The organism is Bradyrhizobium sp. 4 (genome assembly GCF_023100905.1).
Classification (GTDB): Bacteria; Pseudomonadota; Alphaproteobacteria; order Rhizobiales; family Xanthobacteraceae; genus Bradyrhizobium.
Genome location: NZ_CP064686.1, coordinates 2,104,901 through 2,162,571 on the forward strand (window position 1 = coordinate 2,104,901; position 57,671 = coordinate 2,162,571).

General features: G+C 59.4%; 48 protein-coding genes, 1 tRNA gene and 2 pseudogenes (2 of these 51 running past the window's edge). 28 read left to right on the top strand and 23 right to left on the bottom strand.

Annotated features, from left to right (window positions below):
* The 8 genes from IVB45_RS09680 to IVB45_RS09715 all read right to left on the bottom strand — a co-directional run.
* Window positions 1-847: the 5' portion of a methyltransferase gene (locus IVB45_RS09680; RefSeq protein WP_247356880.1), read on the bottom strand. Its footprint begins 401 nt before the window's first position; the window shows 847 of its 1,248 coding nt (coding positions 1-847); the start codon lies at window positions 845-847; its stop codon lies off the left edge, out of view.
* A complete protein-coding gene (locus IVB45_RS09685) occupies window positions 840-1,574 on the bottom strand; it encodes a TlyA family RNA methyltransferase (protein ID WP_247357251.1) in 735 nt (244 codons plus the stop codon). Before IVB45_RS09685 ends, IVB45_RS09680 begins: the two co-directional genes overlap by 8 nt.
* 26 nt (window positions 1,575-1,600) lie before the next feature.
* On the bottom strand, window positions 1,601-2,155 hold the full coding sequence (locus tag IVB45_RS09690; RefSeq protein ID WP_247356878.1) for a nucleoside 2-deoxyribosyltransferase: 555 nt from the start codon (window positions 2,153-2,155) through the stop codon (window positions 1,601-1,603).
* 32 nt (window positions 2,156-2,187) lie between these two features.
* Window positions 2,188-4,116 carry a 1-deoxy-D-xylulose-5-phosphate synthase gene (gene dxs, locus IVB45_RS09695; protein ID WP_027568725.1) on the bottom strand — a complete coding sequence of 643 codons (1,929 nt, stop codon included), beginning with the start codon at window positions 4,114-4,116 and terminating at the stop codon, window positions 2,188-2,190.
* A 599-nt stretch (window positions 4,117-4,715) separates the two neighbouring features.
* On the bottom strand, window positions 4,716-4,967 hold the full coding sequence (locus tag IVB45_RS09700; RefSeq protein ID WP_027516568.1) for an exodeoxyribonuclease VII small subunit: 252 nt from the start codon (window positions 4,965-4,967) through the stop codon (window positions 4,716-4,718).
* Between the two features lie 73 nt (window positions 4,968-5,040).
* Entirely contained in the window at window positions 5,041-5,970 is a 930-nt protein-coding gene (locus IVB45_RS09705) for a histone deacetylase family protein (protein WP_018456262.1), read from the bottom strand.
* A gap of 134 nt (window positions 5,971-6,104) precedes the next feature.
* Window positions 6,105-7,763 (bottom strand): bifunctional metallophosphatase/5'-nucleotidase, encoded by a 1,659-nt coding sequence (locus tag IVB45_RS09710; RefSeq protein WP_247356875.1) that lies wholly within the window; start codon window positions 7,761-7,763, stop codon window positions 6,105-6,107.
* Window positions 7,764-7,842: 79 nt separating this feature from the next.
* Window positions 7,843-8,604 (bottom strand): enoyl-CoA hydratase-related protein, encoded by a 762-nt coding sequence (locus IVB45_RS09715; RefSeq protein ID WP_027516571.1) that lies wholly within the window; start codon window positions 8,602-8,604, stop codon window positions 7,843-7,845.
* A 248-nt stretch (window positions 8,605-8,852) separates the two neighbouring features.
* On the opposite strand from IVB45_RS09715, the gene IVB45_RS09720 reads away from it, so the two are divergent.
* A complete protein-coding gene (locus IVB45_RS09720) occupies window positions 8,853-10,094 on the top strand; it encodes an MFS transporter (RefSeq protein ID WP_247356872.1) in 1,242 nt (413 codons plus the stop codon).
* A gap of 91 nt (window positions 10,095-10,185) precedes the next feature.
* Here the strand turns inward: IVB45_RS09720 and IVB45_RS09725 are convergent, their stop codons facing one another.
* Window positions 10,186-11,964: an acyl-CoA dehydrogenase gene (locus IVB45_RS09725; RefSeq protein ID WP_247356869.1), complete on the bottom strand. Its 1,779-nt coding sequence runs from the start codon at window positions 11,962-11,964 to the stop codon at window positions 10,186-10,188.
* Between the two features lie 256 nt (window positions 11,965-12,220).
* Between IVB45_RS09725 and IVB45_RS09730 the strand changes: the two genes are divergently transcribed.
* From IVB45_RS09730 to IVB45_RS09755, 6 genes are all read left to right on the top strand, one after another.
* Window positions 12,221-12,295, top strand: a tRNA-Gln gene (locus tag IVB45_RS09730).
* Between the two features lie 811 nt (window positions 12,296-13,106).
* Window positions 13,107-15,389, top strand: a complete 2,283-nt coding sequence (locus IVB45_RS09735) for an AAA family ATPase (protein ID WP_247356865.1) — start codon at window positions 13,107-13,109, stop codon at window positions 15,387-15,389.
* Window positions 15,390-15,451: 62 nt separating this feature from the next.
* Window positions 15,452-16,315 carry a DUF2971 domain-containing protein gene (locus IVB45_RS09740; RefSeq protein ID WP_247356862.1) on the top strand — a complete coding sequence of 288 codons (864 nt, stop codon included), beginning with the start codon at window positions 15,452-15,454 and terminating at the stop codon, window positions 16,313-16,315.
* A 4-nt stretch (window positions 16,316-16,319) separates the two neighbouring features.
* The gene (locus IVB45_RS09745) at window positions 16,320-16,958 is read left to right on the top strand and encodes a hypothetical protein (RefSeq protein WP_247356860.1); all 639 of its coding nucleotides are present in this window, start codon (window positions 16,320-16,322) and stop codon (window positions 16,956-16,958) included.
* A gap of 9 nt (window positions 16,959-16,967) precedes the next feature.
* A complete protein-coding gene (locus IVB45_RS09750; protein WP_247356859.1) occupies window positions 16,968-18,218 on the top strand; it encodes a hypothetical protein in 1,251 nt (416 codons plus the stop codon).
* Window positions 18,219-18,573: 355 nt separating this feature from the next.
* Window positions 18,574-19,005 carry a hypothetical protein gene (locus IVB45_RS09755; RefSeq protein WP_247356858.1) on the top strand — a complete coding sequence of 144 codons (432 nt, stop codon included), beginning with the start codon at window positions 18,574-18,576 and terminating at the stop codon, window positions 19,003-19,005.
* A gap of 514 nt (window positions 19,006-19,519) precedes the next feature.
* Here the strand turns inward: IVB45_RS09755 and IVB45_RS09760 are convergent.
* From IVB45_RS09760 to IVB45_RS09780, 5 genes are all read right to left on the bottom strand, one after another.
* The gene (locus IVB45_RS09760) at window positions 19,520-21,031 is read right to left on the bottom strand and encodes a recombinase family protein (RefSeq protein WP_247356857.1); all 1,512 of its coding nucleotides are present in this window, start codon (window positions 21,029-21,031) and stop codon (window positions 19,520-19,522) included.
* The gene (locus IVB45_RS09765) at window positions 21,021-21,512 is read right to left on the bottom strand and encodes a DUF2924 domain-containing protein (RefSeq protein ID WP_247356856.1); all 492 of its coding nucleotides are present in this window, start codon (window positions 21,510-21,512) and stop codon (window positions 21,021-21,023) included. Before IVB45_RS09765 ends, IVB45_RS09760 begins: the two co-directional genes overlap by 11 nt.
* Window positions 21,509-21,775: a DUF3489 domain-containing protein gene (locus tag IVB45_RS09770; protein WP_247356855.1), complete on the bottom strand. Its 267-nt coding sequence runs from the start codon at window positions 21,773-21,775 to the stop codon at window positions 21,509-21,511. The genes IVB45_RS09765 and IVB45_RS09770 overlap by 4 nt, the downstream gene beginning before the upstream one ends.
* A gap of 88 nt (window positions 21,776-21,863) precedes the next feature.
* Window positions 21,864-22,088 carry a hypothetical protein gene (locus IVB45_RS09775; protein ID WP_247356853.1) on the bottom strand — a complete coding sequence of 75 codons (225 nt, stop codon included), beginning with the start codon at window positions 22,086-22,088 and terminating at the stop codon, window positions 21,864-21,866.
* 153 nt (window positions 22,089-22,241) lie between these two features.
* Entirely contained in the window at window positions 22,242-22,514 is a 273-nt protein-coding gene (locus IVB45_RS09780) for a helix-turn-helix transcriptional regulator (RefSeq protein ID WP_247356851.1), read from the bottom strand.
* Between the two features lie 166 nt (window positions 22,515-22,680).
* Here IVB45_RS09780 and IVB45_RS09785 point away from each other — a divergent pair, with 166 nt between their 5' ends.
* The gene (locus IVB45_RS09785) at window positions 22,681-23,211 is read left to right on the top strand and encodes a hypothetical protein (RefSeq protein WP_247356848.1); all 531 of its coding nucleotides are present in this window, start codon (window positions 22,681-22,683) and stop codon (window positions 23,209-23,211) included.
* Here the strand turns inward: IVB45_RS09785 and IVB45_RS09790 are convergent.
* The 4 genes from IVB45_RS09790 to IVB45_RS09805 form a co-directional block, all read right to left on the bottom strand.
* The gene (locus IVB45_RS09790; protein WP_247356846.1) at window positions 23,186-23,629 is read right to left on the bottom strand and encodes a DUF5681 domain-containing protein; all 444 of its coding nucleotides are present in this window, start codon (window positions 23,627-23,629) and stop codon (window positions 23,186-23,188) included. The genes IVB45_RS09785 and IVB45_RS09790 overlap by 26 nt on opposite strands.
* Window positions 23,589-24,038 carry a DUF5681 domain-containing protein gene (locus tag IVB45_RS09795; protein WP_247356843.1) on the bottom strand — a complete coding sequence of 150 codons (450 nt, stop codon included), beginning with the start codon at window positions 24,036-24,038 and terminating at the stop codon, window positions 23,589-23,591. The genes IVB45_RS09790 and IVB45_RS09795 overlap by 41 nt, the downstream gene beginning before the upstream one ends.
* Before the next feature lie 124 nt (window positions 24,039-24,162).
* Window positions 24,163-25,470: a DNA methyltransferase gene (locus tag IVB45_RS09800; protein WP_247356841.1), complete on the bottom strand. Its 1,308-nt coding sequence runs from the start codon at window positions 25,468-25,470 to the stop codon at window positions 24,163-24,165.
* 87 nt (window positions 25,471-25,557) lie between these two features.
* On the bottom strand, window positions 25,558-26,076 hold the full coding sequence (locus IVB45_RS09805) for a hypothetical protein (protein ID WP_247356837.1): 519 nt from the start codon (window positions 26,074-26,076) through the stop codon (window positions 25,558-25,560).
* Window positions 26,077-26,576: 500 nt separating this feature from the next.
* Between IVB45_RS09805 and IVB45_RS09810 the strand changes: the two genes are divergently transcribed.
* From IVB45_RS09810 to IVB45_RS09860, 11 genes and pseudogenes are all read left to right on the top strand, one after another.
* The gene (locus IVB45_RS09810) at window positions 26,577-29,192 is read left to right on the top strand and encodes a GAF domain-containing protein (RefSeq protein WP_247356835.1); all 2,616 of its coding nucleotides are present in this window, start codon (window positions 26,577-26,579) and stop codon (window positions 29,190-29,192) included.
* 350 nt (window positions 29,193-29,542) lie between these two features.
* Entirely contained in the window at window positions 29,543-30,238 is a 696-nt protein-coding gene (locus IVB45_RS09815) for a sensor histidine kinase (RefSeq protein WP_247356832.1), read from the top strand.
* Between the two features lie 369 nt (window positions 30,239-30,607).
* A complete protein-coding gene (locus IVB45_RS09820) occupies window positions 30,608-31,765 on the top strand; it encodes an FIST N-terminal domain-containing protein (RefSeq protein ID WP_247807613.1) in 1,158 nt (385 codons plus the stop codon).
* A gap of 5 nt (window positions 31,766-31,770) precedes the next feature.
* Window positions 31,771-33,513: an ATP-binding protein gene (locus IVB45_RS09825; RefSeq protein WP_247356827.1), complete on the top strand. Its 1,743-nt coding sequence runs from the start codon at window positions 31,771-31,773 to the stop codon at window positions 33,511-33,513.
* Window positions 33,514-33,814: 301 nt separating this feature from the next.
* Window positions 33,815-34,207 (top strand): annotated as a pseudogene (locus IVB45_RS09830) (IS21 family transposase); the annotation flags it as partial.
* Between the two features lie 8 nt (window positions 34,208-34,215).
* Window positions 34,216-34,937, top strand: a pseudogene (gene istB / locus IVB45_RS09835) (IS21-like element helper ATPase IstB); the annotation flags it as partial.
* Window positions 34,938-35,861: 924 nt separating this feature from the next.
* The gene (locus IVB45_RS09840; protein ID WP_247356824.1) at window positions 35,862-38,045 is read left to right on the top strand and encodes a PAS domain S-box protein; all 2,184 of its coding nucleotides are present in this window, start codon (window positions 35,862-35,864) and stop codon (window positions 38,043-38,045) included.
* The gene (locus tag IVB45_RS09845) at window positions 38,038-38,403 is read left to right on the top strand and encodes a response regulator (protein WP_247356822.1); all 366 of its coding nucleotides are present in this window, start codon (window positions 38,038-38,040) and stop codon (window positions 38,401-38,403) included. Before IVB45_RS09840 ends, IVB45_RS09845 begins: the two co-directional genes overlap by 8 nt.
* Window positions 38,404-38,872: 469 nt before the next feature.
* Window positions 38,873-39,526 (top strand): MEDS domain-containing protein, encoded by a 654-nt coding sequence (locus IVB45_RS09850; RefSeq protein WP_247356820.1) that lies wholly within the window; start codon window positions 38,873-38,875, stop codon window positions 39,524-39,526.
* A gap of 22 nt (window positions 39,527-39,548) precedes the next feature.
* Complete coding sequence (locus IVB45_RS09855; protein ID WP_247356818.1) at window positions 39,549-42,668, top strand: GAF domain-containing protein; 3,120 nt, start codon at window positions 39,549-39,551, stop codon at window positions 42,666-42,668.
* Between the two features lie 281 nt (window positions 42,669-42,949).
* On the top strand, window positions 42,950-43,258 hold the full coding sequence (locus IVB45_RS09860) for a hypothetical protein (RefSeq protein ID WP_247356816.1): 309 nt from the start codon (window positions 42,950-42,952) through the stop codon (window positions 43,256-43,258).
* Window positions 43,259-43,269: 11 nt separating this feature from the next.
* Here the strand turns inward: IVB45_RS09860 and IVB45_RS09865 are convergent, their stop codons facing one another.
* On the bottom strand, window positions 43,270-43,704 hold the full coding sequence (locus IVB45_RS09865) for a DUF2721 domain-containing protein (RefSeq protein WP_247288344.1): 435 nt from the start codon (window positions 43,702-43,704) through the stop codon (window positions 43,270-43,272).
* A 275-nt stretch (window positions 43,705-43,979) separates the two neighbouring features.
* On the opposite strand from IVB45_RS09865, the gene IVB45_RS09870 reads away from it, so the two are divergent.
* Window positions 43,980-44,471, top strand: coding sequence for a DUF992 domain-containing protein (locus tag IVB45_RS09870; protein WP_247356815.1), 492 nt, complete (start codon window positions 43,980-43,982; stop codon window positions 44,469-44,471).
* A gap of 5 nt (window positions 44,472-44,476) precedes the next feature.
* A complete protein-coding gene (locus IVB45_RS09875) occupies window positions 44,477-45,820 on the top strand; it encodes a TAXI family TRAP transporter solute-binding subunit (protein ID WP_247356813.1) in 1,344 nt (447 codons plus the stop codon).
* A gap of 15 nt (window positions 45,821-45,835) precedes the next feature.
* Here IVB45_RS09875 and IVB45_RS09880 read toward each other — a convergent pair whose 3' ends face one another.
* The 4 genes from IVB45_RS09880 to IVB45_RS09895 form a co-directional block, all read right to left on the bottom strand.
* The gene (locus IVB45_RS09880) at window positions 45,836-46,909 is read right to left on the bottom strand and encodes a transporter (protein ID WP_247356811.1); all 1,074 of its coding nucleotides are present in this window, start codon (window positions 46,907-46,909) and stop codon (window positions 45,836-45,838) included.
* Between the two features lie 123 nt (window positions 46,910-47,032).
* Window positions 47,033-47,518 (bottom strand): helix-turn-helix transcriptional regulator, encoded by a 486-nt coding sequence (locus IVB45_RS09885; RefSeq protein WP_247356810.1) that lies wholly within the window; start codon window positions 47,516-47,518, stop codon window positions 47,033-47,035.
* A 151-nt stretch (window positions 47,519-47,669) separates the two neighbouring features.
* A complete protein-coding gene (locus IVB45_RS09890; RefSeq protein ID WP_247356809.1) occupies window positions 47,670-48,317 on the bottom strand; it encodes a response regulator in 648 nt (215 codons plus the stop codon).
* 223 nt (window positions 48,318-48,540) lie between these two features.
* The gene (locus tag IVB45_RS09895; protein WP_247356808.1) at window positions 48,541-49,650 is read right to left on the bottom strand and encodes an HlyD family secretion protein; all 1,110 of its coding nucleotides are present in this window, start codon (window positions 49,648-49,650) and stop codon (window positions 48,541-48,543) included.
* 224 nt (window positions 49,651-49,874) lie between these two features.
* Between IVB45_RS09895 and IVB45_RS09900 the strand changes: the two genes are divergently transcribed.
* The 7 genes from IVB45_RS09900 to IVB45_RS09930 form a co-directional block, all read left to right on the top strand.
* Entirely contained in the window at window positions 49,875-50,543 is a 669-nt protein-coding gene (locus tag IVB45_RS09900) for a hypothetical protein (RefSeq protein ID WP_247288353.1), read from the top strand.
* 114 nt (window positions 50,544-50,657) lie between these two features.
* On the top strand, window positions 50,658-52,091 hold the full coding sequence (locus IVB45_RS09905) for a DUF1254 domain-containing protein (protein WP_247356807.1): 1,434 nt from the start codon (window positions 50,658-50,660) through the stop codon (window positions 52,089-52,091).
* Between the two features lie 77 nt (window positions 52,092-52,168).
* Complete coding sequence (locus tag IVB45_RS09910; protein ID WP_247356805.1) at window positions 52,169-53,611, top strand: DUF1254 domain-containing protein; 1,443 nt, start codon at window positions 52,169-52,171, stop codon at window positions 53,609-53,611.
* 175 nt (window positions 53,612-53,786) lie between these two features.
* Window positions 53,787-55,226, top strand: coding sequence for a DUF1254 domain-containing protein (locus tag IVB45_RS09915; protein WP_247356803.1), 1,440 nt, complete (start codon window positions 53,787-53,789; stop codon window positions 55,224-55,226).
* A 50-nt stretch (window positions 55,227-55,276) separates the two neighbouring features.
* The gene (locus tag IVB45_RS09920; RefSeq protein ID WP_247356801.1) at window positions 55,277-55,645 is read left to right on the top strand and encodes an HdeA/HdeB family chaperone; all 369 of its coding nucleotides are present in this window, start codon (window positions 55,277-55,279) and stop codon (window positions 55,643-55,645) included.
* 178 nt (window positions 55,646-55,823) lie between these two features.
* Window positions 55,824-56,177 (top strand): response regulator, encoded by a 354-nt coding sequence (locus IVB45_RS09925; RefSeq protein WP_247288360.1) that lies wholly within the window; start codon window positions 55,824-55,826, stop codon window positions 56,175-56,177.
* A 109-nt stretch (window positions 56,178-56,286) separates the two neighbouring features.
* Window positions 56,287-57,671 carry the 5' portion of a sensor histidine kinase gene (locus IVB45_RS09930; protein WP_247356799.1) on the top strand. Its footprint extends 439 nt past the window's final position, so 1,385 of the gene's 1,824 nt are visible here — the first part of the coding sequence; it begins with the start codon at window positions 56,287-56,289; its stop codon lies beyond the right edge, outside the window.

Here is a 57,671-nt window from a genome sequence, read left to right on the forward strand (position 1 = left end):
CGCCGCAGAAGAGGTCGAGAACGTTCTTCGCCTTGCCGATGCGCTCGGCGACCAGCGACGCAAGCGTCTCTTCGCCGGCGATGGTTGCCTGCAGGAACGAGCCCGGCGGCAGCGTCACTTCGGCGCGGCCCATCTGCACGGTCGGCGGCAGGCGTTGCAGCACCAGCTCGCCGTGCCGTGTCATCCGCGCCAGGCGATGCTGCTCGGCGACGCGCGAGAGCGCCGTCACGAGCGGCGTTGGCAGCGGGCCGGAGCCGCGCACGTCGATGTCGAGACCGTTGGCGGTCGCGGTGACCTGGATGTCCAGCGGTTTCGTCACCGGCATTCTGGACGTCAGCAGCTCGGCGAGCGCCCAGCCGGCATCGAGTGCACCCGCGAGCCCGGGATCGAGGATCGGGCAGCGATCGATCGGGATGACGTCGTGCGAGCTGGCAGCCGAGAAGCCGACCTTGAGTATGTCATGGGTGCCGAACCGCCCGTGCAGCGTGACGCGCCTGCGTCCCGCACCGTGGGCATCGACCAGCGACGCCACCTCGCAGTCGATGCCGGCCTGGGCCAGGGTCTCGACCACGATGCCGCGCTTCCAGGCGTGATACGGTTCACTCGCCCAGTGCTGGATCGCGCAGCCGCCACAGACGCCGAAATGCGGACAGAACGGCGTGACGCGTTCGGGGCTGGCGACGTCCACCGCGAGCAGCTTGCGGCGGTCGGGATGATTGCCGACGACATGATCGACTTCGACGGTCTCGCCGCCGAGCGTGTAGGGCACATAGATGGCTTCCCCAGCGTCGAGCGAGACGCCGTCGCCGCGATGGCCGACGTGATCGATCGTCACGCGCTCAACCACGGCGCGCGCCCAGGAAGAATTCGATGTTGCCGTCGCCGCCGGAGATCGCCGATGGGAACACCTCGATATCGGTGCAGCCGAGCGAGGCCGCAAAGGCGGCGATGTCGTCGCAGATCTCACGGTGCACGGCGGCGTCGCGGACGATGCCCTTCTTGTTGTGCTTCCGGTCCGCCTCGAACTGCGGCTTGATCAGTGCCAGCAGGCTCATCGGCGCGGCCGCCAGCGACAGCGCCACGGGCAGCACCGCCTTGAGCGAGATGAAGCTGACGTCGATCACGACGACATCGGGCCGCGCCGGCAAACGCTTGCCGTCATAGGCGCGGATGTCGGTCTCTTCCATCGACACGATCTTGGAGTGACCGCGCAGCGAGGGATGCAGCTGACTGGTGCCGACATCGACGGCAAAGACGAGACTTGCGCCATTCGCCAGCAGCACCTCGGTGAATCCGCCGGTGGACGCGCCGACGTCGAGGCAGACATGGTCCTCGATCTCGATCGGGTAGCGCTCCAGTGCGTCGGCGAGCTTGACCCCGCCGCGGGAGACGTAGGGGTGCGCGGGCTCGGCCTGGATCACGGCGTCCTCGGCGATCGTCTCCGACGGCTTTGCGACCTGCTTGTCGTCGGCCGTGACGAGCCCGGCCTCGATCGCTGCGCGCGCCCGCGCCCGGCTCTCGAACAGGCCGCGCTCAACCAGCAGAACATCCGCGCGCTTGCGGGCAGGGGACATCATCTCTCCGAAGACGCCTGAGGCGCTTATGTAGCGATCAATCGCGCGGCCGCCATCCGGACGCAAGCCTCGAACGCGGCCAAATCGTGCCAGACGTCGATCGGCATCTGCGCCGGCGTCACCAGCGGGCAGCCATGCAGCTCCAGCGCATGGATCATCATGAGATTGTCGGCGAGGCCAAAATCCTCGACCGTCAGCCCCTGCGCATCGACCAACCGCCCGTTCTCGGACGTCACGTTCATGAAGCGACCGACACGGTCGGCATAGGCGACGCCGTCATTGGAATAGGCGAGGCAAAACTTGCGGCGGCCGGCCATGTAGCCGAGCTCGTAGACGGTCCCGGGATCGGCGCCCGCGCCGCGGAACGGCGTGAGGTTGGCGATGATGGCATCGGCCGCATCCATCATCGCCTCGTTGCCGCAAAAGATCTGCCGCGAGGCATCGGGAGCGGCGAGGTCGATCTCGTTGTCGAGGGGATAGAGGCCGGTGAGGCCGTGCGCAGCACAGATCGCGGCCTTCTGCCGGCCGATCGCGACCGCATCTGGCAGGAACACGTCGGGGCCTGCCAGATAGATTTTCATCGAGCTGCTTCGCGGAAGGTCGAAGCTCGCTGTCAGGCGAGCTTGACCGTCTCGGCCTTGACGTCCTTGCCGAGCGCCTCGAACACCTTGGCGACGATGCCCTTGGCGTCGAGACCGGCACGACCGTACATCGCCGCCGGGGTGTCGTGGTCCTGGAACACGTCGGGCAGCACCATGGTGCGGAACCGCACCAGGCCGCTGTCGAGCGCGCCCTGATCGCTCAGGTACTGCGCGACATGCGAGCCGAAACCGCCGACCGAGCCTTCCTCGATGGTGATGAGGATCTCGTGGTCGCGCGCCAGCTTGAGCACCAGCTCGGTGTCCAGCGGCTTCATGAAGCGCGCATCCGCGATCGTGGTCGAAAGGCCGTGGGCTGCGAGCTCGTCGGCGGCCTTCTCGCATTCGGCAAGGCGCGTGCCGAAGGAGAGCAGGGCAATCTTGCTGCCCTGGCGAACGATGCGGCCCTTGCCGATCTCGAGCGGAATGCCGACTTCGGGCATCTCGATGCCGCGGCCTTCGCCGCGCGGATAGCGCAGCGAGCTCGGACGATCGTTGATCGCGACCTGGGTTGCAACCATGTGCACCAGCTCGGCTTCGTCGGCCGCGGCCATGATCACCATGTTCGGCAGACAGCCGAGATAGGCGTTGTCGAACGAGCCGGCATGGGTGGCGCCGTCGGCGCCGACGAGGCCGGCGCGGTCGATGGCGAAGCGCACGGGCAGGCTCTGGATCGCGACGTCATGCACGATCTGGTCGTAGCCGCGCTGCAGGAAGGTCGAGTAGATCGCGCAGAAGGGCTTGTAGCCTTCGGTGGCGAGGCCGGCGGCGAACGTCACTGCGTGCTGCTCGGCAATGCCGACGTCGAAGGTGCGGTCCGGGAACGCCTTGTTGAAGATGTCGACGCCGGTGCCGGAGGGCATCGCCGCGGTGATGGCGACGATCTTGTCGTCCTTCTCCGCTTCCTTGACAAGGCTCTGGCCGAACACGTTCTGATAGGCCGGCGCGTTCGGCTTGGACTTGGCCTGGGTGCCGGTCGCAACGTCGAACTTGACCACGGCGTGGTACTTGTCGGCGGAGGCTTCCGCCGGGCCGTAGCCCTTGCCCTTCTGCGTCACGACGTGAACCAGGATCGGGCCGGTCTCCATGTCGCGCACGTTCTTCAGAACGGGCAGAAGATGGTCGAGGTTATGGCCGTCGATCGGGCCGACGTAATAGAAGCCGAGCTCCTCGAACAGCGTGCCGCCGTCCATCATGAAGCCGCGGGAATATTCCTCGACGCGGTTGGCGCGGCTGGCGATGATCTTGGGCAAGCGCTTGTTGATCTGCTTGGCCGCATCGCGCAGCGTGCGGTAGGTCTTGCCCGAGTAGAGCCGCGACAGGTAGGCGCTCATCGCGCCGACCGGCGGTGCGATCGACATGTCGTTGTCGTTGAGGATGACGATCAGGCGCGAGTTCATCGCACCCGCATTGTTCATGGCCTCATAGGCCATGCCCGCCGACATCGCGCCGTCACCGATGACGGCGATAACGTTGTTCTTGCCGCCAGCGAGGTCGCGCGCGACCGCCATGCCGAGGCCGGCGGAGATCGAGGTCGAGGAATGCGCGGCTCCGAACGGATCGTAATCGCTCTCGCTGCGCTTGGTGAAGCCGGACAGACCGCCGCCGGTGCGCAGTGTGCGGATGCGATCGCGCCGGCCGGTGAGGATCTTGTGCGGATAGGCCTGGTGGCCGACGTCCCAGATCAGCCGGTCGCGCGGGGTGTCGAAGACGTAATGGATCGCAGTGGTGAGCTCGACCACGCCGAGGCCTGCGCCGAAATGACCGCCGGTCACCGAGACGGCATCGATGGTCTCCTGACGCAGCTCGTCGGCGACCTGGCGAACCTGCTCGACCTTGAGCTTGCGCAGGTCGTCGGGCGTCCGGATGGTGTCGAGAAGCGGCGTTTTACTATATGCGTTCACGGCGATTTCCAATTTGTCAGCGCCGGAAGATCGTTCCGGTGCGCGATGGGTTTGCTCAATATCGGCGCAGCGCGAGTCCTTAAACCGTCGGAGCCACCTGCATGGGGCAAAGCCCCGTCTTCAAGCTTAGGTGAGCTTAAGTGCTCTCCGGTTCAGTCTCTGTGATCCCTGTCACTTAGATCGGCTTCGTCCATCCCAGCCAATTCATCAGCAGTTTGAAGCGCTTGTCGTCGGCAATCAGTGCCTACGCAAGGCTTACAAAAAGCCACACTCCGCGCAGCTTTACACCAAAGCTTGGGCCAAAGCCAACCCGCTGGGCCGATTACGGGCATGCACCCGCAACCCCCGGGCCAGAGTGGTTAATCCCGGCGCCAGCTCAAGAGTTCCAAGCTTGCTCGGTTCCTCGGCAGGTTTTTGGGGTGTGAGAAGCTGCTTTAGACCGGATTTTCGGAGACGATGGGCCCGCGTGAGGGAGTTCCATGATCGCCCCGGGCCCCGGTTCGCTGGATCAAAGCAGCAGCAGCGGCCCGACAGGGACGTGCGATCATGAAAAATTGCGGGTGGCCGATGCGTAGGATGGGCGGCTTTGAAGGCGGCCCTTACTGGACGTCGAGCGGCGCGGTGCCGGTGGCCTGGCCGCTGGCATCGGTGGTGATCTTGTCGACGCGCGCCTCAGCCTGGCGCAGCAACTCCTCGCAGCGGCGCTTCAGGGCCTCGCCGCGCTCGTAGATCGTCACGGATTCCTCGAGGGGCACCTTGCCGTCCTCGAGCCGCTTCACGATCGTTTCGAGTTCCTCGATGGCGCGTTCGAAGGTCAGCCTGGAGACGTCGATTTGGGTATTTTCGGCCATATAAGTTTCCGATTGCCCGATTCGCTTCACGTCGGAGAAAGCAAAGTTTTGCGGGCGCAATGTGGCGGGTGCGTCAGGCGCCCATCAGGGCGCCGACATGCGCCGTAACAGATTCTTTCAGTCCTTGCAGGTCGTAGCCGCCTTCGAGCACAGAAACAACGCGCCCCCCTGCGGTCTTGTCGGCGAGGTCCATCAGCTTGCGCGTCACCCAGGCATAATCCTCCGCGCGCAAATTCAGCGACGCCAGCGGATCGCGATAATGCGCGTCGAAGCCGGCAGAGATGACGAGCAGCTCCGGGCTGAATTTTTCGAGCTGCGGCAGGATCAAATTCTCGAACGCGATGCGGAATTCCGGCCCGCCGTCCTCGGAGGCGAGCGGCGCGTTGACGATGGTGTCGTGGTCGCCGCGCTCGCTCTTGGCACCGGTGCCCGGAAACAGCGGCATCTGGTGCGTCGAGCAGTACATCACGGTCGGGTCCGACCAGAAGATGTCCTGCGTGCCGTTGCCGTGATGCACGTCGAAATCGACGATGGCCGCGCGCTTGATGCCGTATTTGCGCTGCGCGTGGCGCGCGGCGATGGCGACGTTGTCGAAGAAGCAGAAGCCCATCGGTTTGCCGATCTCGGCGTGGTGGCCGGGCGGGCGCACCGCGACGAAGGCATTGCGATGCTCGCCCGCCATCACCGCTTCGGTCGCCGCGACCGCGCCGCCGACGCCGCGCATCACTGCTTCCCACGTGCCCGGCGACATCGAGGTGTCGCCATCGATATAGACCTGTCCGCTGGTCGGCGCGATGTGGCGCAGCTCCGTGACGTAGTGCTCGTTGTGGCAGAGCGTGACGAGGTCGAGATCGCCCTCCGGTGCCTGGTCGCGCACCAGGAACTGGAAGCGCTCATGCGACAGCGCCTCTTCCACCGCGCGCAGGCGGTCCGGCCTTTCAGGGTGTCCCGGCGGCGTGACGTGGTCGAGGCAGGCCTTGTGGGAGAGGAGAAGCGTACTCATCAGTCGGCCTCATGGGATGCGGGCTCTCGACGTCGCTTGGCGCATCCGGCGCCAAAACGCAAATGCAAAACCCAATCTATGCGTTCCCCCGGGAATGGCAAACGGTGGTCCCGGACCGGTCCGTTTGATCCGGATCAATTCACGCGCAGGATGCGGCTCAGCGGCAGCGGCCCGATCGGTCCGTGCGCCCTGAAGAACGCGAACAGCGCATCGGCGTCGTAGCCGCCATATTGCGGCCCCGTGCCTTGTTTGGCGACCGTAAAGCCGTCGCCACCGACGGCGAGGTAATCGTTGAGGGTGACGCGGTAGCCGCTTCCGGCTTCGATCGGTCTGCCATTGAGCGTCATCTTCTCGTTGATCACGCGCTCGCCGTACGGCTTCGCCGCATCCCAGGCGTAACTGAACCCGTTCGAGACCTGGAGAATCCGCGGCCGCTTCGGATCGAGCCATTGCTGCTCCAGCATGTCCTTGAGCTGGCTGCTCGTGAGCGTCATGGTGACGAGCCGATTGCGAAACGGCTGGCTGGCGAAAACGTCGCCGAAGGTGATCGCGCCGTTCTCCTTTGGAACGATGTCGGTGCGGATGCCGCCGGGATTGGTGAGCGCGATGACGGCACCGCCATCCCTGGAGTCCCGGGTCGCGGCGAGCTGCGCGTCCGCAATGACGTCGCCGAGCGCGCTTTCGCCGGCCTCGTTCGGCACGCGTGACAGCGTCTGCGTCACCGATCCAGCCGGGCGATTGGCGATCGGCGCCGAAAGTCTGTCGTAGGCATCGATCAGTGCGGTCTGCTCGGGATCCCTAGGCAGCGAGGCATTGGCGACGAGGACGTTCTCGGCCTTGGCGCTGACGACGTCGCGCGTTGCCGGATCGAGCTTGAGATCGATCGCGGTGACCAGCGTACCGTATTTGTCGCCGCTGGTGACGAGCCGCCCGTCAATATCGCAGACATAAGCACGATGGGTGTGGCCACTGACGACGACGTCGACGGCGCGATCGAATTTCTTCACGATGTCGACGACCGGCCCGGTGATGGCAGGGCATTCATTGTAGTCACCGGCCGGCTCGCCGCCCTGGTGGATCAGCACCACGATCGCCTCGACCCCGCGCGCCTTCAGCTGCGGCACCAGCGCGTTCACCGTCTCGGCTTCGTCGCGGAATTCGAGGCCCGTGACGCCCGATGGCGAGACGATGCCCGCGGTCTCCTTCAAGGTGAGCCCGATGAAGGCGATGGGGATGCCCTCGAACTCCCTGATCTCGTAAGGCGGCAGCACGCTCCTGCCGGTCGTGGTCTCGATGGTGGACGCCGCGAGATAGTGGAATTTGGCGCCCGTAAAGGGATGCGGCCCCTGACAGCCGTCGACGGGATGACAACCCCCGTTCTGCATCCGCAACAGCTCGGTCTTGCCCTCGTCGAATTCGTGATTGCCGACCGAACTGATCGCGAGCCCCATCATCGAGAGCGACTCGATCGAAGGCTCGTCGTGGAACATTGCCGACAGGAACGGGCTCGCGCCGATCAGGTCGCCGGCGGCGACGAAGATCGTGTTCTTGTGGCCCTCGCGCAGCTGCTTCACCAGCGTCGCCATGTATTCGGCACCGCCGGCGGCCACCATCACCTTCCTGGACTTGTCCTCGGGATCGCTGATCCGGATGCCGCCCGGCGGCGGGCGCAGATTGCCGTGGAAATCGTTGATCGCGAGGATGCGCAGCTCGACGGGTGCGGCGGTTTGGGCGGACGCGGGCAGGCCGCCGAGCGCGAGCGAGAAGACGGTCAGGCGGAGAACATGTCGCATGGAACCAGACTAGTCGTTCCGCACGAAGATTTCACGAAAGTTCTCGCCGTCATTCCGCGGCGATGCGCCGGACGGCAGCCTATTTTTTCTTCTTCCGGTTCGCAAACGCGTTGAAGGCCGCGGTGGCTTCTTCCGACTTCAGCCGCTCGCCGAACAAATGGGCCTCCTGGTCGATGCGGCGGGTGAGCTCCTCGGATGCGACGCGCAGCAGTTTGCGCGAGGTCGCGACCGCTTCGGCGGGGAGCCTGCAGATATCGCGCGCCACCTTGCGCGCCTCGACCTCGGTATGCCCCGGCGAGACCACGGTGTTGACGAAGCCGGCGGCATGCGCTTCGGCGGCCGTAAAAGTTCGTCCCATCACCAGCATGGCGAAGGCGCGCTGGTAGCCCATCGTATTCGGCATCAAGAGGCTGGACGCGCCGACCGGCACCAGCCCGAGATGGATGTAGGGCGCGGAGAAGGTCGCAGCGTTCGAGGCCAGCACATAGTCGCAATGGAACAGCATCACGGTGCCCATGCCGATCGACGCGCCGTCCACGGCCGCGATCACCGGCTTGGCGTTGAGGGCGAGCGAATAGAGAAACTTCGCGCCGTCGGACAGCGTCTCGGGGCGGGACGTATCGGCGTGCATGAAATCGTCGATGTCGTCGCCGGCGGTGAACACGCCGGAGCCGCCGGTGATGATCATGCAGCGGATGTCGGGATTGTTCTGCGCGGTGTCGATCGCGCGGCTCATCTCCCGATACATGTCCTGCGTGATCGCGTTCTTCTTGCTCGGGCGACGCAGGGTGATCACGCGCGTTCCGCGCTCTTCGGTGACGATGATGTTGCCATTCGGCATGAAGGGGGCCCCTGCGGTCGCCGCGACACTGACATTGGCTAGACTCGCGAAACGTCAGCCTACATCATCTTGCAGGCGTGCCAATGCGCTGGCTCGACCTTTTGGAGACCGAATTCGCGTGAGACGGGCGCATCACGCTCCCCGCTGTGCTGCGCGTTGCAACAATCGGCTACCTTTTTCATTTGAAAAACCCCTGGTTGTGGTGCACGATCGCCTCGCGCCGTTCCATTTGGCCGATTGCCCGATTGATGATTGCCGCTACGCGTGTTGACGAATCCTCGCTGCACTATCGCGGTTGGCGCGTGGTGCTGGCCTGCTTCCTGATGGCTTTCTTCATGTTCGGCTTCGGTCTGTACGGCCAGGGCGTCTATCTCGCCGAGCTGCAGCGCGCCCATGGCTGGCCGGGCACGCTGGTCTCTGCGGCCAGCACCTTCTCCTTTCTCCTGACTGCCGTGCTCGTCATCTTCACCGACGATCTGCTCGCCCGCATCGGGCTGCGGTCGCTGATCCTGTGCGGCCTGTCGGCGCTCGGCGCTTCGACGGTGCTGCTGGCGTTGCTGCAGACGCCCTGGCAGCTCTACCTCGCCTATGCGCTGATGTCGGTCGGCTGGACCGGCATGGGCACGGTGGTGATCGCGACCGTGCTGAACTCCTGGTTCGAACGGCGCCGCGGGCTCGCGCTCAGCCTCGCCTACAACGGCGCGACCTGCGGCGGCATCGTGCTCGTGCCGCTGCTGCTGACGCTGAGCGGCAGCATCGGCTTCCGTTCCGCGATGCTGGCAGCCACTCTGGCGATGGTGGTGCTGGTGCTGCCGGTGGTGGTCATCTTCACAGGCTGGCCGACGGAAATGCCGCCGACGCCGGGCGGGGATTCATTCGACGGCGGCACCGCGGTGCCTGCGGTTCACTCGCGCAAGACGCTGCTCGCCAACGCGGCGTTCTGGACCATGGTGCTGCCGATCGCGATCGCGCTGCTGGCGCAGATGGGATTCATCATCCACCAGGTGACGTTCCTCGAACCGCTGATCGGCCGCGCCAGTGCGGGCCTTGCCGTCACCATCATGGCGGCGATGGCGGTAGTCGGGCGCCTGTCGCTCGGCCTGTTCGTGGACCGGCTCGATCCGCGGCTCGCCTGCGCGGCATCGATGACGAGCCAGGCGGCGGCTCTGTTCGTGCTTCTGCAAACCACGAACCCGACCGTGCTGCTCGCGTGCTGCGCCGTCTACGGTTTCTCGATCGGCAACATGATCACGTTCCCGCCTTTGATCATCCAGCGCGAGATCGGCGCCAGCGCCTTCGCCGCCGCGATGGGACTGGGCACCTCGATCAGCGGCATCGTCAGTGCCTTCGGCCCCGGCATCGTCGGTCTTGTGCGCAGCGTAACCGGCGATTACACGAGCGCGTTTGCGATGTGCGTGGTGCTAGATCTGGTGGCGACGGCCGTTGTGCTGTGGCGGCCGGGGAGACGCACGAAGCTCGCGGCTTCGTAGCCCGGATGGAGCGCAGCGCAATCCGGGGCCGTCATCGCTCGTGGCACGAATCCTGGATTGCGCTGCGCTCAATCCAGGCTACGCATCCCAGCTATCCCAGCAGCACCGCATCCGCCGCCGCGACCGACTCCGCGCTCTCCGTCACGGTGCGCTCGAGCGCGCCAGCCTGTACGGCGATGTTCTCGGCGAAGAAGCGCGCCAGCGAGACGTAGCGCGCGGCGTCCGTGATGCCATCGGATTTCGCGGCGAGCGCTTCGGATGCCAGCATGCAGCCGCCGAGCGTGGCGCCGAACTGCTGCAGATACGGCGTCGCGCCGGCCAGCGCCTCGTTCGGCGCGGACGCAACCCGCTCCAGCAGCCATTTGCTGGTGCGGGTCAGCGCCTCCAGTGCCTCGCGCAATTTCACGCCGGTGGTGCCGAAGGCGGGATCGTTGGAGGCTTCGACCTGCTTCACGGTGGCCGAGAGCTCGTCGAGCAGCGCCCACACCGATGCGCCGCCGTTGGCCGCGAGCTTTCGCGTGACGAGGTCGATGGCCTGGATGCCGTTGGTGCCCTCGTAGATCGCGGTGATGCGGGCATCGCGATAGTGCTGCGCCGCGCCGGTCTCCTCGATGAAGCCCATGCCGCCATGCACCTGCACGCCGAGATAGGCGACCTCGTTGCCGATGTCGGTGGAATAGCCCTTGGCCATCGGCGTCAGCAGCGCCGCGCGCGCGGCAGCGTCGGCGCGGACCTTCGGATCCCTGGCGCGTGTCGAGACGTCGATCGCGACCGCGGTCGCATAGCAGATGGTGCGCGCCGCCGCGGTCTGCGCCCGCATCCGCATCAGCATGCGCTTGACGTCGGGATGCACGAAGATCGGATCGGAGCCGTCACCCTTGTTGCCGAGGGCGCGGCCCTGCTTGCGCTCTTGTGCGTACGATAATGCCTGCTGATAGGCGCGGTCGGCGACACCGACGCCTTCGAGGCCGACGCCGAGGCGGGCCTGGTTCATCATCGTGAACATGCAGCGCATGCCCTGGTTCTCTTCGCCGACCAGGAAGCCGATCGCGCCGCCATGGTCGCCCATGGTCATGGTGCAGGTGGGGGAGGCATGCATGCCGAGCTTGTGCTCGATGCCAGAGGCAAAAATGTCGTTGCGCGCACCGAGCGAGCCGTCTTCGTTCACTATGAATTTGGGAACGAGGAACAGCGATATCCCCTTGGTGCCGGCGGGCGCGTCCGGCAGGCGCGCCAGCACGAAATGCACGATGTTGTCGGTCATGTCGTGCTCGCCATAGGTGATGAAGATCTTCGTCCCCTTGATGCGATAGGTGCCGTCGGCCTGCTTCTCGGCGCGGGTGCGCAGCGCGCCGACATCGGAGCCGGCCTGCGGCTCGGTCAGCTGCATCGTGCCGGTCCATTCGCCGGAGACGAGCTTTTCGAGATAGATTTTCTTCAGCTCGTCGCTGCCATGCGCGTCCAGCGCCTCCATCGCCGACGCCGTCAGCAGCGGGCAGAGGCCGAAGGCGACGTTGGCGGCACTCCAGATCTCGGTGCAGGCGGCGTTGATCGCGAGCGGCAGGCCCTGGCCGCCGAAATCCTCAGGGCCGGAGACCGCGTTCCAGCCGCCCTCGGTCCAGCGCTTGTAGGCATCCGGCCAGCCCGGCGCGGTCGTGACCTTGCCATCGCTGAGCTTGATGCCGTGCTCGTCGCCGACCTTGTTGAGCGGCGCCAGCACGTCGGTTGCGAACTTGCCGGCTTCCTCCAGCACGGCGCTCACGATATCGCCGTCGAGATCGCCGTAATGGCCGGCCTCCATGGCAGCCTTCAGGCCGGCGCCGTGGTTGAGCGACAGCAGCATGTCAGAGATCGGCGCGCGGTAGGTCATGGCTCACTCCCGGAGAGACAGGTCTTGGCGTCGTATTCCCATGAAACGGCGGAGGTCTCAACTGTCAGGAGGGGTGGCGGAACGCTCGTCGGGAACGGGCTGGCGTAGCGCTCATATGAGGCATGGCGCGGCGCCACCCGCGCCTGTGGTATTTTGCCCCTCCGGGCGGTTGAAATGCCGCGCCGCTCCCTATAGACCGGCACCACTCGAGGGAATCCGCGGACGCTCGTGTCGCCGCCGTTCCCAAAGGGCCTGATGGGGCGTAGCCAAGTGGTAAGGCAGCGGATTTTGATTCCGCCATTCGGAGGTTCGATCCCTCCCGCCCCAGCCAGGCAGTCCTGCGGTCAGCGGCAATTTACAACCTGCGCCTCACAGGCCCGGAAATGCGGGCATTTTGGGCTTTCAACTTGGTCTCCAGGCTCCCGCTCTCGCAATCTCCGAGGCGAAATGGCGGAAAGTCTCCGGCCGTTTCCGGAAAAACTCCCGTTTTGCAGAGACTATTGGCGGAGACTGGTTTCGATCACGACTGCCGCCCGACCTTGGCAGCCGGTGTCGGCCCCGATCTCCGCGCGCAAAGCGGCAGAATCGGTATTCTTCTCGACTGCCGCGCGAGGCTGGCATCTATTTCTTCCGCGGCGCCCCATCGATGCCGTCCGTACAAACGGGTACGCGAGAAAGTCATCGCGCCGCCATAACCGCGCCTTTTGTGCCTTAAGACGCCAAAATCTTAGTCAACGAGCGTTGACACCATTTTTAGTGGCGTTGGGCCCGCTCTCCAACGGCACAACATGAGTCAAATCGACTCAGGCAGCGGTATCCTCGTTGCACCGTCGGGGCGTTGAGGGCGTTAGCGCCATGAAAGAAGAATGAACTTGCGGCAATGGCGCCGGGCGAATGAACTGACTTTAAGAAATTAGACACGGCACGGGGGGAGAACAGCCGACAGCTGCTGCGAGGTCACATCTCGGATTTGGGACCTTCAGAAAATATTGGCCGGGGTCGAGATAAACTTTTGGAGAATCCCCTTAACAACGAATGCGCGCCTATAGTTCGCTCTACAACCCGGGCTTGATTGCCAGTAATAATTGCGGTCGGCCCTTGGCGAGTCGGCCGAAGGGCATGAAGATTGGGATGGGGCGGCCGTGACAACGATCGAGAACATTCGCCTGCTCAGAGGAGCAGCTGTGCTAGCGGAGCGTAATGCGGTCACGCCGAGCCTCGGCCTCAAGCGGTTCAATCTCTTCTACGGGTTCAACGGCTCAGGAAAGTCTACTCTCTCTCGTATCTTTGCGGCGCTCCAGCACGGTAAGAAGCACGAGCGACTTCCCGAAGGATGCACGTTTGAGATTGAGATGTCCGATGGGGCAAAGTTTACTTACCCTAAGGCGCATACAGGCTTAGAGAGGCGCGTCTGCGTTTTCAACAACGACTTCATCGCCGACAACTTGCGCTGGGAATCGGGTGTAGCAAGTCCAATCTTTTATATTGGCGCTGATCAGGCAGAAGCGGCGGAACAACTCAAGGCGCTGGAGGCCGTCCTGCCGGCTGCACGCGCGGAGCACGAAGGTGAGGCGAAGCTTCTCAAGGAGCGCGAGAAGGCCTTTAACGAGTATAAGCGGGTCATCGCGAGGACCGTTTCCCAGCATCTACGTCAGGCAGCTCGATACGAGGCGACTCAATTCGTTGGAGATATTGATAAGCTCAGTGCCTCGGGCCCTAAGCTCGGCGACGCCGATCTGGATGCTGCCATCGCAACCTGTGCGCGGTCCGAGGCGCCCGCTAAAGTCAAACCTGTCGATGTTCCATTTTCGACGCTATTGAAAGCGATGGAGGCCGCCGCTCAGCTTGCACCAAGATCGATCGGTAGCATCGTCGTGAAAGGGCTCGACCTACACCCGCAAATGCTTCCTTGGGTCAACCAGGGTCACGAGTACCATCTCAGTCATGACTTGAAGTCTTGCTTGTATTGCGGCGGATCAATTGCCGACGAGCGCAAAGAACTGCTCGCAGCGGCGTTTGATGACGAACTTTCTGAATTCATTACCGAGCTGAACACCGCCGCACATCACGCTCGGGAATGCGTCGAGGCCCTTAATATCGCGAGAGCTGCGATACCAGCGGCAGCGCAGTTATCGGCTGAGTTCCAGCCTCCCTTTGAAACCGCTGCGTCGGCACTTACCGTTGCCTTGGACGACATCGCCCCTCTGTTGATGACATCATTGAACGCTCTGAGGGAGCGTAAGAGCGCCCCAACCAGCCCAGTCGCTGTAGAGCTTCCAGCGTCCGAAGATATCGCGGCCCGCGTCAAGCTGCTGGAAAGATGCTGCGAGGCGGTCAATGTGGTTTGCAAGCAGCATGCCGACATGGTCGACGACTTCAACGAGCACCAGAGAAAGGCCCGAGAAGCAATCCGCCGCCATTTCGTGCTCTCCAGTGCGGACGAATATGAGAAACACCTCAGTGAGATTTCGGACGCCACAACGAAGGAGGAGGATGCGAAGGCGGCCGTCGAAAAGCTGGAAGGGGATGTTGTCGCGCTACGAGCGAAAGTCCAACAGCACGGGCCCGCTGCTGACAAGATTAACGCGCTGATTAGATCCTATCTCGGTCATGGCGAGTTGACGATCGTCGCGGTCGCTGAGGGTTACGAGTTACACCGTCGCGGAGCACTGGTGACCGGCGCACCCAGCGAGGGAGAGAAGACGGCAATAGCCATTTGCTATTTCTTGTCTACGCTTGAGGCGGAGGACCGCAAGATCAAGGACCTCATCATCGTCATCGACGACCCGGTATCAAGTCTCGATACAAAGGCAATGAACTATGCGTGTGGACTCATTCGAAATCGGCTGTCAAATGCGTCACAACTGATAGTGCTGACTCACAATCAGCATTGCATGAATGAGTTCAAAAAAGTCTGGAAGGGTTGGGCCAAAGCCGAGCCCGCCAAGGCCACGTTGAAGTTTATTGACGTTTCAATTCCGGCTTCCACCATGTCCCGTACTTCGAGCATAGTCGATCTACCAAAACACCTTCGCGAGTACGAATCCGAGTATCACTACCTCTTCGAGAAGGTAACTGCGTTCGAGGAGGTAGGAAGCGGTCATTTCGATTACACGTTTATGATGCCGAACGTACTGCGGCGCGTGCTTGAAGTCTTTCTGGCATTCAAGGTTCCGCACAACGGAAACTTGAGTGACAAACTCAAGACGCTCTGCGGCCGCCATCACGACTTGGACCAGGACCGCCTTCACGCACTGGAGCGGCTCTCTCAGGTAGAGTCGCACTCGGATAATTTAGACGATTTGATCGGGCAATCATCCCTAACCGTGGAAGAGAGTCGGGACGCGAACGCCGCGCTGATCCACCTAATGGGAACGGTCGATGCAGCTCATCTCACGGACCTTCGAAAATACTGCAAACCGTAGATGGGACGCATGTATCCTGAGCGACTGACGCGCATGCCCGATTGACGAGAAAGCCCACGTAGATGCTGTATCACTACTGCACCAACCACACTTTTCTGTCGATCATACAGACTAGAGCAATTTGGTTGTCTGACTTCACGCTCTCCAATGATCGCCTGGAGGGAAAGTGGTTGCGCAATCTCTTGTTCGAACGATGCGAGCGGGAAAGGCTCTATCCCACAGTGATTGAACGACTGCTGTCGTTCTTTGATGTAGGTGCAGCCCGGCTAGGGGCCGCTGGCTTTTGTATGTCAGAGGAGGGTGACCTGCTAAGCCAGTGGAGGGGCTATGCTGGGGATGGGGGCGGCGTTTCCATCGGCTTCTCTAAAGAGTATCTCGAAGCGCTAGCCGGCATTCGCTATGCCCAACAATCTGGAGAGGCTCTATCGCTGCATCGAATAGCTTATTCTCGGGAAGACCAGACTAACCTTGTAGAGTCTATTCTAGATGATGCCGTGCAAGCGGTAAAAGCTGGGGCGCTGGACACTGGATCACTCTTGACTCCCCTAGAAGGTGACCGGAAGGTCGAGGTCGATAGGCAGTTTCGAAGCCTCACGGCGAGCTTTCTGTCTTTGCATTTGGTGCAATACCGAGCGAAGAATCCTGCCTTCTCGGAAGAGCGCGAGTGGCGATTGATCTCCCATATCCTTTCCTATGCAACAGAAGCGTCTGCGCTGGGTGATCTTTCCAAAATGGACTTTCGGCCGGGGCATGATCGTATAGTTCCGTTTCGCGTTCTTCCACTTGGGGAAGCTGCGCCGTCATGCATAACCGAGGTAATTCTTGGACCTAAGAACATTACGCCCACGCGATACGTCAGCGCTGCGCTGGAACGGCATGGGTGGAAAGACGTGCCGGTCCGTGTATCGGCAGCATCCTATCGATAACCTCATGTCGAAAACGCGCATTCCCAAAACAACGATCGATAACTGGCGAGCCGAACTCTCAAGCTGGAATAGTGCCGACGCGTTTCGCAGTCGCGTTGATGAAATCGTGCGCCCACTCGCGCGGGAGACCTTCTTCGGTCAAGCAGGTCTCGCATTCCTCCGGGATGCATGGATTGCTGGCCGCGTTGCGACTGCCCTTTCGTGCGACCTTGTTCGATTGTCGCCTACTGAGAGACCAGACTTCGAAATTCAAATGGACGGGTTGATCCAACATTTTGAAGCAACTGAAGCTGATAGGGATGGCCGCCGACGCGGCGACGAGAGAGACGGTCCCGAACTGGAGCCCGACCCCGTCGAGCAATGGAGGGAAAGATTCGAAGCGATCCCCGCAGCACTCGACCGCGTTGTTACGAAGAAAATCGAAAAACGTTATCCGCCCGGCGTCGGCCTAGTGATCTACGTTAACCTTGGCTGCTATGGGGCATACCTAGATGAAGGGCTTCCTATCCTCCAAAACGGCACGGCGCCGGCGAAGGACAAGTTCAGCGTCGTACTCGTGATTTGGGAAGGGGCCGTTTACAAGCTTTTGGGAGGATGGGAGGCCCGTCTTGAGGAAATGGCCGTACACGCCCATGGAAGATGATCTTTGAAGATGTCAGTAGCTATCAAGATAGATCGAGACATTAACCGAGAGCTTAATTGGTTTTCTGCCGCGTTTGATACGACTAATGATGGTCGGATTGCGTGGCCGATGGAGGTCGACCAGCACACGTTCCAGCTTATTGCCAGTCTGTCGTTCATTCCAAAAATCCCCGACCATGAAAAGGATGGGGCAATTTGGTCAGCGATAAACGAGTGCGCAAAGATCAAAAAATTCGATGAGAAAACATTCGTTCGTCATCTACGAGATGCGGTCGTCAAAATTCAATCTAAGCCAACGGCTGCTCATTCCGTCCTTGCTCAGATCAACGTCCCAAAGAACAAGAAGATTCCCAAATCGTTAAGTTCGTACTACGGGCCAATCGTGCCGCAGGCTCAGATTTTGCCTGGCCAGCTTCGCATTCTAAAGAAGGAGCATGCGTTCGAAAGCCGTCTCGCTAGCTTTGAGGATGATTTCCTTTTCGTGAGAGCGAAGATCAAGGCCCGCGATGGGCGTAGCGCGCTTGAGGAGGGCATCAGGTCTATCCAATTTTCGCTCGGATTGCTGAATCTTGCATCGCAGGGCTACGGGCTTAGTAAGAGATTCGGCATTCCAAGCGTGCCTTTAGGTAAGTATTTGCTCTCGTCCCCAGTGATTGTCGTCGATCAGGACAATAGAAAGATGGGTGGTTGGATCAGCGACAGTAGCTACCCGCGCCAATTCAAGTTGAACTTCACGGCACGGCACGATGATTTGGATGATCTGGCGATCTATACGAAACGCTGGATGAAGCGAATAAGCCGAATCGATTTCCCAGATCGACTTGCGACCGCGATTGTACTTTTCCAAGATGGGTTGAGCGCCACTCAAGTTGATGTCGCACTGATCAAGCTTTGGACGTGCATCGAGCTAGTGACGTCGCGAGCAGATGGTAAGGAGCCCCTAGAAAAGGCAATCGAAAGGGCGTCTTCGATATTCACACCGCCCGAGCTCACGAGAGCCAGACTCGACTTCATTGCCAATTCTCGCCACGCTGTTGTTCACAGAGGGGAAGGCGGAGAGCATTCTCTACTGTGTGCACAATGGGCCAGTATATATGCAGGCGAGCTGTTGAGATTCGCGGCCTTTAACAAGCACAATCTCACCAAATACGCCGACATCCTAGACTACCTCAGCTCGCCAATCTCAGCAGGTCGTCTGAAGCAGAATATTCGGATGAGTAAGCTTCGCCTGCGGGCTCTTGCGCAGAGGTCGAAGGCCTAGAGCTTGGTCATTGCTTACGGCATGGATGCCCAACGTTTCAGCATTATGGTCGCAACAAGTCGCGTTGTGGATGCCCGGACGAGCGGGCCGCCCGCGCCGCGCGGATACAAGACTGTGTAACAAGCAATCGCGAGGCTTGAAAATATTGTGATTTATCAATAGGGTGCGGGATGGCTCGTGCAATCCTTTCCTGGGCACCAGGAATCCGCCCCATCCGGTGATCTTCCATAACATCCGATCGGCGCCTCAGGTTTATGAGTGGTGACCCTTGGTTGTTATGGGAACGCCTGGGAGGGGTTGTTAGACCAGTGATTCTCTAACAGAATGGTTGGTATACCGGTGTGGGTTGCGGGCCGTGAATTTCCAAGTGTCCATCTTAAAGGTGCTTGCCAGCTACCCGAACGGGTTGGCTACGCTTTCGGACATCAAGCGCGACCTCGCACTTTTGGCAACCAGCGGTGCTGACTGGGCAGAGTATAGCAAGCGCCTTGGTGCCGCATTCCCTTCATTGGACATTTTCTCGATCGGTTTTGTGCAGAGATATTCGTTCGGCTGGCGGTTGACTGCAAAGGGCGCGACCGCGCTTGAGATGATGGAAGAGAGCGCCAGAGCTGCCGCAGCGTGCATTGAACCGACGCAGGACGCACCGGCACCAGCGGCTGTTCTGGTGGAGAATGGCCAATCCCACGTAGAGCCAGTCGACGAAAAGAGCGCGTCACGGACCTTCCCGGCGGATCGGCGCGCATTGTTTACTGTGGTCGAGGGCGGCCGAAGCGAGGCCGCGTAAGGCCGAGCAATGGTCAGGTGCAGGCCGAGAATACTTCATGGTCGCTCTAAGCAAGTTGCAGATTTTGTGGGATCTGCTTCAGCTTGATTGGTAGGTATTTCAGCGAGAATCGCGCTGGTCGCATCTGGCGCGAGAAAAGCGATCCTCGGGGGTTGCCGCACGATCTTCGGATGCATTCCAATCGAGGCAGCCAAACTTCCGATCGAAACGTGGTGGCCGAATAATCATCGCTCGTTCAGAAACAGGCGTGCGCGGACCATTGAGCTAAGCAGCACTTGGTCGACCTTTCCGTCTGGGCTTGCGCGCAGGGACTTTGCCTGAGATGGTGTCCAAGGAATATCGAACCGCTTGCTTTTCGATCGACCAGTGTTCAGCGAGACTATTGGCTGCGCTAATTGCCAGGGTTTAGGGTAGGTCGCACGCGCCGGGTTCAGCAAAAACAGGAATCCTTCGCACTTGATAAAACTATTCCAGGATCGCGGAACCGAGAGAGCCCGGCTTGTGCTGCGTTAGATCAACTGATGCATTGCCGTTGCGTTTGCCAAGCCAGGGGGAGTAGCTTCGGGATCTGTCTCAGCAGAATTTGGCTATCACCACGCAGGACGGTGGTCAGCATCTCGGGAGGGAGGAAGGCGAGCCTGAGGCTCTGGCGAATGACCTTTGGGTTGAAGCTTACCGATTCGGCGAGTTCTTCAATGGACGCGTGATCGCCGTCCGAAAGTGCGCGAAGCCACGCGTGAGCTCTGATGATCGCTTTCAGAAGCTTGGGATCAGCCTGTATTTCGCCGGAGTATTGCGCAGGCTGCGCTTGAGTTTTCGGCCGCGGCGTCCAAGGTATCTTGATCGGGTCTGCTTTGGCCGAACTATCGTTTAGCGTCACTTGAAGACTGTCCTTCAATATTGTCACGCGTTCGATGCGAGTAAACAACTCACTTCCGATGTCGTCGATCTCTAACCTGCGTCGCACCTCCGCTTCGACGAGAGTTTCGATCTCGGGAGCGGAGACTCGCGAGACCGAGCCGGCCCTGTCCTGTCGTCCACGCAAGGCGTTGCTCGTGAAAAAGCGATATCGAACTCCATTCTTGCTAGAAAAAGTCGGGCCCATTCGGTTGCCGTTGTCGTCGAACAGCTTGCCTTTGAGCAGCGCGCCGCTTTCAGAGAATTTCGTGCCGCGGCTGGCACTGTTCTCTTTAAGAAGCTGCTGCACTTGATCGAACGTCGCGCGGTCGAGGATCGCAGCGTGCTCTCCTTTGAACCATTTGCCGCCGTGATGAATTTCGCCGAGATAGACGCGGTTCTTGAGGAAGTAGGCGAGGGGACCGTACGTAAAGGGGATGCCGCCCTGATATTTTGCGACTTTGGTCATGCGGCGCTTCGTGACGATGCCCCTGCGGTCGAGTTCTCCGACCAGTTTGCCGAATGAACGATGCTCGAGGTAGAGCTGGAACATGGTCCGGACGCTCTCGGCTTCGGTCTTGTTGACGACCAGCTTCTTGTCCTTGGCGTCGTAGCCGAGTGGGACGGTGCCACCGGTCCACTTGCCCTTCTTGCGGGAGGCGGCAATCTTGTCTTTGACCCGCTCCGATGCGAGCTCACGCTCGAATTGAGCGAATGACAAGAGGATGTTGAGAGTAAGCCGTCCCATCGACGTCGTGGTGTTGAACTGCTGGGTCACTGCGACGAACGAGACGGATGTGGCGTCGAAGGTCTCGACTATCTTTGCGAAGTCGGCCAGCGAGCGGGTCAGACGGTCGATTTTGTAGACCACGACAACGTCGATGTTGCCAAGCTCGATATCGCGGAGGAGTCGCTTCAGCGCCGGCCGTTCGAGGTTGCCGCCGGAATAAGCCGGATCGTCGTAATGCGCTGGGACAAGCTTCCAGCCCTGCAACGCCTGACTTTTGATGTAGGCTTCGCAGGCCTCGCGTTGTGCATCGAGAGAGTTGAACTCCTGGTCGAGCCCGTGCTCGGTCGATTTCCGGGTGTAGATGGCGCAGCGCAGTGTTCGGGGTAAATCAGCCGGCATCGCCGGTGCCTTCGCCGCCGGACTTGGCCGATCTCAGGCCGAAGAACCGTGGCCCGTTCCATTTTATGCCGGTGATCAACGTGGCGATCTCCGACAGGCTGGCAAAGGTCTTGCCGCCATAGGCGAATCCATCCTCCATCACGATGACCCGGTAGGTCTGCCGGTTCCAGGTTCTCACAAGCTCGGACCCCGGCTTGATCCGGCGGGGCAATTCCAGCCGCGCGCCCGGTTTGGCGGCTGCCGCCTTCACCAGCTGGTCAAGGAGCCGTTGAACAGTGGAGGGGAGGCCCCCATAGGCCTTTTCCTGGATGCGGTGAGCGATGCCTCGCCGGAGCAGGTCAGGCCCGAAGGCCTCGGGCGGGTTGGTCTTGAATAGTTCGCGATAGCGTTTGCGCAGCTCGACAATCGGGGTGGCCGGCAGGCGCTCCAGCTCAGCCTCGACGTCGCGGTTCGGTTCGGCGCCCCCCGGAGACTGCTTCACGTGGCCGCTCCGGATTTGGTGATACGATAATATCGCTGGTCGCCAATCTTCTGTGAGGTGAGCGCCAGTCCGAGCTTCTTCTTCACAACGCCCGCAAAAAATCCCCGCACCGAGTGGGGTTGCCAATGGGTCACCTTGGCGACCGCGTCAATCGTTGTGCCCTTGGGCTGTCTGAGCAGACCGAGGACCTTTTCCTGCTTGGACGCTGATTTGCGAGGGGCCGCTGCCGTTGCCTTGGCGACCGCAGATTTGGTCTTGGCCATTTCGTTCTCCTGTCATCATTGACAGCATCACGTGCTGCCACTGGGACAAGCCCCGCAAAGCGGGGGCGAGAACGACGACCGGGCCTGATCAGCTTTGCGCGAGCCGGTTCATCAGGCAGATGGCATCGTGGAGGCGGCTGGCCTCGTAAAGCAGCTGCTCGATCTCCATGGACACCTCGACCCCTTCGGCAACGCTGCCGGCTGCGACACAGGCCGAGGCTGCCCGTGCGATGCGCGAAGCCTCGGCTAGATTGTTATTGATCTGCCCGATGCACACGCCGATCGCCTCGTGCAGGGAATCTGTGTTGGCCATGGGCCCTCCTCATGGGCCACAGTACCGCTCCGATTGACGGCGAAGTCGAGCAGATTGCGAGCAACGATATGGCTCATTTGCGCCCTGTACGAGCACAACATGCTCGCCGAAATAGAGCGACAACGCCCTCAAACTGCGCTGTTTTGCCCAAGGTTAGGTGCGCGGCCGTCGTTTGGCTGGCCGGACCGGTTTTTCGGCCAAAAATTCCCTGAGCAGCCTGAGAGGATCTGTGTCCATCGCGCGGGCAATGGCAACAAATTCCACGAGATCAATCCGGCGTTCGCCGCCTTCGTACTTGGCCACAAATGATTGCGGGCGACCAAGTTTCTTGGCCAATCCATGCTGACGAATGCCGGCCTTTTGTCGCGCTGCGACAAGAAGGCCAATCAGGCGAGCATATTCCGCGGATTTGAGGGACTTTTCCATGACCGCCGGATGGAGGAATCGGCGGCACGGAATCTGATCCCGATAACGGATTATCCCAAAAGCGGATAATATTAACTCTGAGCTGTGACACTGGCCCGCGTCCCGACCAGTCAGTGGACTTCCCGCGCCAAGAGAGCGTCACTGTCGGACGAAAGGGAGCTACAGCATGACCACACAATTGATCCAAGCGACTGACCACTTGAAGACGGCCTGGCATTCTCAGGACTCAAGCCTGCGGGAACAGGCGCTCGCGCACATTTTTTTGGGCGACCTGCTCGCCGCGATGTGGCGCGCAGACCAGCGCGACATCGAGGTGTTGAAAGGAGAGGTCGATCGCGGCGGTTACGATCTTGTACTGGAATCCAACGGGCTGATCCGACACGTGCAGCTCAAGTCGAGCTTCATCAGTTCGAAGGTGCGTCATGTCAGCATCGGCACTAAGCTGCTCGCGAAGCCGGGCGGATGTGTAATCTGGCTGGTATTCGACCCGGCAAGCCTCAAAATCGAAAGGTATCTGTGGTTAGGGGGCGACCCGGGACAGGCGCTGCCTGATATCGGATCCCGGGTCGCTCGGCATTCCAAGTCGAATAGCCTCGGCCAAAAAATGGAACGTCCTATGCACCGTGAGGTCGCCAAGTCGAAGTTTCAGGCGATCATGGATATCGACGAGCTCAAGAGTCGTCTGTTTGGTGGCTAGAAGGCATGCGAACGGTCCCAACCCCATGCAGTGCCAGAAGCTCGTCAGTATTATCCCACTTTTCGGGCACGATAATCGGCTTGCCAACCAAGTCGGGATTGCTCCAGTCCAAATACTCCCCACTAATCTCCATCAGCTTCATGATATTGCCCATCGCAATTTGATCCCGATTGAGCGCAGCCTTCATGTTTTGCATAATGATTAACTGCGCCATCGACATCGTCTGTGTTTCGCCGTTTACGCTGAACTTGACCAGTCGGTTCGCCAGCCGCTTGAAGACCATAATAAGGTTCTCATCGGACTTCTTCCGCCCTCGCGGATTGCCTGTTTGCCCCTTCTTGAATTGGTACGCCTCAGGCGGCTTTCCGTATCCGACATCATACGTCGGGCTTTGGGTCGATCTTGTCAGCTTCTTCATGTCTTCCTTCACTCCTCAACCACGCAGCAAGGACCTTAGGTGATGGGCGGTCTTCGGGCCTTCTGGGTACGACGATAACACTGCTTCGCAAGGGAACTTCCTTCCGAAGCAACCCAGACAGCTGCATGAGATGGAGGAACTTGCTGAACGCCTTCTGTTTGCCACTCATGGCATCATTCAAGAGCCGAATGACCAGTGCTTCGCGAGTGGAGACTGTGCTGCCATTCTTTCCGCGCTGGCTCGTGTCGAGCAATTCTCGAATGCTGACACCCTCGGGCCGCTTTGGGCGGCCCCGCGGATTGCCCGACTTGCCCTTTGGAAACTGATGCTGCCTGGGCGGCTTTCCATAGCCGATGTCGTAATCGTCTGGAGCGTCGGCCTTATCGGTTGGAGCGTTGGAGTCTGTCATTTCACGTTTCCTCAGAACAACTTGGGATGAACCGGCACGCAAGAGAATTAGCGCCTCCGGCTCACCCAAGCCCCCATTTGAAGCTGCTTCTTTTCTGTGAGAGGTGCCTCAGCACAAGCCACGTTCACTCCGTAGAAGTCGTTGTGCCGCTGGCCCGTGCTTCGGCTACCTCCTCGAATGTCTCACTTAGAGGCGCGAGCCGGGCGACCTTGCCCGTGTAGGTCTGCCAGCGCCGGATCGCGACGTCGACGTAGCCGGGATCGATTTCGATGGCGCGAGCACGACGTCCTGTCTTCTCGGCGGCGATCAGGATCGTTCCGCTGCCACAGAAGGGGTCCAACACGATATTCCCGCGCTTGGAGCAATCCTTAATGGCGTCGGCGACGAGCGCGACCGGCTTGACCGTCGGATGCATGGCCAGCTCGTCCAGCCGACCAGCCTTCATCGAATTGACGCCGTCATAGTCCCAGACATTACTCCGATGGCGACCATGCTGCCCGAGTTCGAATGTGTTGATGTGCGGAGCGTCTCCGTTCTTCCAGATAAAGACCAGTTCATGCTTAGAGCGGTAAAATGTTCCCATGCCAGCATTGCTCTTGTTCCAGATGCAGACGTTCTTCAGTTCTGAATAGTGAGCATCGCCTGCTGCGAGCATCTCCCGCATGTGGCGCCAGTCCATGCAGACCTGATGGATTGATCCATCGACTGAATAGCGGCGCATCAGTTCGTAAACGTCTGCCAGGAACTTTGTGAACTGGCCCTCGGACATTTCGCCGGAGGCCATCGCAAACTCGCGGTGGCGAATATTGCCAAGACCAGACACATGACCGTCGATCCGGACGTTGTAGGGCGGATCCGTGAAGACGAAATCGGCGAGATCATGCCCCATTAAAAGCTGATACGCGTCGTCGCTCGTTGAATCCCCGCACACCAGGAAATGCTTGCCCAGCTGCCAGACGTCGCCAGACCGGCTGACCGGAGGTTCGTCCGGCGCATCGGGAATCTGATTTTCCGGCTGATCGCTTTCGTCACCAATTCCTTCAATGATGAGATCTGTCTCCGCCGGCTCGAAGCCGATGGCATCAAGATCAAATCCCACATCAACGAGATTCTGAAGCTCAATGGCCAGGACTTCGTTGTCCCAGCCCGACTTTTCCGCGAGCCGGTTGTCGGCGAGAATGTAGGCCCGCTTGTCCTGCTCGCTCAGGTGGGAGAGACGAACGCAGGGGACGGTCTTCAGCTTCAGCAGCTTGGCAGCTTCAACCCTCCCATGCCCGGCGATGATCAGATCATCATCGTCAATCAAGACAGGGTTGTTGAAGCCGAAACGCTCGATGCTCCTGGCAATCTGCTTGATCTGCTTAGGCGAATGGGTGCGAGCGTTATTCGTGTAGGGCTTAAGTGAAGCAGTTGGGCGATGTTCGAAGTTCATAAAGGGTCTCCGTGAAAGCGCAAAGTTGTGGCGCTTCAGGAAACCAGATGGTGTTGCTCGAATAACTCATCTGAATTGCTCCTGTTGTTATGTTCGTGGAAATTGCCGAGCGATCTCGGCATCGAAATCATCGGAATCGACAGGATCGTCCGGCGCGTTGAGGCGCTCGTTGCGCCAAGCGGAGTGCGTATTTTGTAAGCTGCGCCATTCGAAGAGCAGCCCGAGTCCCTGAACATATCCTTCCGCTAGCCTCCGATATGCGCGCTCGGAGGCAGGCTGATCGCCGGTATAAGTCTTGTCGCGCTGAAAATGTGCGAGCAGGCTTGCATAGGCCCGATCCAATTCCTCCATCACAAAGTCCGTGATAGCGCGTTTTTCGGCCGTTGCAGGAGGGCGGCCACGCCTTGCAGCAGTCGGATCGACGAGGGATCTGATGCGCGCCTGCAGCTCTTCGGGAAGCGGGCGGCCTGTCGCGTGCTCCAATGCATACAGCACATCGTCACCGCTCAAACTGCCGTTGAGACGGAGCGCGCTGGAGAGGATTTCGATCGGATCTCGCTTGAGGCGCTGCTGCTGCTCGAAAATTGTTTTTATTGATGTTTCCATGAACATTTTTCCGCGATTGATCGCGGGAAAACAATAGCTTATGCGCCTTAGACGTCAACGAAAGCGGGCGAATCTGCCAGTGCTCACCGCGAGATAATATGGATTTTGGACCCTCGTACCCCTAGCGGCGCTCGCGCAAAACCGATGTAGAGCCTTCCTAGGAGGTCGATGATTTTAACCATCAATGGAAACTTCGCCGAGGCGGCGAGGATGCGCGTAATGAACGATTATGGAACAGAGTGTCTAGGAGACGCCGCTTTGCCAGCTCCCCTCGGTCCTAAATCGTAGATTCACGCGTCCCTGATCATGCCCACGGAATCGACCGTCCGAGGTCCGCGTCTGGCTAAGAATCGGACCTTGGCACCTCAGCCATCCAAGTTTCAGCTTGTGACCTGAACTGACATCGGATCGGCTCGTTCATTTGCTCCAATTTTTTGGAGTTCTGCCCTTCCGGGATACCGCCTCAAAGCAATAGAATGCCTTGAGATCAGAGGCTATATATGACCCAACGGTCCTCGGAACGGAGCAGTGCCCAAAAGTCGGGTAAAAAGGCTCCTAAGGCGAAGCGCAAGAGCCAAGCGAAAATCCGGGACCCGAGTGGTCCGTCGGCTGCCGATCTGCGGACGGAAGTTAGCCGCCTTACCTTCGGACTGGCTGAGGCACGTGAACGGCAGGCGGCAACCGCTGAGGTTCTTCAAATTATATCTTCCGCTCGCGGTGAACTCGGACCGGTGTTCGAGGCGATGCTCGCCAATGCCATGCGCATTTGCGCGGCGCAATGCGGCTTCATCTATAAGATGGAAGAAGGCGCTATGCGGGCCATGGCGGAAATCGGTGTCCCTCCTGCACTGGCCGCGTATCGTCAGCAGCATCTCCATACAGGCGGTGCAGCGACCCCGGTTGATCTCATGCGAGCGACCAGGAAACCAGCGCATATACCTGATGCCCGTGAGAGCGACGCTTATCGGGTGGGCAATCCCAACGCGGTTGCAGGCGTCGAACTCGGCGGTGCGCGGACGGTGCTGTACGTTCCGATGATCAGGGACGACAATATTGTCGGAGTCATCAACTTGTACCGGCAAGAGGTTAAACCTTTCACCCCGGAGCAAATCTCATTCGTGGAAAGCTTTGCCAGTCAGGCCTTTATTGCAATTGAGAATGCCGGCCTGTTCGAGGAGGTCCAGAGACAATCGCGCGAACTTTCCGAATCTTTACAGCAACAGACCGCGACCGCCGAAGTTCTCGGCGTAATCAGCGGTTCTTTCGGCGACTTAGGACTCGTCTTCGACGCGATGCTCGATAAGGCGATGGACCTTTGCGCTGCCGATTTCGGTGTGCTCAATACATTCGACGGCGAGCTGTTTCATACCGCTGCCACGCGTGGGCTCCCTTCAGCCTATGATGAATACCGGCGTAACCGGCCGTTGGAGTACGGACCCGGCACGGCGCCGGCCCGCCTCTTGCGTGGCGAACCGATTGTAGAAATTTCCGATCTTCGCGAGTCCGATGCCTATCTCAGAGGCGAACCCAACCGGCGCGCGCTGGTCGATCTAGGAGAGGCGCGAAGTGTTCTTGCCGTTCCGCTCCTAAAGAACGATCAGCTGGTCGGTAACTTCATGATCTTCCGCCAGGAGCCGACGCGTTTCTCGGAGAAGCAGATATCGCTCCTGAAACAGTTCGCGGCTCAAGCAGTGATCGCTATCGAAAACACGAGGTTGCTTCGTGAGCTCCGCGCGAGCACCGAGGATCTGCGAGAGTCGCTCCAGCAGCAGACTGCGACCGCCGATGTGCTCAAGGTCATCAGCCGCTCTGCCTTTGACCTGCAAACCGTCCTGGACACGCTCGTCGAGTCTGCGGCTCGATTGTGCGAGGCGGATATGGCCGCGATCACGCGCCAGAAAGGGGACGAATATTTCCGCGCCGGATCATACGGCTTTACGCCGGAGTTCATGGATTATGTGAAAGACATCCCTGTCAAGCCGGAACGCGCGACCATTACGGGCCGAACCCTGCTTGAAGGAAAGGTGATTCATGTGCCAGACGTGCTTGCCGATCCCGATTACGCGTTCTCGGAGGCGCAGAAACTAAGCGGTAATCCGCGAACATTTCTCGGAGTACCCCTTCTCCGCGAAGGCAACCCAGTTGGCGCACTCGTGCTGCTGCGCCGAACAATGCAACCTTTTACAGACAAGCAGGTCGAATTGGTCACAACCTTCGCCGATCAGGCCGTGATTGCTATCGAAAACGTGCGGCTGTTCGACGAAGTTCAGGCGCGAACCAAAGAACTCGCGGCTTCCCTGAACGATCTGCGAACCGCGCAGAATCGTCTAGTGCAGACCGAGAAGCTGGCCTCGCTCGGCCAGCTTACCGCTGGTATCGCACACGAGATCAAGAACCCTCTCAACTTCGTCAACAATTTCTCGGCCCTTTCGGCGGAGCTGACCGACGAGTTGAATGACGTGCTCAAATCCGCCACTTTGACCGACAACATTCGTGCAGAAGTTGAGGAACTGACCAAGACGCTGAAAGATAACCTCGAAAAGGTTGTTCAGCACGGCAAACGCGCCGACTCCATCGTGAAAAACATGCTACAGCACTCCCGTGAGGGCTCCGGCGAGCATCGTCCTACGGACATCAATGCGATAGTCGAGGAGAGCTTCAACCTGGCTTATCACGGTGCTAGAGCAGAAAAGGCAGGCTTCAGCATCGCTTTGCATCGCGATCTCGACCCTTCCGTTGGTGTGGCTGACGTGTATCCACAAGAGATCACGCGGGTTATGCTCAATCTGATATCGAATGGTTTGTACGCCATCACGAAACGGAAAGTGGAAGCTGGTGACGGCTTCGAACCCATGCTTTCCGCTTCGACAAGGAACTTGGGAGACAAGGTCGAAATACGTGTTCGCGATAACGGCATCGGAATCCCGGAAGGAATCAAAGAGAAAATATTCAACCCGTTCTTCACTACGAAGCCTTCCGGGGAAGGTACTGGGCTGGGCCTGTCGATGAGCCATGACATTATCGTAAAGCAACACGGCGGCAGCATCGAGGTCGAGACGGAGCTTGGGCTGTTCACTGAGTTCAAGGTCGTATTGCCGCGGACAAACCGAAGTTAGCTTGCCAAACGCCTTCGTCGGCGCGTCCAATTGTGATGCGGTGCATGAGTCGGGGTGTAACCCCGTAGTGCGTGGGCGGCGTCGGCGCGCTCCGCCTCTTGCGACAAATGCGAAGTCCCGACGTCGAGATGCGATCCGGGGACGAAAAAATGCAAGGCTCGCACGGTATGCGAGCCTCCCGAAGAGAACGGATCAGGGTCAGGCGGCCTTCTTAAGGAGACCGAGTGCGTGAGTGCGGTCTCTCCGTCGTTCAATCGATCCCTTCGCCTCCCGAACAATTTGCCAAACTTGGATTTGTTGAACCTTGTCGGATACCGTTGTCCAAGTACCGTTCGCCGGAGTGAGATGAAATGAATGCTTTGAGCGAGGCCGATCAGCGCATGCGAGAAGTTGAGAACGAAAACGACGTGCTTCGCGACCTCCTTTTGAAAGCAGGCGTTGAAGCGAACGCCCACGTGGCTGCCGCAAAACTACAAACCGTTCTTATCGGGGAACTGCACCATCGCGTAAAGAACATGCTCGCGATTGCATCCGCGATTGCGGCTCAAAGCCTACGGGATGCTTCATCTATTGACGCGGCGGCCAAGACCATCGCCGAGCGGATGAGCGCGCTCGGCGTATCTCATGATCTCTTGATTCAACAAAGCTGGACCGGGGCGGGTTGCCGAACGCTGATCGAGAACGCGATCAAAGCATTTCAGACCAAAGGCTTCGAGCAATTCACTATTGAGGGGAACAACGTCGCCGTGTCTTCAGGACCTGCGGTCGCGTTGTCTATGATAATTCACGAGCTAAGCACCAATGCGTTGAAATATGGCGCGCTGTCAGTTGCTGAGGGACGGTCGCCATCACTTGGTCGATTGACGCGGAAAACCAACGCTTTCATCTTGAATGGCGCGAACGCGGTGGACCGCCGGTTGTCGAACCAGCCAAAAAGAATTTTGGTAGCCGTTTCATTCAGACGGCTTTGCCCGGTCAGCTTAAAGGCGAAGCTCGATTGCTGTTCGAGTCAACCGGAGTCGTTTGCGACATCAACATTCCCCTAAGCTCGCTTCAAGAAACCATTATTGCGGTAGTCGACTAGAGCGTGGTTGGACCGCTCGACTCGTCCCCAAATGCTCGCAGCGAAACAGCACCGGTGAAGTCGTCCAGCATCCGGTTGCCCTTGGCGCTGAAACCAGCCGCTCCGATCGTGCCTTCCCCACGGTGCGCGGATCCACGGGTCACGCGAACACGGAGCTGGCACCCAACTTCATTTGTACTTCAATAACACCGTCCTCGCAGTTCTACTCACATTCCGAGTGCCTCAGCTTTCAACGTATCACTACGATATCCCTCGCCGTCCCAGTGGACCGTCATTTGGAACCATTTCCCCTCCTCGCCGTTTACGACCGTTCACGTTTTTGGGGGATGGTATGAGGGCATCGGTCGTTTCAACCGATTTGCGAGATAGCGCGAGTGCAGGCCAGTACTTGGCTGCTGAAGTGCAAAAATCCCTAACTAAATCGCCCGACGCTTTGGTCGTATTTGCTGCTCCCCAGCATGATCACCAAGCGATGCTTTCGGCCATCAAGAGGGAGTTGCCCGAGACGATAGTTGTCGGTGCCTCGTCTGCAGGTGAGTTTACGAATGTGACGAGCGGGCAAGGCTTAGCCTGCGCAATGGGACTGGTAGGAGAGGACGTAGTCTTTTCATACAGTATCGGGCGTAATCTCGCGCGGGATGCCGCTTCGGCCGCCCAAGCGATGGTTTCCAGGTTTACACCCACACCACCCGGCCAGTTTCCGTTTCGATCCGCTCTCGTTTTGGCTGACGCTCTAGCCGGACACGCTGATATTTTGGTGGATCAGCTGACATTAGCTACAGCCGGTCAATATCAATTCTTTGGTGGAGGCGCGGGGGACAACGCTCAATTCCAAAAGACAACGGTATTTTGTGGTGACGAAGTTTTGTCCGACGCCGCGGTCGCCCTGGAAATTCTTTCTTCGAAGCCATTAGGGGTAGGCGTTAGTCACGGCTGGAGACCCGCTTCAAAGGCCTATCGCGTAACGGCAAGCGACGGAATGCGGGTAATCAGCCTTGATGGCTTCCCTGCTATCGAAGCGTTCGAAGAACACGCCAAAGAAACCGCTCAGAACTTGGATCGGAAAGAACCATTACCATTCTTCCTGCATAATATCATTGGAGTGGAGACAGGGGTCGAGCATCGCTTGCGGGTGCCCCTTGCTGTCGACGCAGGGGGCGCAGTTATATGCGCTGCTGAGGTCCCCACTGGGTCAGTTGTAAGAATCATGAGGACTAGTACAGAATCAGCGGTCGCTGCCGCGAAGGTGGCTTCAAATGCTGCCCTGTCTGCATTAGGCGGGCGTCCAGCCGCTGCCCTTTTCTTTGATTGCGTCGCTACCAGGCTGCGGATGGGGGACGAGTTCGGCTTAGAGCTCGCCAGCTTGCAGGAAAGATTTTCCGATGTTCCACTGACAGGGTGTAATACCCACGGTCAAATCGCGCGGGCGGAAGGCCAGTTCAGTGGCTTTCACAATTGCACTGCGGTGGTCTGCGTATTTCCCGAGTAGATCAGTTGAACGATGATGGGGCGTGCCTTCTGAATGGATTTGCCGACGCCAACCGTAGGCAGGAAGCCTCGGCCCGATTGGCTAGGGAAATGGGAGGCGAAGCATTTCTTGTCTTCTTGAAAGATGAGGAAACCGGCAGTTTTGCGCCAGCTCAGGGATTTCATCAGCGTCTGCCTGGCGGCCCGTCTTGGCGCTCATTTTTAAACCAGGCGTCGCGCTGCTGCGAGTTCTCTGGAGAGGTGGCGTTTCCTGGTCCAAACACACTCGTTCCCGCAGTGTCTCGTGCAGACCCTACGGCAATTTTGATGTTTGTCGGCAGGAATTTGTGTGTCCGTTGGAATGAAATAGAGCCGGGACTTCCGCTACTAATCGAGTTACTTAAAACCGAGGCAAGGGTTCATATAGCGCTGGCACGCGAGCGTTCCGCCAGGGAGGCGGCGACTCATGCGACGCATCTCGCAAAAGCGCTTGATGGCGCGCGTAAAAGTGTATCGGCGACATCCCTGAGACTGCAGCAGCTGAATGCCACCCTTGAACAGCGTGTAGCGGAAGAAATTGCGCGTCGGAATGAGGCGGAAGCAGCGCTGCGTCAGGCGCAGAAGCTCGAAGCTATCGGTCAGCTTACCGGCGGGGTTGCACATGACTTTAACAACTTGCTCACCGTGATAATGGGAGGCCTTGAGACGATCGGCCGGCAAATTGCAAGTATATCCGATGCACCACAGCTTGCGCGGATCATGCGTGCCCAAGCAATGGCGCATCACGCATCCCAGCGAGCGGCGACGCTTACCGCGCGATTGTTGGCATTTTCGCGCCGCCAACCGCTCGATCCAAGGTCAATTGATGTCGATCGCTTGCTCGCGGGAATGACGGAATTGCTTAACAGCACATTGGGAGAACGGGTCCGGCTTGAAATCGTAGGCAACGCCGGTTTGTGGAGCGCCTTGGCTGACGCGTCTGAGCTGGAACATGCGATCCTTAATCTTGCTGTCAATGCCCGAGATGCAATGCCCGGCGGCGGACGACTTACAATCGAGACCGGCAATACATGGTTGGACGATGAGTATGTTACTGCACTGCCAGAACCCGTCCCTTCCGGCCAATACGTTTTGGTGGCCGTTACAGACACTGGAAGCGGAATGGATAAGTCTACCGTAGACCGCGTATTCGAGCCATTCTTCACCACAAAAGAGGTCGGCAAAGGCACCGGCCTGGGCTTGAGCCAAGTCTACGGTTTCGTGCGACAAACGGGTGGGCACATCAGGATTTATAGCGAATTAGGTCATGGCACGACAGTCAAAATCTATCTTCCTCGATCCCAAACGGGCCCCGACGAGCAGGTAAATCGCATCCCGCCGACTGCGACAATGTTACGGGGGAATGAGGCTATCTTAGTTGTGGAAGATCATGACGATTTGCGTGCCTATTCATCCGGAGTTCTCCGTGAACTCGGATATCAAGTCTTTGAAGCGGCGGACGCAGCATCGGCAATCGGCTTTCTTGAATCGTCTCGGACCATCGATTTACTTTTCACCGATGTGGTGCTGCCGGATAATCTTCACGGAAAAAATATCGCAGATCACGCTAGAAGGCTGCATCCGACGATCAAGGTGTTGTTCACTACGGGTTACACGCGCAATGCGATAGTCCACAACGGCCGCCTTGATGCGGGGGTCAACTTGTTGAGCAAGCCGTTTACGTTTCGCGCGCTGGCCGAGAAAGTACGGAAAATTCTCGATGAGACATGACGCTAAGGCGGGCACGTACTGACTACTGCTGATGGGGACTGACCAGAAAGAGCGAGGCCGGTACGGTCCGTGTCAGCACGATTGCGTCTAGCGTCAGGAGTTCGTCTGCAGTATCTGTTTCGCTGCCAACCCCGGACCCGGACACTCGGCATGACAAAAACACGTCGTGTTTTGCTCGGGACAAAAAGCCTCAAGAGCAGCCGGTAGATAAGTATCGCGCGGCAGCTCCCAGCTCAAACGAAATAGGCGGATTCGGCCTCGAAGAAGTAGGTAAAGTCCCGGAGCCCGAGCGTAAACAACGCGATCCTTTGGCCGCGGCGATACCGTCTACGACCCCTGGCATTATGTGCCGGTGCTCGCCCGCAAACCCGGCGCCTTGCGCAACGGTGCTCCCTTCAATGCCTGGGTGCTGCCGGCCGCGATCGAGCGGATCCGGCGCAAGCTCGCCAGCACCGATGATGGCAATCGGCAGATGGTCGACATCCTCAACGCGGTCCTGACTGACGGTCTGCCCGCGGTAGAGGCGGCTTCTGCCGAAGCGCTTAGTCACGCCGTCCATTCCGCCGATGTCGTGCTCAACATTCTGGCCCGTCAACGCGAACCCGCTCCACCGGCCAACATCATGACGCCGGCCGCACTGACGCTTCGTCATGCGCCGATCGCCGATTGTGCCCGTTACGACAACCTGCGGAGGACCATCTGATGGAACGAACCCAAATCTTCGATCTTATGGGCGAACTCAAGCTCTACGGCATGAAGGCCGCCTTCGACGAGATCATGACAACTGCCGTCAAGCGCCTGCACGAACCTCAGCGCATTGTCGGCGACCTGCTCAACGCCGAGATCAACGAGAAGCAAGCCAGGTCGATCAAATACCAGCTCACCATTGCCAAGCTGCCGCTCGCCAAGGACATCGCCGACTTCCAGTTCGACGGCACGCCGATCAATCAGACTCTCGTCAATGATCTCGCTGGCGGCGGCTTCATCGCCCAACAACGCAACGTCGTGCTGGTTGGCGGCACCGGTACAGGCAAAACACACCTCGCCATTGCCATCGCCAGAAGTTGCATCCGCGATGGCGCCAGAGGACGCTTCTACAACGTCGTCGACCTCGTCAACCGGCTCGAGACCGAGACCCGCAACGGTCGGCAGGGACGGCTCGCCGAGCATCTGACCCGCATGGACTTCATCGTTCTCGACGACTGGGCTATCTGCCGTTCGCGCAATCCGGCGGTCAGCTCCTGTTCCATCTTATCAGCCGGCTCTACGAGCGCACCTCCATCATTGTCACCACCAATCTTGCGTTCGGCGAATGGCCGAGCGTGTTCGGCGATGCCAAAATGACCACCGCGCTACTCGACCGATTGACCCATCACTGCGACATCGTCGAAACCGGCAACGACAGCTGGCGATTCAAAAGCCGCGACGATGTTCAAACAACCCGCGCTCGCGCCGTCTCCGCAACCCCGACCAGCTCCGACGACCCGAGCGCTACCAGCAGAGCACGCCGATCAAAGGGGTCCCTTTCCTTTTGGATGCCGATAGGGGGTCCCAGTCGAACGCCGATTGACACGCCAGACGGCGCTTTTCCGCCAAACAATCGAGGCGGGCCACGGTGAAGTGGTGAGCGGCCTCAGTTGCCTGGGACTCCTCCGCTCCTGGATGTTGATCGAAGTCGCCTGTTGTTTGGCCCGTCTGAGGCCAGCCCGCATTCCTGAGACTTCAGTTCACCGGTGAGTGGGGAGTCAGCGCGATCCGGGCAAACCGACGCGATTGGCGCGAAGAGCACAGGGCGTTGACGCAGTCGCGTTCGCGATCCGTTCTGGTCGCCGAGTTGTACGTATGCTATGCCCCGGTGCTGGCCTGCCGACCTCGACGCCTGTAGCCGCGGACCTAATTCAGCCCTGCAAAATGTTTGCGCCGGATGGAACAGTGAGTAAATTATTGTGTGCATCACAGTAGCGCCCATGAGTGCTGGCATGGCGGAGTATCGCCTCTATCGCTTTGATAAAGAAGGGCACATTCAGGGCCCCCCGTGATCGTCGAGTGCGAAGACGATGACGCTGCCGTTGTCCAAGCCAAGCAATATGTGGACGGCGTCGCAATACAGGTGTGGGACCGCGCCCGTCGAGTAGCCATACTGCCCTCCGTAGATTGAGGCCACCTCAGTTTGCGGGCCGCTTTTTCTGAGATTAGGGGGTGACTTTGCGGCCCTCCGCGGAACCAAATGGCGCGCCATGCGTTTTGGTGGGTTCGGCGGGCCTCAGGGGCGTCCGCCCATGTTCATTTCAATAGGCGAGGCCCGCCTCGGGCCGTCGCTCCTCTCGCCCCCGAGAGCCGAGCGCCTCATGTCAAACGTCGAAGAATTCCCGTTTTCCGCGCGCCAAAGGCCCACGGAGTTCGAGGCGCTGGTCGCGGCCGGCCACGCCGCGCTCGATGCCATTCCCGGCGCTGTTTATCTTTGTGACGCGGACGGATTGCTCGTCGCCTACAACACCGAGGCCGTGGAATCTTGGGGGCGAACACCTGACCCTGCCAAGCAGGAGCGCTTCTGCGGTTCGCATCAGCTCTACCTGGTCGATGGAACTCCGCTTGCCCATGCCGACTGTCCCATGGCCGCAGCGGTTCGTGTGGGAACGCCCACACGCAATGCCGAAGTGATAATGGCACGGCCGGATGGCTCCCGCTTTTCGGCCCTGGTCAACATCCGGGCGTTGCGCGATCATTCTGGCTGCATCCAAGGTGCCATCAATTGCTTTCAGGACATCACCGGACGCAAGCAGGTGGAGGAGGAAGTCCGCCGGAAGACGCAGGATCTTGAGGATTTTTTCGACAACAGCGCTGTTGGTCTCCATATTGTCAGCGGAGAGGGGATTATCCTTCGCGCAAATAAAGCCGAATTGGATCTGCTTGGTTACGCGCCCGAGGAGTACATCGGCCGCCACGTCGCCGAGTTTCATGCCGACGCGCCGGTGATCGGCCATATCCTTCAGCGCCTTTCATGCGGCGAGCCGCTCGATCGTTTTCCTGCGCGGCTGCGGGCGCGTGACGGCTCCATCAAGCATGTGCTGATTACGTCGAATAGCCGCATTGTCGAGGGCAAGTTCGTCAACACGCGCTGCTTCACCACAGATGTCACCGAACTCCGTATTGCCGAAGAGGCACGGAACGCTAGCGAAGCCAGGCTCGCAGCAACTTATGAGGCCGCCAGCGTCGGCATTGCTGAGACTGATCAGAGCGGGCGCTTCTTGCGGGTGAACGATTCCCTCGGCCGCATCACCGCCCGGGCGCGCGACGAGCTGTTGCGGATGACCTTCATCGACTACACCCATCCCGATGACCAGACCGAGGATGCCGAACTATACGCGCGTCAAGTCCGCGGCGACATCGACAACTACACGGTTCGCAAGCGTGCATTGCGGCCCGACGGATCAGTGCGCTATCTCGACATTTTCAGTTCGTCGGTGCGGGATTCGGCAGGCCGCTTCCTTTACGGCGTGCGCGTCGTCCAAGATGTCACTACCACCAAGCAGCTGGAGGACCGTCTGCGCGAGGGCGAGCAGCGCATGCGTGATCTCCTTGAGGCGTTGCCGGCAGCCATCTACACGACGGATGCCGAGGGGCGCATCAACTTCTTCAATCGAGCCGCGGTCGAGATGGCGGGCAGAACGCCGCAGCCGGGCGACGAGTGGTGTGTGACCTGGAAGCTCTATTGGCCCGACGGCTCGCCGTTGCCGCACAACGAATGCCCAATGGCCGTCGCGCTGCGCGAAAACCGGCCGGTCCGCGGTGCCGAAGCGGTGGCGGAACGTCCAGACGGCAGACGCGTGCCGTTCATTCCTTATCCGACGCCCCTGCGAGACGTCGCGGGCAATCTGGTCGGCGCCATCAACATGCTGGTCGATATCAGCGAGCGCAAGCGCGCCGAGAATGCCCAAAAGGTCCTTATCGACGAGCTCAATCATCGTGTGAAGAACACTCTGGCCACCGTGCAGTCGCTCGCGAACCAGACGGCGCGCCACGCGGCCGACCTGCAGGAATTTCTGCCGACGTTCACTGGACGGTTGCTTGCACTGGCCCGCGCGCACGACCTGCTCACCAGGCGAAACTGGCAGGACGCACCTTTCGGACAGTTGGTCCATGATATCGTGGCTCCAGTGTCAGCCGGACGGGTTTTGGCAGAAGGGCCTCACGTCGATCTGGACGCGCGCACCGCACTGAGCATCACCATGGTGCTGAACGAGCTTCTGACCAACGCCGCAAAGTACGGCGCACTCTCGGTGCCCGATGGGACTGTGGCGTTCAGTTGGCGGGTTGGCCCGAACGAAGTGTCGCAAAATGCGGTGGAATGCGAGTGGCGCGAACGCGGCGGGCCCCCGGTTTCGCCACCCAAGCGGCGTGGCTTCGGCACGCGACTGATGGAGCGTTGCTTAGAGCATGACCTCGCGGGCGAGTTCGATCTGGTGTTCGAGCCGGAGGGCACCCGCTGCCGTATGGTGTTTCCCGTTGTGCTTGCATCGTCCAATGGTTGAGCTGTCTGGCGCCAGGGTTCTGCTGGTCGAAGATGAGGGCTTGGTGGCCCTCATGATTGAAGACATGCTCGAGGAGCTGGGGTTGAAGGTGGTTGCCTCGGCCGCCCACGTGCCAAAGGCGTGCGAACTTGCCTCCAGGGCGTCGTTCGATCTGGCGCTGCTTGACGTGAACCTGGCAGGTGAACGTGTCTTCCCGGTAGCGCGCATCTTGCGCGACCGGAAAATCCCTTTCCTGTTCAGCACCGGTTATGGCGGACCGCCGCTTGAGGAGGAGTTCAGGCATGCGCCCGCAATCGGCAAGCCGTTCTCTATCGAGCAATTAAAGGAGCAACTGCAGATTATTCTGGCGCTCCCGTAGAAGCGCGGCTATGTGCGCCGTCGTGGCCAGAGCAGAAATCAGCGCCTCAGAACGGACTGCCGCCTTTGACCCGGAATAGACGTCGCGAAGCCGGTGAACCGCGTGCTTGTTGCGATGCATCAATGGGACCGCCCAGGGCGAGTTCATCAGATGTTCTTTCTTCAGGTTGAAGGCCGGGTAAAAATCGCCGTGTGCCATTCGCCTTTGTTGGCTAGGGTGGACGGACTGCGGCCAGATCTCCAGATCTAATGAATATTCCAATGGTTTAGAAGCCGTTTCAGCCCGCCGATTTCGAAGCAGCGCCCGTCGCAAGCGCGTTCAAATACGAGTGGTTGCAGAAATAGAAATCAACTCGTGGCTTCGAGAGCAAAGTCAGAGAACGGGTTCAAATATCGACGGGGTCGGCGGCTGCTTGGCACGACTACCGGCTCGTTGTAGAAAGACCTAAGGTTCCTTGGAGATCATCACGATGCCTGACCTCCGCGAAGGTGTGCCGCTCAGCCGGTCAGTCAAACTGGCCGGTTCCGAACTCACCTGTTCATGCCACGCTTGCGCGTTCTTCAACTCGGCCGATGAAGAGCAGGCGGTGCTGGCACCGTTCGCCAAAGACGGTTTGGCGGCGAATGACCGGCTGGTCCAGATTCTCGACGACAGCCATCGCGAGGAACGCGTTCGACGTTTGAGGACGGAGGGCATAGACGTCGATGCCGCTACTGCCCGTGGGCAGTTAGAGATGCGCCCGTGGGAGGAAGCCTACCTAAGTGGCGGCAAAGGCTTCGACCAAGATGCCATGCTGGCTCTTATTCAGGAGCTGCTCAAGGAAGGCCGCAGCAGCGGCTTTGGTATGACCCGGCTCTGGGCCAACATGGAATGGGCGCTGGAGGACCTTCCGGGTGTCGATCAGATCGTCGAATACGAGACCAGACTCAACCATGTCTTGCCGAAGTACGATGACGTAGTGGTATGCACCTATGACCTCAACAAGTTCAGTGCCGCAACGGTCATGGACATTTTGCGGACCCACCCGCAGGTGATTGTCGGCGGCGCGCTTCAGCAAAATCCATTTTTCGTTCCACCGGACCAGTTCCTGGCTGAGTTGCACGGTCGCAGAAACCAGGTCTGAGGTCACTCCTGGGGGCACGACATTGAACAAGGTCGACCAGGTCGACGACCGCGAGCTGCAGGCTTTGCGCCGCGCACTTAGCGATATGGCGGCGCTCTCTTCGCTTCCAGCAATGTGGGTCAATGCGGATGAGGAACGAATAGGCGCCAGCCTCGCCGATGCTCTCATGCGGGTGCTTGATTTAAACGGCGTGCGCGTCTCTTTTGCCACTGAGCCGGGCAAAACCCTGGAAGTCAATCGGCTGCCGGACAATGGGTTAGCGGAGCTCCTGCAGGCCACCTTTCCCGCGCCAGGCGCGGGGGCGTCCTGCGATCTTGGCCCCCACGGCGGGCTCCGCGCATTCTGCACCGCTATCGGGCTAACCGGCGCCGGCCGCCTAGACGCAGTGTCGGCGCGGCGAAGCTTTCCAAGCCAGGCGGAGCACTTGGCGCTCACGATGGCCGCCAATCAGGTCGCGATCGCATTGCAGAGGGCACGCGCAGAACGCGCGCTTCGGACGGAGACCGACGCGCTCAACCGCGAGCGTCACGCAGTGAACGTTCTTAACCGCAAGCTCGGAAGCGAACGGGACAAACTGCAGCGGCTATTCGAGCAGGCTCCTGGTTTCATGGCGGTCATGCGGGGTCCCGAGCACATTTTCGAACTTTGCAATCAGAGCTACTTTCGCCTGATCGGGGATCGCGACATCCTGGGTCGGCCCGTTCGCAGCGCGTTCCCCGAATTGGAAGGGCAAGGTTTCTTTGAAGCCTTGGACACTGCCTATACGACTGGTGCGCCCTACGTTTCGACTGCGGCAGCCATCGACCTCCAGCGCGAACCAAGCGGCCCGTTAGAGCGCCGCTACCTCGACTTCATCTACCAACCAATTTTCGATGAAAATGGTGAGATAACTGGCATCTTCGCCGAAGGACACGATGTCACCAAGCAGATCCAGGGTCAGGCGCAGCTCGCCTTCAACGAGGAATCCATTCGGCTGGCGACCTCGGCCGCGGACGTCGGAATCTGGGACCTCGACCTTACCTCCGAGCATCTGACCTGGTGCGACCGCACCAAGGCGATGTTTGGAATCTCGCCCGGAATGCCATGTAGCATGGCGGACTTCTATGGTGGGCTGCATCCTGAGGATCTCGAAGCTACCAGCGCTGCTTTTGCTTCCGCCCTCGATCCTCAGCGCCGCGCCACCTACGATGTCGAATACCAGACGATCGGCAAGGAGGATGGGATCACTCGGTGGGTCGCCGCCAAGGGCAAAGGTCTGTTCGAGGGCGAGCGCTGCATTCGCGCGATCGGAACGGCCATAGACATCACGGCGCGGAAAGCAGCCGAGCAGGCCCTTCGCCGGACGGAGAATGAACTGCGGGCGGAAACCCGAGCGCTTCAGATCCTCAATCGCGCCGGCGCGCTGGTTGCGGCGAATCTCGATTTGGCCGAGGTCGTTCAGACCGTAACAGACGCCGGCGTTGAACTCACCGGAGCTAGCTTCGGCGCCTTCTTCTACAATGTTCTCAACGAAACTGGTGAAAGCTATACGCTCTACACCCTATCCGGCGCGCCGAGAGAGGCCTTTTCCAAGTTCCCGATGCCGCGCAACACGGCCATCTTCGCGCCGACCTTTAACGGCGAAGGAACGGTGCGATCGGACGACATTTTGAAGGACCCCCGCTACGGCCATAACGCGCCCCGCAAAGGCATGCCAGATGGTCATTTGCCTGTGAGGAGCTATCTCGCCGTTCCCGTTCGCTCGCGTTCCGGCGAGGTGCTGGGGGGGCTGTTTTTCGGTCATCCTGAGCCGGGCGTCTTTAACGCCCGCTCTGAAGAACTCATGACCGGCCTCGCCGGCCAAGCAAGCGTTGCCATCGATAATGCCCGGCTGTTCCAAGCCTCACAGAGAGAGATAGCGCAGCGAAAATCGGCTGAGGAGATGTTGCAGCAGCTGAACGCGACACTTGAAGAACGGGTTGCTGAAGAGATGGCGCAACGCGGAAAAGCCGAAGACGCCCTTCGTCAGGCGCAAAAGATGGAAGCGGTCGGTCAACTCACTGGCGGCGTCGCTCACGACTTCAACAATCTCCTCACTATCATAATCGGCGGCCTGGATACGATTCGGCGCAGTAAGCCTGGCGATGAAGCCCGCGTTCGCCGCGCTGCAGAAATGTCATTGCAGGGGGCACAACGCGCAGCGAGCCTCACGGCCCGGCTACTAGCTTTTTCGAGACGCCAGCCACTGACCCCGCAACCTTCCGATCTCAACTTGATCATTCGCAATATGACGGATCTGTTTCATCGCACCCTCGGCGAGACCATCGAACTTGAAGGAGTGCTCGCCCCGCGGCTGTGGACCGTCGATGTGGATCCAAACCAGGTCGAGAGCGCGATCCTGAACCTTGGCATCAATTCCCGAGACGCGATGCCACAGGGCGGGCGGCTAACGATTGAGACAGCCAATGTTTTCCTTAACGAGCAATACGCCGCCACCGAGGCGGAAGTGGTCCCGGGTCAATATGTCATGGTGTCGGTGAGCGATACTGGCAGCGGCATGGATAGAGAGACGTTGGGCCGGGTGTTCGAGCCCTTCTTCACCACCAAGGAGGTCGGCAAGGGTACCGGCCTTGGTCTCTCCATGGTCTATGGCTTTGTCAAACAGTCGGGCGGCCACGTCGCGATCTACAGCGAACCCGGTACGGGCACGAGCGTCAAAATGTACTTCCCCCGCTATCGGGGCGAGGCTGAGTCGGGCACAGAAAGTCAAGCGGCTCTCGCGCCACGCGGCCATTCGGAGGAGGTGATCCTAGTCGTCGAGGACAACGACGACGTGCGCGCCTATAGCGTCTCGGTGCTAGCTGAGATGGGTTATAGCGTGCTGGAAGCCCAAGATCCGGAGGCCGCTCTCAGCATCCTGCGAAGGGCGGACCGGATAGATCTACTGTTTACCGATGTCGTCCTGCCCGGGAGAAGCGGGCGGGAGCTGGCGGACTTGGCTGGGCAGCTGAGACCCGGTCTCAAGGTGCTGTTCACGACAGGCTATTCTCGTAATGCTATCGTTCACCATGGTCGTCTCGACGCTGGGGTACAACTCATCAGCAAACCGTTCACGTTCGAAGGTCTGGCGGCTCGCGTCCGGGATGTCTTGGATGCTGGATGAGGTAGAGCGCGAGTCGAGACGAATGGGCCGACATCTCACATGCAGCGCGCTGGTGACCGTTCCTGGCCCGTCCGGACCAACCGCGCTGGGTTTTAGTGTGTCCGCTGTTCGGGATGGACCGGAAGTGACAGGTAGAGGTGTGCACCGACGCGTTTGACTCAAAGCGGCTCCCGCTTTCAGGGAGACGTCCTCCTATGGCGGAATTTGCATAGACGAGGCCGGACATTATTGGCGAATGTGCCTCGTTGTCGCCCTTAAACCAAACACCAGGAGGAAAAGAGATGCCCATCTCCATTTCAATGATCGTCCTCGGCTCGCAGCTGGTCATGCCGGTCGCTGACGGTGTGCCGAAATTCGATGTCGCGCGGAGCTGCAAGCTTGATATCGCTGCCGCCGCCGGAATGTCTGTCGGCCAGCCGCTAAAGAACTGCATCAGTGACGAACAGAAGGCTAAGCAACAGCTCGTCAGCGGGTGGTCAAAATTCCCTGCGGCCAGCCGGGCCAGCTGTGTGCCGCAAGAGAGCATCGGTGGGACGCCGAGTTACGTCAGCTTGCTGACCTGCCTCCAAATGGGGCAGTGGCAGCGGTAGCGGTAGCAAGCTCAGCCGTAGTGATCATACTCGCTTAGCGCAATCCGGACTTCACGCGCGAAGTCGACTAGCGCGACTGTAAACGCGGCGAGCGAAACAACAAAGAAGAGGGCCACGCCGCGTTCGTGCTGCAGCTGAAAGAACGCCGTTACAAAAGCGACGATCACGAGAAGCGTCACTGAGATACTTGCGATCACGGCCCAGAAGATCGCCCGATTCATCATCGCCGCGCGCTGCATCAGACGTGGCAGATCGGCCTTGAGCCGGGATCGGATTGTGTCGTCATCGGGAATGCCATTGAGGATCACCGTCCGGTCAACGATCCGGTTCAGGCGGGAGATCAGGATAGCGATGAAGGCGCCCAGTGCGCCCAGCAGGAAGGCGGGGGCCGCTGACTGTGATATGACGTGAGATAGCTGGGTTACGGAAGGTGTATCTGTCAACATTAGGCGGACACCCCGTTCATGGACAGGCCCGGGCGAATAGGCCCCCGACTTACTCCCGTCACGTAACGCACCATCCACGGGTCGACTATGCAAAATCGGCGCGGTCTGCATTGAGCCTTGGATCGGTGGGTAAATATACAGCGGCGCACGTCGATGATGGTCGGATATCGCATAGGCGGATGACTAGGCCGCCTCGTATAGCTACTCGCGGACATCGGCCCGAGCGGGGTCATCTGTAAAGCCAGCGCTGTGAGCCTCCCAGGGAGTGATCCATCATGCTCAGCTACCATTTCCTCCGCGTAATGAGCCTTGCCGCCACGATACTTCTTGCTCCCGCGTTTGCGTCGGCCCAGCAGCCGCCACCGGGCGTCCAGGCGGGGATGTTGACCTGTAACCTTGCTCCGAGCATTGGACTAATTATTGCGGAAAGCCAGCGGATGAGTTGTAGGTATGTGCCCAACGGGGGATATCCGCCTCAGGACTACAATGGCGCGATGAATACGGTCGGGCTCGAACTCGGAATCAGCGCAGGTGGAGTGATGGCATGGGGCGTGTTTGCTCCTAGCCAAGGAGCGCCGATCGGGGCGTTGGCTGGTGAGTATGTGGGGGCCAGTGGCGACATTACCGTGGGGGTAGGTATCGGAGCCAACGTCCTATTTGGCGGCTCTAATCGAACGATTGCTTTGCAACCGTTGTCGGTGGAGGGGCAGGCGGGTTTGAACGTATCGCTGGGGGTCTCGGGGCTCACGCTGGCTTTGGCGCCTTGAAGCCGATGGCGAGTCCAGCGATCAACCTGTGGCCGCGATGGCTCAGGGCATCGATTGTCGGAGCAGCGACAGCCGCGGCGATCGGCGGTGGATGGTTCGCGTATCGCTATTTCGCCAAGCCCGTTGTGCTTACGGTGGCCGCCGGGTCGGCGGATGGCGAGGCGCTGGCGCTGATCTCGGCGATCTCCGCGCGCCTGACGGCATCGAACTCGCATGTTCGGTTGAAGGTCAGCGATGCCGCTACATCGGCAAGGGCTGCCGAAATGCTGGCTGGGCAGAAGGTGGACCTCGCCGTTGTCCGCGGCGACACAAGCGGTTTGGCTGACGCAAGAAGCGTGTTGCTCCTGACCCACGGCGTGGTCTTGATGATGGCCCCATCGGCTGCAAGCGCCGACAGTCTGGGCGATCTCCGCAACACGGCTATCGGCGTCGTCGGCGGAGCGATCAACCGGCCGGTAGTCGAGGCGCTGAAGCAGGTCTATCAATTCGACGGCGCCAGGGTCAGTTTTCAAGATGTTAGCCTCAACGACGCCGCAGGTGCGCTCGCGTCGGGAAAAGTTCACGCCTTGCTGACGGTTATTCCGCTGACGGAAGGATACCTCGCGAAGGCGAGGCAATTGTTTCAGCAGGAGCGCGCCAAGGGATCGGCCGCAAAGCTGATCGAGATCGAAGCGGCCGGCGCGGTCGCCAACGTTGCGCAGTACTACGAGAGCTATGACATCCCGAAGGGCACCTTACGGGGCGCACCTCCGATCCCTTCCGATGACCTGACGTCGTTGCGAGTTTCCTACTTTCTCGTCGCCAACAAGTCAGTCAATGCCGATGCGATCACCGATCTGACGCAGTCGCTGGTCGATGCGAAACGGGACCTACTGTCGCAATTTCCAATATTGGGCCAAGCCGCAGCACCGAGCACGGATGCGGACGCGCTGATTCCGATCCATCCGGGCGCCGCAACCTATTACAACGGCAGCCAGCAGAGTTTTCTCGATAAGTATGATGACAAGCTCTATTACGCTTCGCTGCTGCTGGGCACGCTGATCTCCATCCTCGTGGCGGCCTGGCGCTTCGCCCGATCCGGCACCGGGTCCGAGAGCATGCTGGAGCCCCTCTACGAGCTTGGCAACGAGATCAGGAATGCGAAAAGCGACGCCGAACTCGAGGATATCGAAAAACGTATCGACGATATCCTGAAGAAGGAGCTTACGAAGAACGCCGGCGAAAATGCCGACAGCGCCGAGATGGCTGCGCTGGGACTTGCGGCCCACAGGCTACACTATCTGATGAGCCACCGTCGGATGCTGGTCCGTTCGACGGCGGTCTCCCCGACAGGGGCCACCCAACAGTAATATCGGTCTATCGCGTCACTTCACGATCCGGTGCTTCGTCGCCGTCACGGTGCTGGTCGGCGCCATCGGCGAGACCGAAAACGTCAGCCAAGTATTCCAGCCTGATGGCCGGTTCTCCGCCGCGAACTCACCGTAGGCTTTCAGGTTCAGGTATCCTTGCATGTCGCCGACGGGAAACAGGATCCCGGCTTGGGGGCCGATACCAAGTACGCGCGATCGAAAACCTCCGAGGATCGGATGCTGGCCGAAATCGTCGGTGATCTGCTGGTACCCATATCCGACAAGCCCGACGAAAAACTGCTTAGAGAGAAATTGCGACATTCCCCAATCGACATGGAAGTCGACACCGTTCTGGTAGTTAGTGGCGTCGTTTTTCAGATTGTAGGTAAAGCCCGCGACTGCCGAAAGCTCCTGGCCCGCCGCCGGGTTAAAATAGGTATAGCCGCCGCCGGCATCGATGGCGGCATGGCCGATGCCGAGATTGGCAAGGCGGGTTGAGCTGTAGGCACCGACGGGGATGTCACCCGTCAGATAGGTCATGTAATTGTGCACGCCGGCATTCCACTTCAGCGTTGCCTGCGGATACAGGTCGCCCACCGACGTGATTGAATCCTCGATGAAGCCGGTTCGGGGTACCGCGAGCGGGCCGACGGCTGCCGTCAGCGTGCCGTCGACACTGGCGCTCGAGCGTCCGAACAGGCCGGTGACGCCTATCGCCAGCTGTCCGCCGAGCACCGGCGTTCCGAAGGTATAGGTCGGATTGAGCAGAATGAGGTCGCCCTGCGCATTCAGATTTGCGTTCAGACTGACAGCGACGTTGGCTGGGATCCTGCCGATCTGAATTTGCCTGGCCGCAGCCACCGCCCCAGAAGCCTCGACAGTGGTGTGATAGTAGACCGCAGCCATCGACCAGCCAGGTACGGCGGGAGCGGCTGCGAGGCTGCCAAACCGGCCAGGCAGCCAGTACGAAACGCCGCCTTCGTCGGCGCGGGACACGCTCGGAAGGGCAGCCAGCAGTGCTATCACTATGGCTGCGCTGGTATTCCACGGACGCAAGCTTGGGGTTTGCTGAGATTGTTCGCGCGTCATCTATTTGCCCCTCAAAGTCAACTTCGGGTCAGCGTAGCGAGAAAACCATATGGCGCGGCTATGCAGATTCGACGCGGTGCAGAGTTTCGTCGTCGTTGTTGCCGGAATGCCACTTCGGATACGCTAGTTGAATGCGGGGTGTCCCACTACTACGGGCCGATATCGTCGCGGTGATGGAGAGTCTCTCGGCGCTTGAGGCGACTTACTGGCTTCGGCCTGAGACGTCCGCTGCAGAGTCTCCGAAGGGCTTTCTCCAAAAATGCGGCGATATTCAACCGAGAACCGGCCCAATTCTGCAAAACCATAGCGGGTCGCAACCTGTGTAACAGTCGTGAGGTTGCTGTCAGAGGACAATAGTGCGCGCCTTGCCTGCAACAGCCTCTGCATGCGCAGATGACGACAAGGGGGCACACCGTAGATATTGTGGAATGCCTTGCGCAGCGTGCGCTCGCTGACGGCGAGGGCGCCGCAGAGAGCCGAAATGGCCAGCGGTGAATCCAGCTCTGCAAGAGCGATCGCCTCGGCTTCGACCACGAGATCGTGCCAGGTTCTGGTCGTCCATCCGCTGGAAACGTCTGTAAGAGGTGATGGCAAATAGCGATTTGTCATCTAATGCCCCGGATTCTGTGATCGCGGTGAAAGCGCCGGACCTCAGGGGCAACTCAGCATCATGAGCGACAGTGCGCTACTGTACCTGAGGGCAAAACCTTTAGTTGATCGGCCTTCAGCGAGGCGCGGCCGGGGCCCTCGCGGCGACGAGCTATGAGGCGCTCTCGACGTCGGGCAAGGGCCGGGGCGCCAGGATTCCTGTTCGCTCCGCCACCGAGACTGCCTCCGCAAAAGAACCGACTTCAAGCTTCTGCATGATCATTTGTCGATGGTACTTGATGGTTCGCTCGGAAGTATCCAGAGAATGCGCAATCTGCTTGTTCATCTTGCCGCGCACCATCAACGCAAAAACTTCGTTCTCGCGGGGAGTTAGTTTCGCGACTAGCGTTTTTAGTGCATCGAGCCGGCCAAGATTCTGCTGAGCTTCGTGAAGGCGTAACAGCGCGCGCTCGATCGCTGCCAACAGCGTCTGCCTGGGAATGGGCTTGGACAGAAAGTCTTCTGCACCCGCCTTGATCGCGCGAACGCTCATAGGAATATCGCCGTGAGCGGTCATGAAGATGATGGGCCAGTGATGCGATAGCTTGGCGAGCTCCTGCTGAAGCTCCAGGCCGCCGATCGTAGGCATTTGCACGTCGAGCAGAAGGCAGCCCGGTTTGGCGTCGTGGATGCTCTGCAAAAAGGCAGCCGCCGAATCAAAGTCGACCACGGCATAGCCCGAAGCCTTCAGCACGCGGCATATCGCGGGGCGAAACGATGCGTCGTCGTCCACGATGTAAACTACGGGCGCGCCCGTCATTCCATTTTCTCGCCCTCGTCGCGGCCCGCCGGCCGAGGCCCGAATAAACTCCGCATGTGATCCGCTGTGTGCACCGAAGCGTCGGCCGAGCCTGCAGTAGAGCAAAACACCGGAGATGCGAGATTAAGCGGTGGCGCCCCGGCGGTCAACGCGGAGCGTGTATGTATGCAATATGCAAGCCGGACCGGCTGGCCCGATATGAATTTGTACAATCCAGAGGGCGTTACAGGTATGCCGTATATGAGCTCACCCAAACCAGAATGGAGGCGAGCATCCCAATAACCCCCGCATTTGGGGCAAATGCAGTTGCGTTTCCGGACATGCCCAGCCTGAGCGACCCGCCGCTCAGTTCATCCGGAATGGAGATCACGGCCGGAAAACCGGACGCGCCGCCAATTGCATTGGTCCGCGCCAACGTCCCCGATGCGGCAATCTGTCCCTGACCTATTCCCTTTGGAATTTCAGTGATTTTGGCGTGATAGATGCGGCCTGGATCATTGTCGAAGACGATATTGACGGGTGTGCCGGCCTTTATGGTCTGAAATCCGTTCTGCGCAAACATCCCGACAATTGTAATTTCATTCTCCACGATGAACGACATGGCTGACCGCAATTGGAAGGCGCGATCGCCCACGGTCAGGGCCACCGCCGTCGCGAAGCCATCGGCAGGAGCGCGGACCGTTGTTTGCGCCAACTCCCAAGTGGCACTCTCCAATTGCGCCTGCAGTTGGGCAACAGTCGGGTTGACCCCCCCGATCTCCGAGTCCAGAGCCAATTTGGCACTTTCCTGGGTTGCCTTGGCGACTTTGAGTTGTGCCCCTACTGTCTCGAACTGCACCTGAGTGTCCTGCTCTTTGAACTCGGTGTTGGATCCGCTGGCATACAGCGTCTGAATGTCTTGGAGGCGCTTCGCATTGTACTTGTATTGGGCGTCGAGGCCGGCAACGTTCGCGCTCGCCTGATCGTAATTTGCTTTCAATATTTGTGTTTGCTGTTTGGCTGCGGCTAACGACGCCTGCAGTTGCGTCACTTTGTATTGGAATGGCGCCGGATCGAGTTGAAACAGAACATCACCTGACTTCACGGCTATGTTCGGCTTCACCGGAATTGCGATCACCTGGCCGGTGACGTTAGGTGTCACTTCGATCACCCGGCCCGCGACGGTGACCTTCCCTGATGGGGTTAAATGATTGAAAAGCGCAAGAAATGTCGCGAGTATGAATGCGCCGATCAGGATCGAAATAGTACCCGATAGCCAGCCCCAGCGGACCAGTTTGAGCTTGGAAAATATCACCCACATCGCGAGCACATAAAGGCACAAGATAATAATCATGGGCGGCCCCTCTCGTTTGTGGCGTCAACCGCTCATTGCCGGATATGCGTCGGGACGCGCTATGCAAAATCGGCTCGTACCGAGCGCTGTTCATTTTCGGATGATCAGCGAATTCTTTGCGCTGCCGGTTTTTGCATAGCCGATCGCCCGAAGCTTCCTCATAGTTGTGGACGAACGTGATCATCCGAGACGTGGTCATCCCATTCACAACAGAAGAGGCAGACATGAAGCGCACAAGGCTGGCACAAATTGCGGGACTGTTGGTGGTTTCGGCATTGATTGGTCCCATTGCGGCCTTCGGACAGACGGCTCCGGCCCCCTTGAAGACAATCGGTGCGGCTTCAGGGCAAGCCAAGTCCGAGCTCGTGCCGTCGCTGTTCGTGCTCAATTCGCGCGGTGCTACCCTGCAGGGCGACGCCCTGACCATGACGGGAGTAACGCCGAACTCCATCATCTTCGCGGACCGGCCGGTGCGCGCCGCAGGTCACCAGCCAACCGCCGACGTAATCGCGGAGTGGGGATCCGGCGACGACAGCTTTGCCAAGAACCCGCCGAACGCGACCGTGTCGGTACTCGGCAAGGACGGCTCGGTGAAGGACGCCGTTGTAGTGCTGAAAAATCCGAAGCTTGAGGGCGACAAGCTCACCTTCAACGTCCAGGTTCTTGAGGGCGATCTGGCCGGGGCCGACGGTGCGGCCGCGCTCTTCATCGATATCATAGGCCGGCCGTTCACGCCGATGTCGTTTGCCGGCGTTGCCCGCCGCACGGCGTTCAGGGGCGCGATGTATGCCGGCGCTGCCGGGGCGGCTGCTTATGGAGCGGCTGCGTACTACCATCCATACGCGTATCCCCGTCCGGCGTGCGGCTACTATCCCTATCCGCCTTGTTATTGAGACCTGCGAAAGGCGGGGAGGCACCGCTTCCCCGTTTGCACGGCGTCTCGATCGGGGAATCGTCAGCGCATTTTTGAACTGAACCAAACGAATCCGATTGAACGGGAATTTTCAATGAACATCACTCGACGAAATCTCACCTTGGGCGGCATCAGCCTACTGGCCGGAGCTTCCGCAAGCACCATCAGCCGTGCCGAACTGGGTTCGTTCCTCGGAATCGAGGAGGGCGTCGAGGATTTCCTGCTCGCCACCGATGCCTACATCTTTGGCTATCCGCTGGTGACCATGGAGATGACGCGGCGCGTCATCACCAACGTCGCGTCTCCGGTTGGAACGCGCGGGCCGATGGGCCAGATCATCAAGCTGCGGCAATATCCCGATGCATCGTTTCGCGACGTTACCGCGCCGAATGCCGACACGCTCTATACGACATCTTACTTCGATGTCGGCAAGGAGCCGTGGGTGCTCAGCATTCCCGACATGAAGGGTCGTTATTTCTTGCTGCCGATGCTGGATGGCTGGACCAGTGTCTTCCAGGTCCCAGGCAAGCGCACCACCGGGACTGGCGCGCAGACCTACGCAATCACCGGCCCTGGCTGGAAGGGCTCGCTGCCCTCGGGAGTCAAGGAATACAAGTCGCCCACCGCCATCGTTTGGCTGCTTGGGCGCATCTACTGCACCGGCACGCCGCAAGATTACGCCGAGGTGCACAAGCTGCAGGATGAGTTCAAGCTGGTGCCGTTGAGCGCATACGGCAAGCCCTACACACCACCTCCGGGGACCGTCGATCCATCGATTGACATGAAGACGGCGGTGCGCGAGCAGGTCAACCGCATGGATGCGGTGGCGTACTTCACGCTGTTGTGCAAGCTGATGAAGGACAATCCGGCGTCGGCGGCTGATGCGCCGCAGCTGGCGAAATTCGCCAAAATTGGTATCGTTCCCGGCGAGGATTTCGACACCAGTAAGCTCAAGGCGGATTTCGTCAAGCGGGTGCCCGAAGTCGCCTTCGACCGGATCATGCTGCAGTTCAAAATCAACAAGGCTATTACGGACGAGAACGGCTGGGCGTTCACAACCAAGACCGGCATCTACGGAACCGATTACCTTATGCGCGCGCTCGTCACCGCGATCGGGCTTGGCGCCAATCGGCCAGAAGACGCGGTCTATCCGACCTCGCAAAAGGATGCTGAGGGCCGCAAATACAACGGCGCCAACAAATACGTGATGCGTTTCGCCAGGGGCCAGTTGCCCCCGGCGGAGGGATTTTGGTCCCTCACGATGTATGACTCCGGCTATTTCTTCGTCAACAACCCGCTCAACCGTTATTCGATCAGCGCGCGCGAGAAGCTCAAGTCGAACCCGGACGGTTCGGTTGACCTCTACATCCAGAAGGACACACCCGGCAAAGACAAGGAATCCAACTGGCTGCCGTCGCCTCCCGGCGATTTCATCCTGATGCTGCGTCTGTATTGGCCGCGCGAGAAGAACCCCTCGATCATCAATGGATCGTGGAAGATTCCGCCAGTAGCGAAAGTTGCAGTCTAAACCATAAACCAGCGCCGGCTTTCGACACCGGCGTCGGACCGCGCAAACACAATCATCCCTAAAGAGGAGTCAGCACTATGTTGACTAAACGCGATCTGCTTTGCTCTGCTGCGATGACTGCGCTCGTCGCTACAACGGCAAAGTCCACGTCAGCAATTGCGCAGAACAAAGCCGATTGGCCCAGGCTGTTAGAGGCCAAGGATATCGCCGAGCAAGGCTTCATCTATGGCCTGCCAATCGTCATGAACTACGCCATCATGTACGAGTACGCGATAGATCGAAATTCGGGGCAATTCAAGGCGCCGTTCAACCAGATCAAGAACGAGCCCAACGTTTACAGCTACAAGGATACGGCCATTGTCACCCCCAACAGCGACACGCCCTACTCCTTCGTGTGGCTCGATTTGCGGGCGGAGCCGCTGGTGCTCTCGGTGCCGGCGAACGATCCGAAGCGCTACTACTCGATCATGCTATGCGACGGCAATACGTATAATTATGGCTATGTCGGCACCCGAGCCACAGGGAGTGAGGCCGGCGACTACATGGTGGTCGGGCCCGACTGGAAGGGGGACACCCCGGCCGGCATCAAGCAAGTGTTCCGTTCGAGCACACAATTTTCCCTCGCGGGCTATCGCACCCAGCTTTTCGGCCCGGATGATCTCGACAACGTCAAGAAAGTACAGGCCGGCTATAAGGTGCAGCTGCTCTCTGCCTATCTGAAGCAGGCGCCGCCAGCGGCCGCGGTAGCCATCGACTTTCCGAAGATCGACAAGGAACTCGTAAAGAGCAACTTCTTCGAGTTTCTCGACTTTGCGCTGCAGTTCGCACCACCGGAGGCTAAAGAGATCGAGATTCGCGCTCGGCTCGCGCGCATCGGGATTGGTCCAGGCAAGACCTTCAATTTTAAGGACCTGCCACTGGAGCACAAGCTGGAGGTTGGCCTCGGCATGAAGGAGGGCCAGCGGAAGGTCGACGAGGCCGTCGCCAACGCGGGCAAGGCGATCAATGGCTGGCGGGTTAGCGGCCTTCCAGGCAATAGCGCCCACTACAATGGCGACTGGTTGAAGCGTGCCGTCGCCGCTCAGGCCGGCATTTATGGCAATGACCCGGCGGAGGCGACCTATCCGTACACGCGCATCGACAGCGATGGTCGGACGCTCGATGGCAGCAAGGGCAACTACACCCTCACGTTCCCGGCAGGGCAGCAGCCGCCGGTGAATGCCTTCTGGTCGCTCACTATGTACGACGGAAAGTCGCAGCTTCTAATCGAAAACCCGATTAACCGCTATCTGATCAACTCGCCGATGCTGCCGAACATGAAAAAGAATCCGGATGGATCGCTGACGCTTTACATCCAGAATAAGTCGCCGGGCGCGGACAAAGAGGCCAATTGGCTGCCCGCTCCGAATGACACGATCTATCTGGTGATGCGGTTGTACTGGCCGAAGACCGAACCACCTTCGATCCTGCCCCCGGGGGAAGGCACTTGGAAGCCGCCCGGTATCCAAGCGGCGCAATAATTATCCCCGACCCGGCTGCCGGATCCGTCGCCGCGCAGCTCGGACTGCGACAAGGGCTCGAAGCACCGCCATACGCAATTGGGATCGGCAGCCTTACTCTTGCGCGGCTGTCGACGAGAATTGCCCGAATGCAGGGCGGTTCGATAACTGCATTAAATGTTGAGGAGCATGGAAAATGTTGACGAAACGGCATTTACTTCGCTCCACTGCGGCGATCGCCGCGCTTGCCGCCACGACAGCTAAGTACACGTCGGCAGTTGCGAAAGACAAAGCCGATTGGCCCAGCCTATTAGAAGCCAAGGACATTGCCGAAGAAGGCTTCATTTACGGCCTGCCCATCATGATGAACTACGCCACCATGTACGAATTTGCTGTCGACCGGAATTCGGGGCAGTTCAAGGCGCCGTTCAACGAGATCAACAACTTATCCCACGTCGCTACTTATAAAGATACCGCCGTCATCACGCCGAACAGCGACACGCCATACTCGATTTTGTGGGTGGACCTGAGGGCGGAGCCGATCGTGGTTTCGGTCCCCCCGGTAGACCCGAAACGCTACTACGCTGTCCAGCTCATAGACGGTAACACATTCAACTACGGCTATATCGGCAGTCGCGCCACTGGAAGCGAAGCTGGCGATTACATGGTGGTCGGACCGGAGTGGAAGGGAGCAACTCCTGCCGGAGTCAAGAAAGTGTTTCAATCGACGACCCAGTTTTCATTGGTTCTCTTCCGCACCCAGCTTTTCGACGCGGGCGACATCAACAACGTGATGAAGGTGCAAGCTGGCTATAAGGCGCAGCCACTTTCAGGCTATCTGAAGCAGGCGGCTCCGCCCGCTACTCCGGCTGTGACTTTTCCGAAGATCGACAAGGAGCTCGCCAAAACGAACTTTTTTGAGTATCTCGATTTCTGCCTGCAGTTCGCGCCGGCACTCGAGAACGAGAAGGACATCCGCGCAAAGCTCGCACGCATTGGTGTCGGGCCTGGAAAGACCTTCAGCTTCAAAGATCTCCCGCTTGAGCACAAGGCGGAGATTCTCGTGGGCATGAAGCAAGGTGAACAGAAAGTGGACGAGGCCGTCGCGAAGGGTGGCGTATCGCTCAACGGATGGCAGGTCCACTCGTTCTTTGGCGATGCAGCGTTCTTCAATGGCGACTGGCTGAAGCGCGCGGCGGGCGCGAAGGCCGGCATTTACGGCAACGATTCCGTGGAGGCGGTCTATCCGCTTACGCGCATCGACGCCGAGGGCAAGACCCTCGACGGTGCCAAGCACAACTACACGCTCACCTTCCCGCCCGATCAATTGCCGCCGGTTAATGCCTTCTGGTCGGTGACGATGTACGACGGCAAGACCCAACTGTTAATCGAGAATCCGATCAGCCGCTACCTGATCAATTCGCCGATGCTCCCCGCCATGAACAAGAGCGCGGACGGGTCGCTGACGCTCTATATCCAGAGCAAGTCGCCGGGTAAGGACAAGGAATCGAACTGGCTGCCCGCGCCCGACGGCCCGATCTACCTCGTGATGCGGCTCTACTGGCCGAAAACAGAAACGTCTTCCATTCTGCCGATTGGCAAGGGGACATGGCCGCCGCCCGGTATCATTGCGTGATCGTTAGCCCAGGCCCGCCGATGCGGCGACGAACTCAGCAGGAGAATGGAATGGAGCGCAAGATGTACAGGGCCTTGATATTCGCAACGCTAGTATCTGCGACGGCGATTCCCGTTGCCCGCGCCCAGGTCGATCTCAGCACCTATGCCGACGCCAACGGCTTCCTCAATGTACAGAAGCTTACATGCGCTCAGCTGGCCGGGACCTGGCAAGGCGATGCCGACCGCCTGACAGCCTGGTACAGCGGCTGGTACAATGGACTTGCTCGAAAGCACTATATGGATATCGTCAAATCAAAAGAGGCTGAGCACGAGGTCATCGTTTATTGCAAGGCGAACCCTGGTGAATTGATCATTGAGGCGGTCGCCGTGGTGTTCAAGGACATGCGGGCGAGGCTAGGGATCGAAATGAAGCCCTAGCGGTTTCATAATGACCTCGGCAGCCCTGCGCTGGGCGCGGATTGTGCATAGCGTCCTAAGGAGGGCCGATGCAGATGACTTTCGAAGGCGGCGATGGAATAGTCCGGATCGCGATCCGTAGTCGGGAATCGCGTTTCTACGGCATGGATGTCTACCACCACTCGATGATCGTTTCGCCATGCGCACCATAGCTGTCGTCGACGACAATCCGAGTATGCTGCAAGGCCTGACCCGGCTTTTATCAGCCCATGGCTTCCGTGTCCGGACGTTTGCATCGGCGGAGCTGTTTTTGGACGCCCACGCCGAGTGCGAGGTGGATTGCTTGCTGTTGGACATCCAACTTGGCGGAATCTCCGGCATGGATCTACAACGGCAATTGATCGCATCAGGCAGGGATTTGCCCGTCATTATGATGACGGCGATCGACAGTGAGGTCACTCGGCAGGCGGCATTCGACGCGGGCTGCATTGCGTATCTGAAGAAGCCGTTCCTATCAAAACTACTGATCGATGCGGTCGGCAGGATTGCCTGAGGCCGAAATCGAGTCCTTTAACGATTACAGGCACAGGTAGTGTGCAAAATCGAGTAGGATTGGTTTTCGGATCCAATTGTAACTCCCTTTTTACCGGCCGCTTTATCGCATGAAAAATCGTACATTGTTCAGTTCGATCGTTCTGCTCCTGGCCATGACGGGTGCGGCTTTCTCTCAGCCAAAGCGGGTGCTCATCGTCCATTCAATCGGACGCGAATTCTCGCCGTGGGACGACTACGCTCGAAACATTCGAGAGGAGTTGCGGCTTCAGTCGAAGGATCCGATCGATATCTTCGAGGTCTCGCTGTCGACGGCTCGCTTCCCGGACGGGGATGAAGATGCCTTTGTCAGCTATCTGAATGCAATATTTTCCGAGCGAAAACTCGACCTGATCATGACGATCGGCGGTCCTGCGGCACGATTCTTTCAGCAAAACCGTCAGCGAATTTTTCCTACGATCCCCACCTTGTACGCGGCTCTGGCGCAGCAGATGTCTTCCAATGCACCGGCGAACGATGCAATGGTTTCGGTATCTGTCGATGTATCAAGCACTCTCGACCAGATACTGAATTTGGTTCCGGAGACGACCAAAGTCTTCATCGTAATGGGAAGTTCTCCGATCGAAAGGCTGTGGCTGCAGGAGATGCGCAAGCGTTTTCAGCCGCTGACAACCAAGATGGAGATCACTTATTCCAATGAACTATCGCTGGAAGAGATCCTCGAGCAGGTGGCTACGCTGCCACCGCGGAGCTTCATCGTCTACGGGCAGATGCTTGTGGACGCAGCCGGCGTCGTGCACGAGGGCAAGCGAGCCATAGATCGTATCCGCGCGGTCGCAAATGCACCTATCTTTTCGGAACAGGACGCGTTCTTCGGACGAGGAATCGTGGGCGGTCGGATGACGAACATATCCGACGTCAGCCGCCAGACCGCCGCCGTTGCCGTGCGCATTCTGAGGGGAGAGGCGCCGGGCAGCATCAAGACGCCTGCGATTCCAGCTGCATCGCCCAGATACGACTGGAGGGAGCTGAAGCGTTGGAACATCAGCGAAAGCCAATTGCCGCCAGGCAGCGAAGTTGTTTTTCGGGTGCCCAGCCTCTGGGAGCAGTATCGGCCGCAATTCACGGCTGTTATGGCCGCCATCTTGCTGCAGGGCGGCATCATTGCATTGCTGCTCGTCGAGCGACGGCGACGTCTTGTTGCACAAGCGGAGGCGACAAGTCGCCGCCAGGAAGTCGTTCGCCTGAATCGGGTCACCACCGCAAACGTTCTGTCGTCCTCGATCGCACATGAGCTGTATCAGCCGCTCGGAGCTATCTTGAGCAACACAGAGGCCGCGCAGATGTTGCTCAAGGCGCATCCACTGGATATGGCTCAGCTCGGCGAAATCCTATCCGACATCGTCAGGGATGAGCAACGCGCGAGCGAGATCATTAGCGGCCTTCGAAACTTGCTCAACAACAGAACAGAAGCCGATCTTCGGACGATCGATTT

Bases quoted from the DNA above. Each gene is read 5' to 3' on its own strand.
- IVB45_RS09690 (WP_247356878.1), bottom strand. From the start codon at position 2,155: ATGAAAATCTATCTGGCAGGCCCCGACGTGTTCCTGCCAGATGCGGTC.
- IVB45_RS09750 (WP_247356859.1), top strand. From the start codon at position 16,968: ATGTCAGTAGCTATCAAGATAGATCGAGACATTAACCGAGAGCTTAAT.
- IVB45_RS09860 (WP_247356816.1), top strand. From the start codon at position 42,950: ATGCCCATCTCCATTTCAATGATCGTCCTCGGCTCGCAGCTGGTCATG.
- IVB45_RS09705 (WP_018456262.1), bottom strand. From the start codon at position 5,970: ATGAGTACGCTTCTCCTCTCCCACAAGGCCTGCCTCGACCACGTCACG.
- IVB45_RS09715 (WP_027516571.1), bottom strand. From the start codon at position 8,604: ATGCCGAATGGCAACATCATCGTCACCGAAGAGCGCGGAACGCGCGTG.
- IVB45_RS09745 (WP_247356860.1), top strand. From the start codon at position 16,320: ATGTCGAAAACGCGCATTCCCAAAACAACGATCGATAACTGGCGAGCC.
- IVB45_RS09900 (WP_247288353.1), top strand. From the start codon at position 49,875: ATGAAGCGCACAAGGCTGGCACAAATTGCGGGACTGTTGGTGGTTTCG.
- IVB45_RS09790 (WP_247356846.1), bottom strand. From the start codon at position 23,629: ATGAAGAAGCTGACAAGATCGACCCAAAGCCCGACGTATGATGTCGGA.
- IVB45_RS09820 (WP_247807613.1), top strand. From the start codon at position 30,608: ATGAGGGCATCGGTCGTTTCAACCGATTTGCGAGATAGCGCGAGTGCA.
- IVB45_RS09840 (WP_247356824.1), top strand. From the start codon at position 35,862: ATGTCAAACGTCGAAGAATTCCCGTTTTCCGCGCGCCAAAGGCCCACG.
- IVB45_RS09880 (WP_247356811.1), bottom strand. From the start codon at position 46,909: ATGACGCGCGAACAATCTCAGCAAACCCCAAGCTTGCGTCCGTGGAAT.
- IVB45_RS09780 (WP_247356851.1), bottom strand. From the start codon at position 22,514: ATGGAAAAGTCCCTCAAATCCGCGGAATATGCTCGCCTGATTGGCCTT.
- IVB45_RS09815 (WP_247356832.1), top strand. From the start codon at position 29,543: ATGAATGCTTTGAGCGAGGCCGATCAGCGCATGCGAGAAGTTGAGAAC.
- IVB45_RS09775 (WP_247356853.1), bottom strand. From the start codon at position 22,088: ATGGCCAACACAGATTCCCTGCACGAGGCGATCGGCGTGTGCATCGGG.
- IVB45_RS09720 (WP_247356872.1), top strand. From the start codon at position 8,853: ATGATTGCCGCTACGCGTGTTGACGAATCCTCGCTGCACTATCGCGGT.
- IVB45_RS09725 (WP_247356869.1), bottom strand. From the start codon at position 11,964: ATGACCTACCGCGCGCCGATCTCTGACATGCTGCTGTCGCTCAACCAC.
- IVB45_RS09850 (WP_247356820.1), top strand. From the start codon at position 38,873: ATGCCTGACCTCCGCGAAGGTGTGCCGCTCAGCCGGTCAGTCAAACTG.
- IVB45_RS09710 (WP_247356875.1), bottom strand. From the start codon at position 7,763: ATGCGACATGTTCTCCGCCTGACCGTCTTCTCGCTCGCGCTCGGCGGC.
- IVB45_RS09895 (WP_247356808.1), bottom strand. From the start codon at position 49,650: ATGATTATTATCTTGTGCCTTTATGTGCTCGCGATGTGGGTGATATTT.
- IVB45_RS09925 (WP_247288360.1), top strand. From the start codon at position 55,824: ATGCGCACCATAGCTGTCGTCGACGACAATCCGAGTATGCTGCAAGGC.
- IVB45_RS09865 (WP_247288344.1), bottom strand. From the start codon at position 43,704: ATGTTGACAGATACACCTTCCGTAACCCAGCTATCTCACGTCATATCA.
- IVB45_RS09915 (WP_247356803.1), top strand. From the start codon at position 53,787: ATGTTGACGAAACGGCATTTACTTCGCTCCACTGCGGCGATCGCCGCG.
- IVB45_RS09700 (WP_027516568.1), bottom strand. From the start codon at position 4,967: ATGGCCGAAAATACCCAAATCGACGTCTCCAGGCTGACCTTCGAACGC.
- IVB45_RS09795 (WP_247356843.1), bottom strand. From the start codon at position 24,038: ATGACAGACTCCAACGCTCCAACCGATAAGGCCGACGCTCCAGACGAT.
- IVB45_RS09740 (WP_247356862.1), top strand. From the start codon at position 15,452: ATGCTGTATCACTACTGCACCAACCACACTTTTCTGTCGATCATACAG.
- IVB45_RS09810 (WP_247356835.1), top strand. From the start codon at position 26,577: ATGACCCAACGGTCCTCGGAACGGAGCAGTGCCCAAAAGTCGGGTAAA.
- IVB45_RS09785 (WP_247356848.1), top strand. From the start codon at position 22,681: ATGACCACACAATTGATCCAAGCGACTGACCACTTGAAGACGGCCTGG.
- IVB45_RS09685 (WP_247357251.1), bottom strand. From the start codon at position 1,574: ATGTCCCCTGCCCGCAAGCGCGCGGATGTTCTGCTGGTTGAGCGCGGC.
- IVB45_RS09885 (WP_247356810.1), bottom strand. From the start codon at position 47,518: ATGACAAATCGCTATTTGCCATCACCTCTTACAGACGTTTCCAGCGGA.
- IVB45_RS09905 (WP_247356807.1), top strand. From the start codon at position 50,658: ATGAACATCACTCGACGAAATCTCACCTTGGGCGGCATCAGCCTACTG.
- IVB45_RS09890 (WP_247356809.1), bottom strand. From the start codon at position 48,317: ATGACGGGCGCGCCCGTAGTTTACATCGTGGACGACGACGCATCGTTT.
- IVB45_RS09760 (WP_247356857.1), bottom strand. From the start codon at position 21,031: ATGCCGGCTGATTTACCCCGAACACTGCGCTGCGCCATCTACACCCGG.
- IVB45_RS09805 (WP_247356837.1), bottom strand. From the start codon at position 26,076: ATGGAAACATCAATAAAAACAATTTTCGAGCAGCAGCAGCGCCTCAAG.
- IVB45_RS09910 (WP_247356805.1), top strand. From the start codon at position 52,169: ATGTTGACTAAACGCGATCTGCTTTGCTCTGCTGCGATGACTGCGCTC.
- IVB45_RS09870 (WP_247356815.1), top strand. From the start codon at position 43,980: ATGCTCAGCTACCATTTCCTCCGCGTAATGAGCCTTGCCGCCACGATA.
- IVB45_RS09875 (WP_247356813.1), top strand. From the start codon at position 44,477: ATGGCGAGTCCAGCGATCAACCTGTGGCCGCGATGGCTCAGGGCATCG.
- IVB45_RS09920 (WP_247356801.1), top strand. From the start codon at position 55,277: ATGGAGCGCAAGATGTACAGGGCCTTGATATTCGCAACGCTAGTATCT.
- IVB45_RS09800 (WP_247356841.1), bottom strand. From the start codon at position 25,470: ATGAACTTCGAACATCGCCCAACTGCTTCACTTAAGCCCTACACGAAT.
- IVB45_RS09770 (WP_247356855.1), bottom strand. From the start codon at position 21,775: ATGGCCAAGACCAAATCTGCGGTCGCCAAGGCAACGGCAGCGGCCCCT.
- IVB45_RS09845 (WP_247356822.1), top strand. From the start codon at position 38,038: ATGGTTGAGCTGTCTGGCGCCAGGGTTCTGCTGGTCGAAGATGAGGGC.